Origin of the sequence: Paraglaciecola mesophila KMM 241 (assembly GCF_000315015.1) — a bacterium.
In the GTDB taxonomy this organism is placed as follows: domain Bacteria; phylum Pseudomonadota; class Gammaproteobacteria; order Enterobacterales; family Alteromonadaceae; genus Paraglaciecola; species Paraglaciecola mesophila.
In genome coordinates this window covers 115343-173013 of sequence record NZ_BAEP01000005.1, presented here as the reverse complement: position 1 = coordinate 173013, position 57671 = coordinate 115343, and the positions used below count along the sequence as shown (strand labels likewise).

Genomic DNA, 57671 nt, shown 5'->3' with positions numbered 1-57671 from the left:
GCTGCAAACGTGGTGCGATAACGTAGTGAAAGTTGGCAAAGTTCATTCTGAGGGAGGCGACGTTCAAGCGTTTTCTCTTCAGGTATTATCTGAAAGTTACGATTACGACAATGGCCATGTGTTGTTTAAGCCAACACTTACGTTTGGTCAACAGACCTTTCGACCTACGAAAGAAGGTGCGCTTTCCTATTTTGTTGGCGGAAACAGTGAGTTCCCCGATGACAAGGGATTCAAGCTTAAGCCTTGGGTAAAAGTTTGGTTCAGTAAAGAGGATTTTATCCTGCACAATGACCTCGCTATTGTGCAATGTAACGTGCATTTTATCGGCGAAGACGACAGTCATATTTTTGTGAACAAGAGCTTTGTATTTAAAGTCTGTGACGATGGCAAGGCACGCATTATTTTGCATCAATCCTCATTGCCGTATCAGCCTCAATAGTGGCTCAACGTTTTAATATTTAATGACAGGAGCTGTCGGTCAAACAACGGCTCCTTTTTATATTTCTAGATACATAAAACAAATCATCAGGGGCTTTATACCTTTGGCAAAAGAATTTGCGGCTATATGATCGTATTGTCACTGTGACACAAAATTAGTTATCGCCTTGTAAATAAGGCCCAAGGCAAAAGCTAAAGCCAAAGCTCTTCGCTTATGATTCACTCACACAGCACAGGCTACAAAGCAACTTGTCTCGCAAACTCCTCCTTGTCTGAATAGCAGTCGCCGGCCAGTGAAAAGTAAAGATCAGCTCCCACTTTGCTAGCCGCTGCTAGGATGAAGTTAGAAAACGCATAAAAAACAGTTATTGCAGTACTGCTCTCAGGGGAGTTGAAATATACTGTTTTCAATAAAATTGATATGAAAAAGGGCGTTTGAATCCCATGACTAACCAACCTATTACTGATGTGCCTAAAAGCGTATACACACTTGAAGATTTAGCTAGGTTAAGTAATTACTCCCTACTTAATAATCTTAACTGTGATCCCAATGCCACTGAAACGGGTGATGATTACGCTCCAAGACAAGTATTCTCTGGGCATTATGTGCCGGTTAAACCCACCCCTATCGCCAACCCTATATATGTCGCGCATAGCAAAACATTCTTTGCTGAATTAGGGTTTGATGACAGCCTAGTGAACACAGAGGATTTTGCTAAGTTATTCGCTGGCGATATAACTAGCGTACCATCGCCGATGCGTCCAGTTGGGTGGGCCACAGGCTACGCGCTGTCTATTTACGGTACTGAGTACGTTCAACAATGCCCTTTTGGTACAGGCAACGGTTACGGGGATGGCCGAGCGGTTTCTGTGCTCGAAGCTGTGATTAATTCAAATCGCTGGGAGATGCAGTTAAAAGGAGGAGGGCCAACCCCATATTGCCGTGGCGGAGATGGCAGAGCCGTGTTGCGCTCAAGTGTCAGGGAGTTTTTAGTCCAAGAGCACATGCATGGTTTAGATGTGCCAACGTCGCGATCTTTATGTTTGTTTGTCTCGCAATCAGAACAAGTAAGACGCCCTTGGTATTCTGAAGGCTCCCATGCCACAAACCCAGATATGAACGTATCTAACCCTGTGGCAATTTCAACGCGTGTCGCCCCATCGTTTCTAAGGGTGGGGCAACTTGAACTCTTTGCTCGTCGGGCTCGGGTTAACCAACATCCCGAGGCGCTCAAAGAGTTAGAGATGATTGTTTTGCATTTGATTGCGCGTGAATATCACAATGAGATTGATGACGAGCTTGTCATTGCAGAGAAAGTCGTGCAATTAGCGCTCGCATTTCGAGACCGATTAACCACGTTGATCAGCCACTGGCTGCGCGTCGGCTACTGCCAAGGCAACTTTAATAGTGACAACTGTGCTTGTGGTGGCTATACACTCGATTACGGTCCATTCGGTTTTGTTGAGCGTTTTGACCCTTATTACCAACCATGGACGGGCGGGGGACAACATTTTTCATTCTTCAATCAAGGGGCGGCAGCACAAACAAATTTCGACATGTTTTGTAAAGCCTTACAACCTTTGCTCTCGTCAACGCCCGATGCGCTAGACGCACTGCACCAGATAAATCTCGGGTTCGCTTCAGTCATGCAAGATAAAACGGAAAAAATGTGGGCATCTAAACTTGGCTTAGCGTCTTTTGATGCTCAGCTGTTTAATCAACTAATCACGTTAATGGTACAAACCTCGGTCGACTACACCATTTTCTTTCGTGAATTATCAAAAATTCCAGATGATATTTCAGGTGTCAGCAAAAGCTTCTACAACACGCCATCAGGCGAGCTATCTGAACAATGGGCACTTTGGCTGCAAACGTGGCGAAGTCTGCTCAATACACAAGAGAGTATTCAAAAAACTGCGCAAATGATGCAGCGCGTAAATCCTAAATATACCTGGCGAGAATGGCTCGTTGTGCCAGCTTACCAGCAAGCGGGCAAAGGTGATTTTGAGCTTGTTCATGAGTTGCAACAGGTATTAATACAGCCCTTTGAAGAGCAGTCCAGCAAGATTGAAAATAAGTACTACAGCTTAAAACCTCAGGCTTTTTTTGATGCAGGTGGGGTGTCACACTACAGTTGTTCTTCTTAAATTTAAATAAGCTCGCAGATAACTCTTTTACTGATAAAACACGGCGCGGCGATAGCATTTTCGCGCTGTGTTTTTCGCCGATTATATTGATAGCGAGCATAAATATATTCATATTATTTAACGCTTAGTATGTTTTAGATATAGCAGACCCAATAGATTTAGTTACGTTAGCGCATACCCGCTCAAAAAACAGGTACCCGTTAATGCTCGTTTGTTTTACTTTCGCTTGGAAATAACAGCAAGTAGGTCAAACCAATAATGCCAAACAACGCAAAGCCCGATAGTAAGAACGGGTCAATTACGATGTTCTCTTTAAACTCGAACGTTCCTGCTGATATCTTCTTCCAGCCCATAAAGTGTTGGTTTGCAGCAACGGTCGCGCCAAAAAAACTAATCACCAAGCCAATGTACTTTACAATCCAGTGCTTTGCCGCGTGGGACACCAAAATGAGACCTAAAAGACCGATAACGGTGCGTTGTGCTCGGCAATAGGGGCAAATGTAAACCATACCTGTGACGTCTGTTGTCCATGCCACTAATGAGATAACAATAGCGACTAACCCCAAGATTTTAGTGTGTGCCATATAGGTGTTTAATTGTAAAAGGTTCATGTGTGTTTATTTCCTTGTTCAAAGCGATGTAAAGAGCGAGATTCGGTAGCGTTTGTCGTGTTAAGAATAGCCGCAGGCTGATCGCATCACGGCACATCTATATGGCTGACAAACTCGACCCAGCTAAATCGTTATGCGGGTGACATTCGATAGTGAGTAATGTACTCGCCGTTGCCCGTTACCGCTTATGTCATTGATCAATTAAAGCGCATATACATGATTTACTGCCAAGCCTGATAAAAAGCAAACCAAGACCAAAGACTGAGAGACCGATATTACTATTCTCTCTGGCTGAATTAGGATTTGCTGTGTGAGGTGCCGCAATACCAGCACCCAAGCGATACTGGTTATAGCTTCAGACTGATGCTAGCATGCAACTTAAAGCTAACTTTAGGTTGAGTGTTGTTGTGGATATTTCTATTGTGGCTAAGCGCTCTGGCGTTCCTGCTTCTACATTGCGTTATTACGAAGAGAAGGGATTAATTCGTTCTGTCGGTAGGAAAGGATTACGACGTCTTTTTGCGGCTGACATATTAGAGCGTTTAGCATTGATTGCCCTAGGCCGGGTAGCAGGGTTTTCATTGGACGAAATTTCAAGCATTTTAGGAGGAGGTGACAACCCAAACATCGATCGTGAAATGCTGATAACCAAAGCCACTGAATTAGACCGCACCATCCAAAAATTAACTGACATGCGTGATGGTCTGCAACATGCAGCCGCATGCACCGCCCCTAGCCACCTAGAGTGTCCGAGGTTTCGTCGCTTGATGGGGCTAGCCGCCTCTGGCGCTATTAAAGGCCAACCCTCGAATAAACGAGTGAAGCAATCGCTATAACATATAATGTTGTACTAAGCGAACAACAAGCTAACCAGACCGCATTAGAAACAAGCATTACTGGCTTCTATATTAATGAAATACTGACGCGGTTGCCTAATAACCCCAAGGTGCATCGGGCTGAGGGATTGATTTGGTCAAATCAAAATCCACTCTAAACTCTCGCCCTTCACGGATTAATCGATACGAAAATACATCCGGATAAATAAATATTTGCCATGTGTTGGTGATAGATTGCGCTAAACCATGCTCGGCAAATAAGATTTTAGAATATTCATCCGCAGGGAATGATTGGATCTGTTTATAACCCGCATCAAGTGTATGCCCGCCATACATGGTAACTGGGTCATCAGTGCCGTCTTTATGGCGATGATCGTGCTTTAAACTAAGACCACTGCCGGTTTTTTTAATGATCCATGTGCGTGATGCATTGTCGCCAACATAAAACGGAATGTGTAATTCTGATGGAGTGCACTTGCGAACAAACATCACTAATTTGGCATCAAACGCCGAACTCGGCTGATTATCAACCGCTACCTTACCCCCAAAGGCTTTACCACAGTGCTGGGCGATACTCGTAAAAAACGCATCGTGGGTAGGTATGGAAACCAACGGCGCCTCTTTAGCCATAGTAGTATTGCTCACCAAGCAGTTCATCAAGCCGAACATTGCTATTAAAGGTACTATTGACCATGCTCTCTTATTCATTTTATTCTTCTTATTAATTGTTTATAGGAAAATTGCATCAGTTTGATTATCGCTAACTCGTCGTTTGGTCACAGGGGGTAAGTGCCTTTTTTGATTTGGCGCTTAATGTTTCTGCTAAGTCCTGCAACATATTTGCCAGCATCATCTTGTGAACGGGTGAGGGCAGTTTACCTTCTAAAAGCAAACAGTCCCCTCGAACACTGAGGGTTGCATCTGGTGCTAATCCCGAGAGTATTCTTTTAGGCTGAGCTAACTCTGCGCTAAAATCAAATTCTCCTGAGTTTACCTTAGTTTCTTTAGCGCGGGTTACTTGCGATAGGTTACAGGGCTCATAGTGCTTACCAAACTGCTGGGTGGCATCGTCTGCCAGCGATTTAAGTAAGGTATCAACTTGCTGTTGCGCAGAAGTGGACGTTAACGCCCCTGTGGCAGAATAGCACCGACCATCAATAGCGAGTTTAATATTGGTTAAGCCCAGCTCAGCGAGTCTCATTAATCCTGCTCTTAGCATCATACCTTGCGCCATTCCTCCCATTACTGTTAGCTGTTCATCTTCCCCTAACGCCGAGAATGCTTCGTCATCATCAGCACCATTTTTCTGTGCATTTATGGCCGGTAGGTATTTGCTAAACATACGATTGAAGTCACTTGGATTCGCTTTCATCCATGCGACGGCTCTATCGTCATCACTTGCGCTATTTTGTTTGACCATTCGCACTTGTGTAGGCCCAACGTCACCATCGGTAATAAATCCATCCATCACTATTGCTTCGGTCACATTACCCTCTTTCGGGCCGTGAATTTTGAATGTCCCGTGAGAGGTTTTAGCAGATGGCATTGATTGCCATAATCTGACCTCGTCGCCGTCAACCACGCCAACGCCAATATTACTACGCGGGCTAGTAGGAAATTCCACTGTGTAATCGTAATGCATCGTATCGTCTGATGGAGTGAAGGTAAGGCGGATATTATCGGGAATGTTTGGTGCTCTTGCAGCCCATACTCCGTCAAGCGTGTAAGGGGGACTTACCCAAGGGCGTAACCCCCAAGGAAGGCTGCGACTGGTCACAACATCTTTAATTTCAGCGAGTGAAATGACACCGGTTTGGTGTGATGAATCGGTCACTATTAAGCCAATGATGCCCAGTTCACCTATTAATGGTGCTCCAGATGTACCAACATCCAATTCCAGCCCTACTGCAGATACATCGTAGGGGTTGGTCGGTATATTCACGCGTTCAATTTGGCCAAATTGCTCTCCCACGTGCCAATCAGCTGCTTTACCAATATAAGTGACCTTACTTTGTGGGCTAATAGCAGTGATATCAGCTGCAGCGTATAGCCAAGGGGCGCGACTGGGCATTGCAATTTTCAACACCGCTAAGTCGAGCCCTTTTGAGTCCCCAGCAACGACTTGAGCCGTGTGCACTGTGTTTCCATCCCTGAAAAAGCGAACCGTTAATGCTTTTAATTCGTCTCCCGGATTTGCACCCTCTATGACATGGCTCGCTGTCACTAAATACAGGTATTCGTCTCGTTCACCTATGACCCATGCAAAGCCTTGCTGGTTCGTATTTGTCATTTTTGCGTTAACAGACACAACATTGTGGCGTAATGACTGAGCTCTCTCCCGTAACGATGTGTCCGCATGTGATGTCCCAGCATTCAAGACTAATACGAGCGCTATCCATTTTATTACTTTTTTCATTGTTTAACCCTTATTACAGCAAAACCTGTTGCCAGTAGCACACCTAAAATCGACCCAATGGTATTTACCGCCGGTATGCCTATGAGATAAGCGAGTAATTTTGGGGTTTGCTCCTGCGTAAATGCTTGGGTTCCCACTCGCATTGATTTAACCATTCCTTGATACCAAATGTGTAAACTCTGGGGGGTGGTAACGTTTTTTACTATTGGCATTTCTATCCCCATGGCTCCAACAACACTTTTGACATAAATACATTCTCCCTTATGTAGGTTTGATGCAGCATGACTACCCCTTAACTGATATTTGCCCGATGTCACGGTACAACGTCCACCATTTCTTTTTGAATCTTCAAGCGTATATTTTGAAAAAGAAAACTGACTCGCCTCTAGGCCCGCAAGGTTGACTAAATCACGGGTATCCAATCGAATGCGCGGGGTTTGCCCTAGTGGGGCGCTGACTAACGTTCTGCGGGGCAAAATACAGTTATCTTCCATGGGGCAGGTCAGCGGTTCTCTCACCAAGGGCTTTTTATCGCCCATCACGAACCGTGTTTTTCCCGCATGTTTAAATTCTGCGCGCACAACTAAATCATTGGAGACCGCAGGAGAACTGGGTGTCATAATAAATATCAGAACACCTTCCTGTTCATCCCATTCGAGCCATAGCTTCGCACCTGCGGGTATGAATAAAGATTCAAGTGAGGCTGTACTGAGTGAAGTAATCTGCACTACATCAGAGTTTAGTGGCTGGGTAAGTTCTGGTATTTGCGGGGAGTCGATTTGAGTAAACTGCGACAACAAAATAGGACTATTATCAATGGTCCTTAGTGTACCTGACCAGTCGAAGTCTTTTGACAACGTGATCTCAACTGATGTCGATTGTACTTCAATATGACCAGGCGTAGGTAAGCCCGGTATAAATGCAGCAATAGCTAATATACCAATAGTAACAATGACCACCATGCCATATGCGCCCATTTTTATGCTTCTTTGCAGGTCTAGAACGGTTGAAAGGTTGTCTAGTTGGCGTAGCTCTTCAGACACAGGTGCCGACGGATTTTTACCCAAACGCAGAGTCACATTTTCGAGTAATGCTTTCTCTTCCTCTTTTATACGCTCGTTAGCCTTGCCCAGTTGCTTCCTACGTTTTAGGAATTGATTGATGCTGGATAGCTTTAATAGCCGTTTTATACTTCTTAATAATTTGAACATTGCGACCCTTTGAAACGATCTCTAGCCAGGCGTATTTATCGTTTTTAACTATTGATTGATTAAAGCGCTGGGCGCGGCAATGCGATATTGAATATTTGTATAATCCATTCATTGCTTGTCATTGGTTTTGCTGCAACTTCCAGCTTAATAAATTGAGGACGAGTCCGCGGCCAGGTAATTAAAATAGGGACCGGGGCACCTACAGCATAGCTTCTTGATACATTTATGTACTCATCAGAAACACCATCACCCAGAAGTCGCCAGGCAATTTTTTTAATCGGCACGCCCGCTCTTACAATAACTTGAGTATCAAACGCTGCGGCTATTTTGGCAGGTGTGTCTGCGATTTTGGCATTCACAGGTATATAGACCATTCCGTTATCGATTTTCTGCCAGCCATAAATCCCTAATTCCTGAGCACCAAGATTGATTGTGCTCAGCACCTCGTTTACCGGCCATGAAATGGTAGCGCTGGCACCGAAGGTCGTATCCATGCGGTAGTACAAGCGCGGCTTTAACGCTAGCCCTCTTATACTGATTGACGACGAACTCATTTGCTGCGAAAGGTTCGGCTGCAATATTTGAATGACGTCGTCCTTTGTAAAATGTTCTATCAGAGGGGTGTTAAGCATAGAAACAAGCTCAAAATCTGCTGACACCGGGGATTCGTAAAGCCCTTCGCAAATGCCACTTCTGTCTCTGTAGCCATTAGATCCAGAATCCGCTCTTTTTAATAACTGTGTGTCACATGTGCTTGAGAGAGCCAAAGTAGATGAAACATACAATGGCATTAATAGCAGGAGTAAAGGTAAATAATGCATAGCCGGAAGGCGATAATAATGTTCGATTGGTGGCGTTTGGCTCAGTAAAACTGTTGTGTTTTTCATTGCTCTAATGCTCCCTGCATAATAGGCGGTATGAAACCATGATCCTTATCACTGCAAGAACATCCGAATCCGGTACGCTATGTGAGTTATAGTTTTACCTTAATCGTTCGCTATGGGTCAACGCCAATTGCTTAAAAAGTGAACGCCTTTAGTTTGTAAAATGTACTGATTCGTACTTTGATAACTTTAATGAACACTTATTAATCTGCAGCGAACATAAACGCTTTGAATGTGTCTGTGGCTTTTCTGACTCCCACTGCGCTCAATTTAATTCGTGCTAACCCCTTCCGCTTTTTCTGGTATCTTAATGTTGTGGCTGCTTGGAGCGTTTTATGAATAAATTACTGTTGATTATCTTTGGGGCGCTGCTCGTCAGTGCTTGCACGAGCGTGCCAAGCAAGAGCGCCTTGACTCCCTTGGATTTAACGGCAGATAAAGATGCAGTAGATGACTATTGGCTTGCTTATCGTAAAGTCACGCCTGTGTATCCATCGCTGGCAAAACAACAGAAATTATCAGGTTGCGTTGAGTTTTCTTTGCTTATTGATGCAAATGGCCGGGCGGTTGCGCCTACTATCATTAAATCTTTCCCGGTAGGGGTGTTTGATGAGCAGGCAACGATTGCCATTGAAAAATGGGTATGGGTACCAACTCAGACTAATACCGAACGCCAGCCTGTAATGACCACGTTTCAACATGATTTTGTTGTTAGGCAATCCTCGAATAGCAAAGCTGCTTACGATGCTTGTAAAATCTAACGTGTCGGCTCAGTTAAGCGCGGCTCGGCTAGATTGGCGTTGGGGCGTCTGTTAGATAGCCTTGCTTGAATAATCACTCGGCGTTTCATCCGCTTTTTATCTTCTGTTACTGATTTATATTTAACCTAAGGGATCCCAATTTATGTCATTTGAAGCATTAGGCTTGCGTGAAGAGCTCACTCTCGCCGTTGCTACACAAGGATACTCGGTCGCCACAGACATACAACGTGAAGCGATACCTCTAGTGTTAGCCCAGCATGACTTGTTAGCCATAGCCCAAACTGGCACAGGGAAAACTGCGGCGTTTACCTTGCCGTTATTGCAACGTTTAGGCGCGAAACAAAGCGCCACAGTACAGGGTGTGAGAGGTTTGATTGTTACCCCAACTCGAGAGTTGGCAGCGCAAGTAGCCAACAGTGTGGAAATTTTTAGTACTCAGTTGAACATTCGCAGCTGTGCGGTGTTCGGAGGCGTAAGAATTGAGCCGCAACTAGCGCAATTGCAAGAGGGAGTAGACATGCTGATCGCAACACCTGGCCGTTTACTTGATTTGTATGAACAGCGGGCTGTCCACTTTGAAAACCTAGAGGTATTCGTGCTGGATGAAGCTGATCGTATGCTGGATTTAGGCTTTATTGAGGACGTAAAGCGCATTCACTCGCTGTTGCCTGTTAAGCGCCAAACCTTGATGTTTTCAGCTACCTTTTCAAAGGAGATTAAACACTTCGCGAGGGAAATGCTAAATGCTCCAAAGACGATTGAAGTCACCGCAGTCAATAGTACAGTGGATTTGGTAGCGCAGACATTCCACCCGATAGAGCAGACGCGAAAAAGCGCCGCGCTTATCCAACTTATTCAACAGCACAGATGGTCGCAAACACTAGTGTTTATCCGCACTAAGCGCACGGCTGACGCGCTAGTGACTGTGCTTGAAAATGCCGGTATTGCTGCTGCATCGATTCACGCCAACCGAACACAGCATGCGCGTACCCAAGCCTTAAACGCCTTTAAAATCGGTGAGGTAAAGGTTTTGGTTGCCACGGACATTGCAGCAAGGGGCATTGATATTAGCCAGTTACCCTGCGTTATTAATTATGACCTGCCGTACGTCCCTGAGGATTACGTGCATCGTATTGGGCGAACAGGACGAGCAGGAAAAACAGGGACAGCGATTTCATTTTTTAGCCCAGATGAAACCTCGCAGCTTCAATCCCTTGAACGCCTTTTAGATCAGCACTTTGAAGTTACTACTCTGGTTGGTTTTGCGCCGAAATCCCAAGTGACAAAATCGGGGGTAGCCACCAAGGCTAACACACGCACTAACACCGCTGAAAAGTCCACCTCAAGAAATACGGTAAATACGAAACGCAAGAAGGGCAAAGCTTCTGCCGCTAAATTGAACGTTGATGATGAACTTTATGGGAATTTCGAAGCTGACACGCAAACTTCAAGTTCAGAAAAACAGTACAAAGGGGGGGCGGGGGGAGCAAAGCGAAATCGCAGAAAATAGCAGGTGCTGCTAACGCCTCTCTATTTACGCTAGTTATTCTGCGCACGCGTTAAGGACTAACGAGCAGGCTGTGAAAAGCCGTTTTTACACAGTTATTGAGTGCACAGGGCATTTTGTCTACAATGGCGCACTTTTTTTGAATCTAGGTTATTTTTATGAACGACACCACTAACTTACCACCGTTACCGGATCATCTTTCAAGCAACCCACGCAGCCGCCATTATGTGGAAGAAGTGTTTGAGCACAACATTGGAATTCGCTTAAATGGTAAAGAGCGCACCAACGTAGAAGAGTACTGTATCAGTGAAGGTTGGGTAAAAATTCCTTCACCTAAAGCGTTAGACCGCCGCGGCCAACCACTATTGATAACCTTAAAAGGAACGGTCGAAGCCTTTTACGCCTAGTCGCTCGTTTTCCTTCAATAGTGCCAAGAACAGGTGCAATAGACAGCACGCGTTTTCACATAACATAGCTAATAAGGCGTATCAGAGAAGTAATACTTTGTGCGTCTGTGTTAATACGCCGGCATGTCATACTCTTCGCGTTCGTGACCTACTGTTCGCGAAGAAAAATATCTTTAACAGTGCACAGTTAAAGGCTGGTTTGGCCTGAGAATCCCCAGGGTTACCATTTGACTAAGTTAGGTAGACCAGCATGATCACAATGATTATTACCCTATTGGGCTTACTGATATTTATCGTAGGGGCGGTATTATTGTTACTTGAAGCGTTTAACCAAAGCCTGTTTTGGGGACTCGCGTGTTTATTTATTCAACCTATCTGTTTGGTGTTCATCGTGCGTTATTGGCGCGTGGCAAAACTGTCTTTTTATACTCAGGCTGCCGGGTTCAGTATTTTACTCATTGGCCTTAATTTACACAGTCACTTTAATCCAACCTAAGCACCTTCATTTACCTTCAGCGATTTATTCCAGCGTAGCTTAATCATGCGGCCAAGCATATTCACGGTGTTATTTTCTGGGCTTCCTTGTCTTTTTTTTATCATCCTCAACTGTTATGTTAATTAAAGTGTTTTTCACGCTATTTATTCAATTTATTTAATCTAAGACCAATAGCTCTTTTCTCAGGTGGCGAATATGAAAATTGCGGTAACAGCGGCGAGTGGTCAATTAGGCGGGGCAATCGTGAATGCTCTTGTCAAACAAGTGGGCGCGGCGAATGTAGTGGCTTTAGCTAGAACGCCGCAAAGGGCAAGTGCTCTTGGCGTAGAAGTACGCCCTGGTGACTACAATAATTTACCTGAGCTGGAACGCTCATTAATGGGGGTCGACACCTTATTGTTAGTCTCAGGTATGGATGCGCCCGACAAACGAATCGTGCAACATCGCAACGTGATTAATGCAGCTAAAAACAGTGGTGTTGGCAAAATAGTCTATACCAGTGTGCAAGGAGCGCAGCAAGGCACCGCTTTCTCACCCGTCATTCAGAGTAATAGGCAAACAGAAGAAGACGTAAAATCCTGCGGTTTAGAGTGGGTTATTGGCAGAAACGGTATTTATATCGAGCCGGACATTGAATACATCGAAAGCTATAAAAAAGCCGGAAAGGTGACCAATTGCGCTGGGCAAGGGCGCTGTGCGTATACATGTCGGGGAGAATTAGCTTACGCTTATGCAAAAATGCTGACTGAAGATAAGCACAATGGCTATACCTATAATTTACATGGTGAATTGTTAACCCAGCAGCAACTGGTTGAGTATTTAAACCAAGCATTTGACCTTAATCTTCACTATGTCCCTTTGACCGTTGAAGAATACCAAGCAGACCGCGTGGCTGAACTAGGGGATTTTATTGGCACTGTGATTGCGGGAATTTACCAAGGTATTGCGTTAGGGGCGCTAGAAAATGAAAGTCACTATCAGCAGGCATCTGGTAGGTCGCACCAAACATGGCAAGACTATTTTGCCAGTATCAGTTAGCCGCTCCGCGAAGCGGTTTTGCTCTTTTTCATCGAGTTTAACCAAATTTTCATGAAGTCAGATGATACTGGCTTAGTAAAATAGACCATAAGAAAGCATATGATATGACGGTTGCATCTTACATTTTAGACTCATCAAACATTCCACTGATTACTCGCTTCCATGCTCGTCGCCAGTACAGTCTCGATTTAGCCAAATCCCTAACCAGTGAGGACATGCAGCTGCAGTCTATGCCAGATGCCAGCCCTACAAAGTGGCACTTAGCGCATACGACCTGGTTTTTTGAGCAGTTTATTCTGCACGCTTTTATTGAGCATTATCAATCGCCTCAGCCGCAATTCAATTACTTGTTTAACTCCTATTATGAGCAAAAAGGCGAGCGCTACCCCCGTGCACAAAGGGGAATGATCAGTCGTCCTTCGATAGAAGAGGTATACGCTTATCGTCAGCAAGTTGATACTAGTATCGAACGATTGCTGACCCAAAACAGCGATGCTGAGTTACTTTCGCTAATAGAACTGGGCATGAACCACGAGATGCAGCATCAAGAATTACTGTTAACTGATATTTTGCATGCCTTTTCACTGAACCCTCTTTACCCCGCGGCTTTCTCCCTTAGCGGTCAACCAGAGCGAGCGTCGGCAGAGTTGTCATTATCTGAGCAATTCGTTACCTTCGAGGCTGGGCTACATGAATTCGGTGTTGACCCGCAAACTGAATTTTATTTTGATTGCGAAGGCCCAAAGCATAAAGCCTATGTAGCTGAATTTACATTAGCCAAAGGCTTAGTAACGAACGGTGACTGGTTAGCCTTTGTTCACGCAGGTGGATACGACAACCCTGTGTTGTGGTTAGCCGATGGCTGGGCGGCAGCCCAGCAGCAAGGGTGGCAGCATCCGCTGTACTGGCGTAAGCAAGAAGATGAGTGGTTTCAATTCACCTTAAATGGTCTTGTGCCTTTGGATTTAACGGCGCCAGTTTGCCATATCAGTTACTACGAAGCAGACGCCTATGCTCAGTGGAGAGGATGCCGTTTGCCCAGTGAATATGAGTGGGAGCTAGCAGCGCGGGCGCAGCCCATTGCGGGTAACTTCTCTGAAAATCGTGTTTTTACGCCCAGCCCGTCCCGTACCCCTGATGATATGCAGCTACACGGTGATGTTTGGGAGTGGACTCGCAGTCCATATACACCTTACCCTGGGTATAAAGTGCCAGAGGGTGCAGTAGGTGAATACAATGGTAAATTTATGTCTGGGCAATATGTGTTGCGCGGTGGCTCATGTGTTACGCCAATAGAGCAGATGCGCGCTACCTATCGTACGTTCTTTTACCCTCATCAACGTTGGCAGTTTATGGGCCTGCGTTTAGCTAAGGATTGTTGATATGACCTTTCCCCCCGTCGCGCATCAGATTGATGCATCTCATCATACTGCGTTAAAAGATTCGTCATCTGAGCACCGCAATTCAGTTAAAGACGTCATTGAAGAAATAACGTCAGACTTATTAGCAGAAAAAAAATCAATTTCATCAAAATTTTTTTACGACAGTGTGGGGTCAAAGTTATTTGATCAAATCTGCAACTTACCTGAATACTATCCTTATCGCACTGAAATGGGCATGTTACCTAGCATCGCCAAGGATTTGTCTGAGTTGATCACTCAACCAATCGAATTGATTGAATTTGGAGCTGGTAGCTTAACCAAAATTAGGATATTGCTGCAAAGCGTGAAGATGATCCGCTCAGTTGTGCCTATCGATATTGCCCAAGCACATTTGCAAAGCGCAGCAAATCTATTGGCAACAGAATACCCAGATATTGATGTAACGCCTATTTTCGCAGATTTCACCCAACCCATATCGCTAGATAATGCCAAGGACGTTCCCAAACTTGGCTTTTTCCCTGGGTCGACAATTGGTAATTTCAATCGCGAATTTGCGCTGCAGTTTTTACAGCGACTTCGCCGCTCGTTGGGGGACAGCGGAATGCTGCTAATTGGCGTTGACACGAAAAAGTCTCCGCAGCAGTTACACCAAGCATACAATGACTCCGCAGGCGTTACGGCACAGTTTAATCGTAATATTTTGAGCCATGTAAACCACATTACTGGCAGTGATTTTAACCCTGATGCTTTCGATCACTATGCACTTTACAACCCGCATTTAGGAAGAATAGAAATGCATCTAGTTAGCCAGTGTGAGCAAGTCTTACGTATTCATGACAAGCAGATTTCGTTTCACCAAGGCGAAACTATACATACTGAAAACTCTTACAAATATCGCCCGGATGAATTTATTCATTTAGCCAGAATGGCGGGATGGCAATTTGAAAAACAATGGTTAGCGAAAGACGATATGTTTTCAGTGTTTTTACTTCATGCGGATACTTAAAACGTGTAATTCACACAGAACAGCCTTGGGATCGATACAGTGAACATACTAAACTTATTGCTCATGTTTTGTAGTGCTGGTAAGTTGTTGAGTTAACAGATAATACATTAAGGTTTACCGTGATTTATCGCACCTGTTTTGCCAGTCAGATCGGCGTAAAAGGCTCAGGTTTATCGGGTTAGCCTCTTTTACGCCACAAGGCAATTTTCAGGAGTTAAAATATGTTTAGTCACGTGATGATAGGTGTTAATGATATGGAAGCATCAAAAAAGTTTTACGATGCAACCATGCAGGTGTTGGGCTATAAGCCGGGTGTAATGGATGAAAAAGGCCGCTGTTTCTATTTTGATAAAAGTGGTGTTTTCGCACTTACTAAGCCTATTAATGACGAGCCAGCGTGTCATGGTAATGGTTCAACCCTAGGTTTCAAGGTTGAGAGCACAGAACAAGCTGAAGCATGGCACGCAGCAGGCTTAGCCAACGGTGGCGTGGCCTGTGAAGATCCTCCCGGTGTACGCGGCGAAGGCGAAAATCAAATGCACCTGGCCTATCTTCGAGATCCTACGGGTAACAAAATCTGTACTTTGATCCGAGTTTAAGACCGGATTCAATAGCTCGCAAAAACTGATGCTGTGTACACAGTAGTGACGTGCAAAAGTGCGACTAGCTTGGATTAACATGACAGCGTAGTGCATCAGCAAAATAGTCATCAAAACGCTCTATATAGAGCGTTTTTTCATTTTTACCTTAACGCTGTATTTTTACTTTACTGTCATCTGAATGTACCTGTTTCAGTGTTAGGCTGTTTTGAACGCTGCGTCCTGAATTGCGAATAGCGAGTGGCAAGTGAAAACGGCGAAAGCTGAAATGTGAATGTGCTGACGAAAATCGAAAAGCCAAAGTTGCTTAATATATAAAATAAAAGGCGTTAATCTATGTTTGTCCCCCCCAATTTACGCATACAAGATAATCAAGAAGTTGCCCGGTTTATCAGTGAAAATAGCTTTGGTATTTTAGTGTCTGAGTCACTTGATGCTACGCATATCCCCTTTATTTATAATCAAAATGAAGGGGATAACGGGATACTCTATGGGCATATCGCCAGGGCCAATCCTCATACTCATCAATTGACACAAGAGAAAGCATTGGTGATTTTCAGTGGTCCACATGCTTATATTTCACCTACATGGTATGAAGAAGGACCTGGCGTACCCACGTTGAATTACACCGCGGTCCATTGTAAGGGCCAAGCAAGTCTACTCAGTGATGAAGAATCGGTGCAGGCCATGGACGCTTTAGTGACAAAGTATGAGCCTACTTTACTCGACAATGAAGTGCTAATGCCTGCGGATTATCAAGCAAAATTACGCCGAGGCGTAGTAGGCTTCAAAGTCGTTATTGAACATATTGATGCCAAGGAAAAACTCGGACAGCAACGCAAAGCGGTTGATCAGCAAGGTGTATTTAAAGCCTTGAGTGAAAGCGCTGAATTAGGCGATATTAAATTGGCCAACTATATGCAGAAACGCCAACTTGGTTTAGGCGGCGTTTAATAAGCGCGAACCTAATAGACCAACCCTCAGCTGCGCTCTGTCGGTTTTTTAGCGTAGCTAACATTATCAACTGCAGACGTCGAATAGTGGGTAGTGGTTACGCAGGTAAGGCATGAGTGTCAGTGCTAGCAGTATTTGTGATGTAAGCGATATAAAGGTGGCCTCAAATATCTTTTAGGCCACTTTTATTACGTATAGAGTTTGTGAAAAGGATTCAAATAAGCGGTTTATTGCTCAAACCATTTACGAATGGCTTCTCTGTCTTCTTCTGACATACCGGTTTTATTCATTAGTGGCATATCTTTACTGACTACAGCACGTTGGAAAATCAGCGGTGCCTTTGCCTCAATTTGTTGCCAAGAGTCGAGCATTAATCCCAGTGGCGCAACAACAAACAACTCATCCGTCGGTTTTGCTGAGTGACAATTTGCGCAGTGGGTTTGAATCACGTCGAACGCGTGTTGTTCAGTTGCGCTTAGCTGAGCTGGTGCAGACTCGCTGATACTGGCTGAATCAAGCGGTGCCGTATCATCAGCCGGGGCCCGAGGGTAGGATACCCAACCTGCAATTAGTAGCATGCCTATTGCGCCGGTAATGAGCACCGAAGGGCGCGAAATACCTACATGCTTTAAGTTAAAGTAATGACGTATCCACGCTGAGACTATACCAATAGCCATAAGCACAGCCCACGCTTGAGGATGTTGAAAGGTCATAGGATAATGGTTGCTGATCATGATAAACAGCAATGGCAGCGTCAGGTAGTTGTTGTGCACAGAGCGCAGTTTAGCCGCTAAGCCCCAAGCGGGGTTAATTTCTTTATTGTTTGTGACCGCATCGACCATTAAGCGCTGAGCGGGCATGATTTTAAAGAAGACATTGCCAGCCATTATTGTGCCAATCAAAGCACCAACATGCATAAACGCGCCGCGCCCACTGAACCAATGAGTCGCAAGGTAACTGACCGCACCGATAAGCACCAACAACATAATGCCGAATAGAGCGGGGTAACGACCAAGCGCACTGCGACACGCGCCTTCATAAATAAACAGGCCACCAAAAATTAGTCCCAGACCACGAATAATGGCTTCTTTTGGGGTTAAGTCCATCACCGCAGGGTCGATCAAATAGATAGACGCACCGTGATAGTAAATTAAGCTCAACAGCAAAAAGCCACTTAGCCAAGTGGTGTAAGCTTCCCATTTAAACCAGTGTAGGGTTTCTGGCATTCTCTCTGGCCCACGTTGATACTTGGCCACTTCGTAAAAGCCACCTCCGTGTACTGCCCATAAATCACCTTTTATGCCTTTGTCTTGTTTCCACTTTGGCGGTGTACGTAGATTATTATCAAGCCAAATAAAGTAAAAAGAAGCGCCTATCCAGGCAACGCCTGCAATCACATGAAACCAGCGGATAAATAAAGATGACCATTCAAACCATGCCATTATGATGTTCCTTGTTTGTAATTCTTATTCTTAAAGTAGGTTATGTGTTTGCTCGGTAAACCGGCTCGCCCGCGATATAGGTGGCCGTGATGGCTCTGTCATCAGCAAGCATACTCAATGCAAATATAATGTCTTGGATCTCACTTTGTTCTTCACAGCGCAAGCTGGTGAGCTCGTCAAAATGCGGGTCGACTATGACAAAATCTGCATCTGTCCCAGCATTTAGGTTACCAATACTTTGCTCTAACCCTTGTGCAACAGCGGCGCCTTGGGTCATCAGATACAGCCCATGTAATGGTGGTAACTGCTCGGAGCGTAATTGTCCCACTTTATAGGCTTCACCTAAGGTACGCAGCATACTAAAAGTGGTACCTGCACCTACATCCGTGGCGAGTGCTACTGGGATATCGTATTTTTCCGCCGTTTTTAAATCGAACAAACCACTGCCTAGAAATAAGTTCGATGTAGGGCAAAAGGCAATACTGGCGCCGCTATCGCTCATGCGTTGCCATTCATGCTCTTGCATGTGAATACAATGACCAAACATGGCTTTAGGACGCAGCATATTAAATTTGTCGTATACGTCTAAATAGCCGTTGTATTCAGGGTAGAGGGAATTAACCCAGTCGATCTCATTCAGGTTTTCGTTCAAATGACTTTGAATGTACACATCGGGATATTGCTGTGCCAACTCGCCCAATGCGTGCAGTTGTTCATGGCTACTGGTGGGCGCAAAACGCGGGGTGATTGCATAATACAAGCGGTCTTTACCGTGCCAGCGCTCAATCAACTCAGCGCTTTCTTTTTGGGCGCTTTCTGGTGTGTCTTGCAGCCATGATGGGCAGTGTCTGTCCATGCATACCTTACCCGCAATCATTAACATTTTGTTTTGCTTAGCAGCATTAAAAAGTGCATCTGCAGCACACTGATGCACCGAAGAATAGACCATGGCGCTGGTGGTCCCGTTGCGATAGAGCTGGCGTAAAAATATATCTGCTATTTTGGCTGCATACTCCGGGTTGGCAAATTTCTTCTCAGTGGGGAAGGTGTAATTATCCAGCCAATCAAGCAGTTGCTCACCAAAACTGGCCAACATTTCGGTCTGGGGGAAGTGCAAGTGGCTGTCGATAAAGCCCGGCATGATGATTTGGCCACGATAATCGTGAGAAACCGCTTCAGGGTACTGGCTCAAAAGATCATTAGCCTGACCTGTGGCTAGAATTTTTCCGTTTTGAGTGACCAAAGCGCCGTCTTTGATATAGCTGAAATCTTGTTTCGGCTGCGCTGTCTTCTGGGGAAAATGTAAAATAGAGGCAAGGTATAGATGCGTTGTCATTTAAAGATAGATCCCGTTAGCTACCGCGGTAACTGCTAAAGCCAAAAGGAGAAATAAGTAACGGAATATGATAATGACCGCCATCGCACGTTATTTCAAAATGCACATCTACGAAAGGATAAAACGCACTGCCGTGAACCGCTGACAAGTACTCACCAGTGAGAAATCTAAGTTGATATTGTCCTGCTGAAATAGTCAACTCATCCCACTGATTACAACGGCCATCTGCGTCAGTTTGCACATGCGCAGTATTGCCCTCTGGTGTCGTTAGTATTAATTGCATATTAGCCGCAGGCTTGCCTAAGGTGGTGTCCAATACATGGCTAGAAAGTGACGGTGCTTTATTCATCTGAAAGACCTTTTAGTATACGTAGCATGGTAATTTTAATTTGTTCATCACTGGCAATATCGATTTCAGTGGCAGTAGTATTGTGGATACGCTGTTCAATTTCCTCAAGCATGGTTTTCGCGCTTAAGCCGCTGGCGCAAATGATAAAAATAAAACCGTGCTTTTCTTTATAGGCTAAGTTCAGTTTTTGCAAAGCCAGTAGGGTTGCCTCATCCGCTTGTGCAGCCCCATCTTGTTCATTACTTGCCATGGCCTTGGTGCTGGCATATTTCTCACGCAAGCTGCTGATATCCCCAATCATGGGATGAGCATCAAATGCTTGCAGAACATCCTCTTTGTTCATTTCTTGCCAACTTGTTTTTGCATTTTGCAGCAAACTCGGTTTATTGGCGTAAGGCCGTTGCTCTTGCATTTTTGTTACCCAGCGCTGTGCTGCGCAGGTTTGAGCAAAAAACGTTTCAGCTTCACTCGCAGTGAGATTGTTCAATTCAGTTAAGGTCATAATGAGTCTTTTAGTTTCTTAGAGGCGCGCCAGGCGTTAACCTGGTTTTGTCGTATTTTAAGCGCTTGGCTGGTGTTAAGTTGGCTTTCTTGCGTAATTGCACCATCGCTTGGTTGTTGCTCAAGCACATCACCGTTTAGACGTTGTATGATTTGACCCGCAATAGACACCGCCACTTCAATGGGGCGTTTACCTGGAATATTTAACACCCCAATTGGGCTGACCAAGCGCTCGGGCTGCGTCAAATCGGGCATGCGCGCGGTGATGCGCGTGACAAATCGTTTCGCTTTGGTGCTAGAGCCTATCATGCCAATATAAGGTAGGTCAGGGCGTTTAAGTGCTCTCTCCACCAATTCGTAATCTAATTGATGGTTGTGGGTCATGATCACCAACCAGCTATTGGCAGGTGCTCGGGCGATTTGCTCACTTGGCTCGTCGCTCAATATCATCTCTACATTGGCAAAATTGAATTTCGGGTGTTGAGCCGAGCCACTTTTTGGAAACAATTCTTCACGTTGGTCAATCCATTGTATTTGCAGAGGCAACTGCGCTAGTAAAGGAATCAACGCATGGGCTACATGACCCGCGCCGTAAATTTGAACGGTTTGGCATTGTTCTATCATCACTTCAAACAATACGTTTACCGCACCGCCGCAGCATTGCCCCAATTTACTGGAAAGCGGATAGTGCTCAATGTGCTGAATATGCTCGTTACTCGCCAACAACCGTCGAGCTTGGTCAGTGGCGGCAAATTCTAAGTGACCGCCACCAATAGTGTCGAAAGTTTCATCCCCGGTTACAATCATCTTGCAGCCATTGCCGCGAGGAGTCGAGCCTGCAGCGGCAAGTACCGTTACCAATACATAGGCTTTACCTTGCGCTTGGCATTGATGCAGTGCGTCAAACCATTTATTGGTATTCATATTAGCTAGGCTCGCTGCGCGTAGCGTCAGGATCTATGGACATAATGCATTTCAGCACGGCTTCTGGCGTGGCAGGGGCGGGCAACTGAGGATCAACTTTATAGTCTGTTAAGCTTGAAATCGCATCTTTGATGGCACACCAAACTGAATTGGCCAACATGAAGGGCGGTTCGCCTACAGCCTTAGAGTGATAAATACTGTCTTCATCGTTATCCCTCGGATATAAATCGACATTGAACACTTCTGGGGTGTCGCCAATGGCAGGAATTTTATAGGTTGCTGGGTTGTTACTGATCAAGCGGCCTCTGTCGTCCCATTTTAAATCTTCAGTAGTGAGCCAGCCCATGCCTTGAATAAAGCCGCCCTCTATCTGACCTATATCAATGGCTGGGTTTAGACTGCGGCCGACATCGTGCAGAATATCGACGCGCTCTACCTTGTATTCGCCCGTTAAGGTGTCAATGGAAACTTCGGATACCGACGCACCATAGGCAAAGTAGAAAAATGGGCGGCCATTACCCGTGCTGCGATCATAATGAATTTTCGGGGTTTTATAGAAACCCGTTGATGATAACGACACTCGACCAATATAAGCATCTTGAACTAATCGCACAAACTCTACGCTATGTGGACCTAAAGTGACGTAATTGTCGGCGAAAATCACTTTATCCGCGGTAAGTTCTGACTCGTTAATAGTTTCTGCATAAAATTCTGCTAAGCGCTGTTTGACGATGATACAAGCATTTTGTGCTGCTTTTCCGTTAAGATCGGTACCACTTGATGCTGCAGTAGGCGAAGTATTCGGTACTTTGTCGGTGCGGGTTGCGGTGACTTCTACGTCATGCAAAGAAACACCAAACTCGTTGGCAACAATTTGACCAATTTTAGTATGTAAGCCTTGACCCATTTCTGTGCCACCGTGGTTAATCTGCATACTGCCGTCTGTGTAAATGTGCAGCAGTGCCCCTGCTTGATTCAAATGCTTAGCAGTAAAGGAGATGCCAAATTTAACTGGCGTCAGCGACAGGCCTTTTTTAACGATAGGACTGGTTTTATTAAACTGGGTGATGGCCTCTCTGCGCGCCCAATAATCAGAAGACGCTTCTAAGCGTGCAATCAGGTCGCCCAACAAGTTATGCTCTACGGTCATGCCATACGGCGTGAGGTTGCGCTCTTTATCGCCATATAGGTTCAATTTACGTACCGTTAGTGGATCTTTACCTACTTTTCGTGCAATCGCGTCCATCATCGCTTCGGCTACGATCATACCTTGTGGGCCACCAAAACCGCGATAGGCAGTGTGTGACACCTGATTAGTGCGACAGCGATGGCCCGCCACATTGACGTTCTCAAGGTAATAACCGTTATCACAATGAAACATTGCCCTGTCAACAATGGCATCAGATAAGTCAGGTGAGTGCCCGCAGTTACCGTTGATGTCGATATCAGCAGCCTTGATTAGGCCTTCTTGGTTAAAGCCCACTTGATAGCTGTTTTCAAATGGATGGCGCTTACCAGTGGCAATCATGTCTTGCATGCGTGGTAGGCGAAGTTTTACAGCGCACTGGTTACGTTTGGCAAGCAGGGCAGCAATACATGCCCATTGTGCCGCTTGGGTTTCCTTACCGCCAAAACCACCGCCCATACGGCGCATATCCACCACGACCTTATGCAATTTACAGCCTAATACTTCTGCGATGAGTTTTTGAACTTCACTGGGGTGCTGGCTCGATGTGTAAACCAATACGCGGTCTTCCTCATCATTTATCGCCATAGACACTTGACCTTCAAGATACATGTGTTCTTGTCCGCCGATGCTTAAATGCCCTTGAGCATTAAGTTCGCTTCGGCCAAAGGCAGTGTCAAAATCACCTTGTTGCATAAAATGCGCTGGGCGCACAAAATTACTCTGCTGTTTTGCAGTTTCAACCGTTAGGCACGGCGCAGATGGCGTAATATCAATTATGGCTTTGAGCGCAGCCTGCCGTGCATGTTGCACGCTGTCGGCTAATACTGCGAATAAGGCCTGACCGTTGAATAACACTTGGTCTTGGGCAAAAATAGGGTCGCCATCAAATACTGGGGCGATATCCACATGACCTGGTACGTCATCCACAGTAATCACGTCGGTTACGCCTGGGCTTGCCCATACAGCCGTTAAATCGATAGAATTTAACGTACCTGAGGCTTCAGGGCTGGTGCCCACTGCCGCGTACTGCAAATTAGCAGGTTGGGGCATGTCGTCCACATAACGGGCTTGGCCGCTGACTTGGCGAATAGCACTTTCGTGAGGATGTGATTTGCCTACTTTCCCTTGGGGGTTACTGGTAAACGGCTGTTCAATAAGTTTACGCATGGCCGTAACCTCGCTGTATTGGTGAATGAAAAAAGCTAAGAAGACAATAAGGCATCCAAGGTGCAAATGATTCGTTACCAGAAATAAAACAGCAATGGTTATTCATATGCGTGCACTCGCGTTTCAATTTGCTGGCTCTGTTGATTCGTTTGCAACCAAAAGCGCTTAAACAGATTGACCAACAAGGCTTGACGATACTCAGCGCTGGCGCGCACGTCGTCAAGGGGGGTAAACGATTCACTAAGTACTTTTTTGCCTAACTCAAACGTACTGATTTTAGACCAGTCTTTGCCTTTAATGGCATCGCTCAAGGCATCAACTGACGCTGGTGTGGCTGCTACGCCGCCAAAACCAGATTTTAGTTGTAATACTTTGCTGTTCTCGTCTAGCGCCAAATTAAACACAGCACACACAGCTGAGATATCATCTTCTTGGCGCTTAGAAATTTTATACGCCCGCACTTGGGCGTTCGGCTTAAGGTAAGGGATGAAAATCGCTTCAATCCACTCATCATTTTGCAACCGCGTTTGGCGATAACCTGTGAAAAAGTCGCTAATAGCAATGTCTCGACGAGTCGTGCCATTATCTACCTTGATCACTGCATTTAGCGCCAATAGCGCTGGGGGCATATCGCCGATGGGGGAGGCGTTCGCGACATTGCCGCCCAGGGTCGCTTGATTACGGATAGGTGTAGAGGCGAATCTGTCTAGTAGCTCGTGCAATGATGGGAAATGTTTAAGGAGCAAAGCTTCCATTTTACTAAAGGGTACCGCTGCACCAATTTTTAATCCGCTGCTGGTTTCTTCAACAACTTGGAGCTCTTTCACTTGTGTAAGGCTTACCAGGGTCGGCAATGACTTCAACTGCTGAGTGACTTCTAATGCGATATCGGTACTGCCCGCGAATAAGCGGGCGGTAGGTGTAGCTTTAATTGTCGCAGCAAGCTCATTTCTATTAGTAGGCATAAATAAGGTATCTAAGCCGGCGTCACTGTTAGGTAGGGCGTTCAACTTCGCTATTGTCGCTGCTTGGTGTTGGCTAAATTTGTCTTGTGGCGTGCCAGTGCATGAGGCTAAAGCGGCGTCAATGATTGGGCGATACCCAGTACAGCGACATAAGTTACCACCCAGTGCCACATTCACCTGCTCTCTGTTCGGGGCGCTATCTTGTTGATAAAGGGCGAACATAGACATCACAAAGCCAGGAGTGCAAAACCCACATTGAGAGCCATGGGCATCCACCATTGCTGCTTGCACTGGATGCAATGTTTCACCATCGGCTAAATGCTCCACGGTTAAAAGTTGCTTGCCTTGCACCGCAGATAAAAACGTAACACAGCTATTCAAAGCTTGGTATTCAAGTGCTGAACCTTGCTCATTCGCTTTTGCTACCACGACGGTGCACGCGCCGCAATCTCCTGAGGCACACCCCTCTTTGGTGCCGCACAGATTACGCTCATCTCTTAAATAATTGAGTAAGGTGGTATCAGCTTGTGTGGCATCTATGTGCACAGCTTTGTCGTTAAGTAAAAAGCTGATCATGGTTATCTCCGCGTGGCTCAGTCATAAAACTACTAATAATAATTCGTATAATAACGTGATTGAATACAAAAACCAGACCAGTTGGTCAGGTTTTTGCTAATTACTTTTCAATTCTTGGTATTATGAGTGCTTAGTGCCTAACGACTTTTTATGTTTATGACTTGCTCGAACAATGCCTAAGTCGCTAATTTGTTGAGAATTAACCGTGAATATAGGCAATCAAGTGATTTTTAGGTAATATGTTAACTCAATGTTAATGGGGCATGTAAGGCTCTTCGAAATGAGCCCTTTGAAAAGGATAGTAGCGGATTAGATGAGTGACTCATTATCAAAAAAAGATGACAGCATTGGCGCAATTAATCGCGCGAAAATATTAACCGCAGCTGAAAAAGAGTTTGCGATTCATGGATTTAAGGGAACCAGAGTACAAAAAATAGCGGATAGAGCGGAATTACCAAAGACCAATATTTTATACTATTTTAAATCCAAAGACGGTTTGTATCTTGCGCTGCTACAAGAAATTTTGAGTTTGTGGAACAGCAGTTTCGACAACGCTAAAGCGCAAGATGATCCTGCTCAAGTGTTGGCTGCGTACATAGCAGATAAGATGGAAATCTCTCGTTGTCGGCCTGATGCATCGAAAATCTTTGCACTGGAAATTATCAACGGTGCACCAAACTTGAGCAGCTTTTTTAAGGATCAACATTCCAATTGGATGAACTCTCGAGTGGCAGTAATACGCCAATGGATAGAGTTGGGAAAATTACCAGACATTGACCCTCATTATTTGCTGTTCAATATTTGGGCGAGCAGCCAGCATTACGCTGATTTTTCTGCTCAGATCACTGAACTAAAAGGGCACGAGATGGATCAAAGCGAATTCGCGAACGCCACCAAGAGTTTAATTAAGCTCATTTTGCAAGGCTGCGGCCTAACAGTACCTCACGAATATAAATGACAAGAGACAGGCAATGAACCACGCATATCCACGAGATTTAATCGGTTATGGCGATACTCCGCCTAACCCAAACTGGCCCGGTAAGGCAAAGATAGCGGTACAGTTTGTACTCAACTATGAAGAAGGTGGAGAAAACTGTGTGCTGCATGGTGATGAAGCATCTGAAGTTTTCCTTTCTGAGATTATTGGCGCGCAGGCATACAAAGACAGACACCTGAGCATGGAGTCTATGTACGAATATGGTAGCCGTGCAGGGTTTTGGCGACTACACCGCTTGTTTGAACGTCTAAATGTACCAATCACTGTGTTTGGTGTCACTATGGCGTTGCAACGTAACCCAGAAGCGGTCGCTGCAATGAAAGATGCCAAGTGGGAGATAGCTAGCCATGGTATGCGCTGGATCCACTATCAAGATATGCCGGAGGCTCAAGAGCGCAAGATGATTGATGCTTCTATGCAGCTCCACCAAGCCATTACCGGTTCAAAACCCGTGGGTTGGTACACAGGGCGTACGAGCCCGAATACCTTAAAGCTTATTTCAGAGCGCGATGACCTATTATATTGCGCCGACTCATATGCGGACGATCTTCCTTACTACGACACCAACTACCCAAAACCATTGTTGATAGTACCTTACACGCTAGATACCAACGATATGCGCTTTGCCAGTGCACAAGGGTTTAATAGTGGTGAGCAGTTCTTCCAATATCTTAAAGATGCGTTTGACGTGCTCTACGAAGAGGGCAATTACGCGCCTAAAATGCTGTCGATTGGTTTGCATTGCAGGATCATAGGTAGACCTGCGCGTATGGCCGCGCTGCAACGTTTTATCGAGTATGTGCAGGGTCATGACCAAGTGTGGATGTGCACTAGACAAGAAATAGCGCAACATTGGAAAGACAACTTTCCCTATAAGTAACAAGTACCAAGTAGAAGGTAACAAGCTGCGGCAGATTGCTGCGCTGAAGCCATAAAAAAACGCGTAATAGGCAAGCCTTTTACGCGTTTTTTATGGTGCTTAGGCTAAAGCGCCAAAGCTAATCCATTATTTCAGGTCTAGCACGTAGCGCAGAATAAACACCGCTGCCATGGCGTACGTTATCCATGTGACCTGTTTGTATTTGCCTGTGCCGACCATGATCCCAACATAGGTAATAAAGCCCATCGCTATGCCTTCGCTGATACTGAACGTCAGTGGCATAACCAATAGCGCAACCGTGGCAGTGGCAAGCGCGGTTAAATCATCAAAGTCTAACTGCCTGAAAGAGTCCATCATCAAGATACCCACCATGATCAGCGCCGGCGTGGTAGCCATAAGCGGGATCACTTTCATCAGAGGGGTAAAGAACAAGGCAAGCATGAAACATAAAGCTACGAACACACCGGTTAGGCCAGTACGCCCACCAGACGATACCCCAGCAGCAGATTCTACATAGGATGTCACCGGTGACGTACCAAGGGCTGCACCGACCACACTTGCGGTTGCATCGGCGGTCATCGCAGGGCCAATTTTCGGTAAACGCCCCTCTTTATCTAAAAGGTTTGCACGGCGTGAAACACCAATTAGGGTGCCGATAGTGTCAAACATGTTCACGAACATCAGGGCGAAGATGAGGTCCCACGTGGTTGCGATGTTATCTATGGGGTACATAAGATCCATGGCGAAGAATGTAGAGCTTATGCTATCAGGCATGCCAACAAATGAGTCAGTGTGCTGAGTGAGGTAGCCGTCTGCGGTGGGTATAAATGCGCCAATTAAGGTCAGTACCAATACAGAAATTAATATCGCCCCAGTAACCTTTTTAATAAACAGTACAATAGTCAGCAAAATGCCGGCGACCGCAAGCATGGTGGCAGGCTCTGATAGATCGCCAATCGTCAAGAACGTGGCAGGGTGGTCAACAACAATGCCGGCGTTTTTTAAGCCAATAAAAGCGATGAACAATCCAATACCACATTGCACCCCTATTTTAAGTGCGGCCGGAATAGCATCGGCGATTTTGGTTCGCACCCCAGTCACCGATAACAGCAAAAACAGAATACCGTTCCAAAACACAATACCCAGTGCCGCTTCCCAGTGAATGTCTCGGGTTAAACATATCGTAAAGGCAAAGAATGCATTCAAGCCCATTCCGGGCGCCATAGCAATGGGGTAGTTGGTCATAAAAGCCATTAGCAAGGTGCCTAGGCAAGCGGCAAGTGCTGTAACGGTTATTAAGCCGGCCACCGGCATACCGCCAGCGGACAGAATGCTCGGGTTAACCACTAATACATAAGACATGGCCGCAAATGTGGTTAGGCCTGCGATAAATTCGGTTTTGATATTGGTGCCGTTGGCTTGCAGCTTAAAAAGCTTTTCGAATACTGCGTTAAACATGGATGCTTCTCATTGGGTTCTCTTACTAGCCGCACAGGGCCAATGATGAAAGGGTTGAAGTAACCCGGTGAAGCAAAAACCTGACCATTTAGTCTAGCTTTGGTGTGGTTTATGCTGAACAATAATACACAAAGTCACTTAGAAGCGCTTTGTTGAACGACTAACAGCGGTAAAATAATAGCGGTATGGGCGTTTTCTTAAGGTAAAATATTGGTTTCCCTTAAATTACGGCCAACGGCTGCTCATTTTAGGTGCGTGATTTGCCTTTTTCTAGTGCAACAGATAACAGGTTTAGTCGGTGAAAAGCCTGGTAGAAGAAAAATGCGGTAGGAGAAAAGCGCGGTAGATGACTCGTGCAATAAATGCCAAAGCGCACCACACGCTAATAGGTCGTGTTAAGTGGGCAGATTAAATGCAGTGCACCAAAAATGCATAGAGAATAGGCAACCGCTAACGCAGCACTTAAGGTAATAGGCATTAAGGTATCATCGCGTAACGCGTAACACAGAGATGTTGCAGGTGGTACACAGCAGAAATTAACAAGAACAACGAAAACCAAAAGCAATAAAAATATGAATGCGCCTTTGTGCACATCCATAATTACGATAAGAGGAATCAAAAATGCCCACCCCAGCTACACCCATTGCAGAATTAATAAATTCACTTCCCAAAGCTGAATTACATTTGCATATAGAGGGCACACTTGAGCCAGAATTAATGATGTCTCTGGCAACAAAGCATGATATCGCGCTTCCTTACTCGACGATTGACGATGTCCGCAGCGCCTACAATTTCGATAATCTACAGAGCTTTCTCGATTTGTATTATTTGGGGGCGTCGGTGCTGCGGGATGAAGACGATTTTTACCGCTTAATGTGGGATTACCTGTGTAAGTGTAAAGAAGACAACGTGGTGCATGTTGAAATGATGTTCGACCCACAAACCCATACCGAGCGCGGCATCGGATTTGAGGTATTTATGCCAGGTTTTACACGTGCGATGCATCAGGCAGAGCAAGAATGGGGGCAATCGAGTCTCTTGATTATGTCGTTCTTACGCCACTTAAGTGAAGACAGTGCGTTTGAAACCCTCGATGCTGCCATGCCTTATTTACCTATGATTGCAGCGGTTGGCCTAGACAGCTCTGAGCTGGGTAATCCTCCGGAGAAGTTTGCTCGCGTTTTTGCAAAATCGAAATCTTTGGGGTTGTTGCGTGTGGCACACGCCGGTGAAGAAGGGCCCGCTGAATATATTTGGAGTGCGTTAAACGAATTAGATGTGCATCGCATCGACCACGGTGTACGCAGTGTTGAAGATACCCAGCTAATGACACATCTTGCCAGTAAGCAAATGCCCTTAACCGTGTGCCCTTTGTCTAATATCAAGCTATGCGTATTTGATAAAATGGCGGACCACAATATTCTCACCCTATTAGATGCAGGTTTATTGGTGACGGTTAATGCTGACGATCCAAGCTACTTCGGCGGTTACCTAAACGACAACTACCACGCATTAGCGGCTAATTTGCCTATAACTCATGAACAGGTCAGAACCTTGGCTGAAAACAGCTTCAAGGCAAGTTTTTTGGACGATGTGCAAAAGGCCCATTGGCTTAGCAAAGTGGCCTTGCATTTATAAACTCAGTTAACGCAAAGGAATGCGTTTTTCATACTCGGCAGTGGTTTTAAAGATTTGTTCAGGAAGTACTTTCTCACAGCTTTAATCAAAGCGTGTCTCATAGCATAAAGAAACAATAACTTTGAAACTTACCAAGCAGGCTGTTGTTGCGTTCGCAGCGTTTAGCTCTTTCGCTATGAGTAGAACGGTCGGGGGGTAGATAAAGCAGAGCAAAGCACGATCATAGTGCAACATGCACCAATATACCCCCGCGGTTTCTAGTAAACGCGTTTAAAAATTGTCTAAAGAAATTTAACTTATTGATAATAATGTCTTTTTCAATGTTGGCACCATAGGTGCTAACAATATCATTGAATGCACTTGTGTTAATAATAACGTTAAAAACGAAACACAAACTGACAGAATTACCTCGTTGTAATTCCTAAGTAAGGCAATGTAGCCCGCAATGACTTTCCGTGTCCTGGAGTCATTGCGGGTTTTTTTTTGAGTAAATTTTCTATGAGAATTCATCATGAGCGTTGAGAAATTTAATTTGCTGTCTTTCACCGGCAAAATGAAAACCCTACATCTATCTTGGATAGCTTTTTTTATAACATTTATGGTGTGGTTCAATATGGCACCCTTAAAAGGCGCTATTGTTGATGGTGTTGGCCTGACTCTCAGCGAATGGAAAACCTTGCTCATTATTAACGTTGCCTTGACGATACCGGCGCGCGTGATTATTGGGGCGTTAACCGATAAGTTCGGGCCGCGGATTGTTTACTCCGCCTTAATGGCGATATGCTCTATACCCTGTTTTATGTTTGCCCTTGCTGACAGCTTTGCCCAGCTGCTTATCGCACGTTTTGCATTAGGTTGTATCGGTGCAGGCTTTGTTGTGGGAATTCGAATGGTGAGCGAATGGTTCCCACCGAAAGAGCTTGGCACGGCCGAAGGCGTTTACGGAGGTTGGGGCAATTTTGGTTCAGCAGCTGCTGCCTTTACCTTGCCCACTATTGCTATTTTGTTTGGTGGCGAAGACGGCTGGCGCTATGCCGTAGGCATTACCGGTTTAATGAGTTTATTGTTCAGCTTTGTTTACTATAAAAACACCACAGATACCCCGAAAGGCTCTACTTATTTTCGCCCTAAAAACCTAGGCGGAATGGAAGTCACAAGCGTAGGCGACTTTTACTTGCTGCTGGTGATGAAAACACCCATGTATTTGGCCCTCGCGCTACTTAACTGGAAGCTTTCACCACAAGGCGTATCGCTATTAGGTGAGGATGTTACATTAGCAATATATCTGGGTTTAAGCGCATTGTATGTTTACGACGCGTACCTCACCTACAAGGTGAACAAAGACTTATTTACTACCCCGGTTGCCGAGGTACATCGTTATTCGTTCAAACAAGTGGCGGTGTTGAATATTCTGTATTTCGCGACGTTTGGCTCTGAACTAGCAGTGGTGTCTATGTTGCCGGCATTCTTCGCCGAGACTTTCGAGCTCAACATGGCGACGGCGGGTTTATTGGCGGGTATGTATGCGTTCATGAATTTAATGTCGCGCCCTGGTGGTGGCCTAATTTCGGATCGCTTCGGCCGTAGAAAAACCTTACTTATTTTAACCGCAGGTTTAGCAGTGGGTTACTTTTGCTTGAGCTTAATTGATGCCACATGGCCGATTTGGCTGGCGGTGGTTGCTGTTATGGCGTGCTCGTTCTTTGTGCAGTCTGGGGAAGGGGCGGTATTTGCAGTGGTGCCTTTGATTAAACGCCGTTTAACGGGGCAAATTGCTGGTATGACAGGGGCGTACGGGAATGTCGGAGCAGTGGTCTACTTAACGGTGTATTCTGTAGTTGATACATCGACCTTCTTTGTGGTCATTGCTTGTACTGCTGTGCTTGGGTTCGTGGCCTTGTTATTTATGAAAGAGCCAGAAGGAGCGATGACGGAAGTGCGTGAAGATGGTAGTGTCGAGCTTATCAACGTTACATAAGGTAACGTAGCGTTCAGTTTGTTTATATGAGAAAAGAACATTGGAAAAACTTGAATTAGAATTTGGCGGTTTTTCCAGCGAAGGGGTAAAGGCAGAAAATCAAGATGCCTTTGCCGCTTACTTACCTAAAGAGCCAGATTTAACCTCTAAAGGTGGTGTTGCCGCCATCGCTGATGGCGTTAGTGTGTGTACCCGCGCTAAAGAGGCAGCCATTACCTGCGTTACCAATTTCATTCAAGATTACTACCAAACCCCGCAAACCTGGACGGTAAAACACGCTTCTAGCAAGGTATTACAAGGTCTCAACCGCTGGTGCTATGGTCAGCACGACTATGAGCACGGTGGTCACAGTCAGATGGTAACCACCTTTAGTAGTATGATATTCAAATCGACTACGGGGTTTATTTTACATTCAGGCGACACGCGTATTTGTCGCATACAAAATAATGATTTTGAGCAACTCACCGCAGATCATGTATCACGGCAAGGACGCAATAACGTTTTAACACGTGCGGTGGGAATAGAAGCGCATTTAGACGTTGATTTTCGTACCGTTGAACTTGCCAAAGATGATATTTTCGTTTTAACGTCTGATGGGGTGCATGAATTTTTAAACAGAAAAACACTGATTACACTCGTGACAGCCTCGGATACCTCCTTAGAGCAGCGGGCTCAAAATGTTGTTAACGCAGCCATTGCCTCAGGCAGTGACGACAACCTTACGTGTTTGCTGGTACAAGTGACTGACCTGCCTAATGCCAGTTTAGATGAGCATTATCGACAAATTATGCATTTGGCCATGCCACCGGCACTAGAAGTGGGCATGAAGCTTGAAGGCTATCGCGTGGTGCAAACACTGTTTAACGGTACGCGCAGTAGTTTGTACAAAGTCGTAAACGAATTAGACGGCAAAACCTATGGCTTGAAAACGCCCTCACAACATTTTGTTGATGATCCTGTTTATCTCAGTGGATTTTTGCGTGAAGAGTGGATAGGGCAGCACATCGCTCATCCCAACATTATGCGTATTCATAAGCGCCCAGATGACGCGAAGTTTATGTACCATGTTTGTGAATACATCGAGGGGCAAACATTACGCCAATGGATGCACGATAACCCAGCTCCATCTATTGAGCAGGTGCGCACTATTATTCGTCCATTGGTACTTGCGTTGCGTGTGCTGCAGCGCAGAGACATGGTGCACAGAGACGTGAAGCCTGAGAATGTGATGGTGGATAGTAACGGCGAAGTCAAGCTGATTGATTTCGGTACAGTGCTGGTGAATGCCTTAGCAGAGACCAATTCGCTGCCCCTTGAGAAAATAGCCCTGGGCTCGGTTCACTACATTGCACCCGAGTATTTACTTACGCAGAACAGTGATTATAAGTGCGATATGTTTTCTGTGGCTGTGGTGGTGTATGAAATGCTAACCGGGCACTTGCCGTTTAAAACGTTTCGCTATCAAGATTACATTCCTCGTTCCTTCGATGAATGGGATTACCAGCCATTACAGACCTTTCGAGGTGATTTACCCCAGTGGTTAGACTTAACGTTACGCAAATCGCTGCAGCCAAATCCGCTATTTCGTTATGATGCGTTTTCTGAATTTTTAATGGATCTATCGCAGCCCAACCCGACGCTGGTATCAGCAGCAAACAAACAACCGTTGATCAAGCGTAACCCGTTATTAGTCTATAAAGGGCTGTGCGTTATTCAGCTGGTTATCATTCTGTATCTTTTGAGCTTGCTCTAAGTTTTATCATCTACGTTGAACCATTTTAGGTCACTGTTTTAGCGTTGTTGTTGCAACAGTTTCAGAATCGTTATTAATTCAACTTTTAGCGCCTTTATTACACCCTATACCAATCCCATTAAATGATTTTTGCTAAGTGGCTAAGACGCTAATTAGTTAATGAAGTTGAATTTACTAGCATTATCGATGTGCGACTAGAGTGCGAATAAAGTACGAATAAGGTGCGAATAAGGTGCGAAGAGTGTGCAAAGAATGTGCGAAATTGCACCGCTTTGGTTTTTGTTAATACATGTCCTTCTTACTGATTAAAGTTAACTTATTGTTTTTATTTGATTTTAAAAGTTGGCACTGTTGATGCAGTAGCGAGTTTGCAACAAAATAATAAAAATGTGCATATGAGAAGTGCATTTAAAATGCATGGATAATTGCATTTATAAAGCATGTGTTTAAAACACATATATTTATAGAGAATGCATAGCGCAGCATGAAACATATTTGTAGGTTTGCCATGGCGGCGGAACTACAACCGGCAAAGTAGCCCACAACCATCCAAATTTTGGATGGTTGTGGGTTTTTTTTTGGAAAATTTTGGAACTGATACGGAGTAGGAAATGGTTAATAACAGATTGTTAAACTCGCTTGTACATACCGTGAAATCGCTTCGTTTTGCGATGATTTCGGCAGTGTGCACAACCACGTTAATTGGGCAAAGTGTATCGGCACAAGATTTGGGATGGCCAGAAAAAGAAGAACTAAAATTCGGCTTCATTAAACTTACCGATATGGCGCCACTAGCAATAGCTTATGAAAAAGGCTACTTCGAAGATGAAGGCTTGTACGTCACACTTGAAGCACAAGCAAACTGGAAAGTGCTACTCGACCGGGTGATCGACGGGCAATTAGACGGGGCCCATATGCTCGCAGGCCAACCATTGGGTGCAACCATAGGTTATGGCACAAAGGCTGACATCATCACTGCCTTCAGCATGGACTTAAACGGAAATGCCATCACCGTTTCGAACGATATTTGGCAGCAGATGAAGCCAAATATTCCTCAGGAAAACGGCAAGCCTGTACACCCTATTAAAGCCGATGCCCTTAAACCGGTTGTTGATAGCTATAAAAAACAAGGTAAGGCATTCAAAATGGGCATGGTATTCCCTGTGTCTACTCACAACTATGAGCTGCGTTACTGGTTAGCCGCCGGCGGTATTCACCCAGGATATTATGGGCCGAATAATGACGTGAAAGGCCTGATTAATGCTGATGCTCAACTATCAGTTACACCGCCACCGCAAATGCCGTCTACCATGGAAGCCGGCACTATTTATGGTTACTGCGTGGGTGAGCCGTGGAACCAACAGGCAGTGTTCAAAGGCATAGGCGTGCCGGTGGTTACCGATTACGAAATTTGGAAAGACAATCCTGAAAAAGTTTTCGGGGTAAACAAAGCGTGGGCTGAAGCGAACCCCAATACCCATATTCGTGTGGTTAAAGCGATGATCCGCGCGGCTATTTGGTTAGATGAGAAAGACAATGCTAACCGTCCTGAAGCGGTACAAATTCTAGCGAAAAGCCAATACGTAGGGGCAGATGCAGAGGTCATTGGTAACAGCATGACCGGCACCTTTGAATATGAAAAAGGCGATAAGCGCTCTGTGCCAGATTTCAATGTGTTCTTTCGTCACAATGCCACCTATCCCTATTACAGCGATGCTATTTGGTACTTAACGCAAATGCGTCGTTGGGGCCAAATCAGTGAGCAAAAATCTGACGATTGGTACAAAGAGATCGCCAAGCAAGTGTATCGTCCTGATATTTATGCTCAAGCGGCTAAGTCTTTGATTGCCGAGGGTAAAGCAAATACAGCTGATTTTCCTGAATTTGCCAGCGAATCAGGCTTTAAAAAACCACAAACGCACTTTATCGACAATATCGTTTATGACGGCAGTCAGCCTAACGCTTATCTTGAAAAGTTTAAGATTGGCTTAAAAGGCGACAGCAAAATTTAATCGCAGTTGAAGAGGTTGGGCAGAGCTCAACCTCGGCTTAGAGGAACCTATTATGACTAGAGCACAAACGGCATCATTCATCTTAACACCGGTGAAAAGCGTCAATGTCAGTATGGTGTCATCGTGGCTAAGAAGCGCTGCATTGCCATTACTGGGGATCTTAATATTTTTAGGCTTGTGGGCAGTGCTTGCCAAAAACATTGATACATCACTCGGTAAGTTCCCTGGCCCAAGCGATGTATTCACCCAGGCTCAAGTATTGATTGACGAGCACGGTGCGCAGCGAAGCAAGGCCGACGCGTTTTATGAGCGCCAAGAGCTTCGTAATGCCGCACGCGTCGCCAAAGATCCAAGCTACTCCCCAACTATTCGTGCATTTACCGGAGCACCAACTTTCTTTGATCAAATATGGACTAGCTTATACACAGTCACAGTTGGCTTCTTGATCGCCTCGGTCATAGCGGTACCACTGGGAATATTATGTGGCTTAAGTAAAGCATCATATGCGGCTATTAACCCGTTGATCCAACTCCTTAAACCGGTTTCACCTTTAGCGTGGTTACCGCTGGTTACCATGGTGGTTAGTGCGGTGTATGTCAGTGAAGACCCAATGTTTTCGAAATCGTTTATCACATCAGCGGTGACTGTGTCTTTGTGCTGCTTGTGGCCCACTTTGATCAATACTGCAGTTGGGGTTTCAAGTATTGACAGTGACTTGCTCAACGTAAGTAAGGTACTTCGATTAGGACCTTTTTCACATGTGATGAAAATTGTGATGCCATCGTCAATCCCGATGATTTTTACCGGACTACGTTTGTCATTAGGCATAGGTTGGATGGTACTTATCGCTGCAGAAATGCTCGCGCAAAACCCGGGGTTAGGCAAATTTGTGTGGGACGAGTTTCAAAACGGAAGCTCAGAGTCATTGGCTAGGATCATGGTCGCGGTATTAACGATTGGCTTAATTGGTTTTGCATTAGACAGGCTGATGTTGTCGTTACAGAAGCAAGTGAGCTGGGACAAAGGGGCGGTGCTTCGTTAACAATCTTTGGCAAAAATGCCATTGGCTGTGTAAGCGAGCTAAACCTACTTTTAAACAAATCGGGAACGAGAAGGCAGAAATAATGACCCATAAACATCATTTAGAGCTAACACAAGTAGGGATTGATTTTCCCACCCCAAAAGGCCCTTTTACGGCGTTAACTGATGTGAACCTGCGCATAAACAAAGGTGAGTTCATATCTCTGATTGGTCATTCAGGGTGCGGTAAATCTACGGTACTTAACATCATTGCGGGCTTACACAAAGCGACAAGAGGCGGTGTAATCTTAGACAACCACGAGGTGAACGAACCGGGGCCAGAGCGCGCTGTTGTGTTTCAAAACCATTCCTTGTTGCCATGGTTAACGGCCTATAAAAATGTCGAACTAGCGGTTAAGCAAACCAGTAAAGGTCGCAGTAAAGCAGAAATGCGCGACTGGGTTGAGCATAATTTAGAGCTGGTTCACATGAGCCATGCGGTAGACAAACTCCCAGCTGAAATATCCGGTGGTATGAAGCAACGTGTCGGTATTGCCAGAGCGCTAGCCATGGAGCCCAAAGTGTTGTTGATGGATGAGCCATTCGGTGCACTGGACGCGTTAACCCGAGCACATTTGCAGGACTCCATTATGGAAATTCACGCTGATTTAGGTAACACAGTGGTGATGATTACCCATGATGTTGACGAAGCGGTACTTTTGTCAGACCGCATCGTAATGATGACTAACGGCCCATCAGCCACCATAGGCGAAATTTTGGATATAGAGCTTGCCCGTCCCAGAGACCGCTTAGCACTGGCTGATAACCCTCAGTACAACCATTATCGTCACGAAGTACTGACTTTCCTATATGAGAAGCAACGCAAGGTCGAATCGGTCGCCGCTCATCGCAAAAAATCGCACGTGAACAGCAAGGATACAAGCGCCAATGTCGCTTAACACAGGCCAATGGCCATACGGGTTATCTGCCACTGATGTAGGTAGAACCAGAGGATAAGCAGACATAGGCGCTGAACTAATGAACGCCACTCTTTTGACTGGCGTTAGGCATAGTGCGACTAAAAACCAAATATAAGCTCGGCGTAACGGGCACAAACACATTCTAAATCACACACTATTAAGGGATATATATGAGCATGCACATCGTAAAACTTAACAGAAAGAAATCTACACTTGCACTAATGGTTGGGTTGGTATGTGCTGGGGCGACTTTGGGACAGGCACATGCAGCAGAGCAGAGCAGCATTACCAGCGCCTTAAAAGAAGGCACTGCAGCGGTTAACCTGCGGTTGCGCTACGAAGATGTTGATCAAGATAGTAACGATGCCAGTGCATTAACCTTGCGCACTATGCTCAACTATACCACTGATAGCTACAAGGGCTTTTCAGCCAAAATAGAAGTTGAAGACACGCGCATTGTATTGGGTCAAGGTGACTACACCGTTGGCCCTAGTGGTTATAATCCTGGGCAATATTCGGTTATTGCAGATCCAGAGCATACTGAGCTTGATCAAGGCTACGTGCAATACCAAAATGCCGGTGTCACTGCAAAGTTTGGTCGTCAAATTATCACCATGGATAATCACAGGTTTGTGGGGCATGTGGGGTGGCGTCAAGATTGGCAAACCTTTGACGGGGTAAGTGTTAAGTACGCGGCCAACAAAGACTTAACTTTAAACTACGCTTATTTAAGCCAGCGTAATCGCATCTTTGGTCAAGATGCTGATTTAGACAGCAAAGATCATCTCTTCAATGTTGGGTACAGCACCTCACTTGGCAAATTAGTAGGCTACAGCTACTTGTTAGAAGTCGATAACGACATTGACAATTCACTGGATACCTATGGTTTTAGTTTTAATGGCGGCACAAAAATAGCGGACACCTCTGTCTTGTACGGTGTTGAATATGCCACCCAGAGTAGCGAAACGGCCACCACTGATTTTGATGCGGATTATTTGATGCTAGAAGCAGGGGTGAAACTGTCGGCAGTGACTTTAAAACTAGGTTACGAGTCACTAGGCTCTGATGACGGTGCTTATGGCTTTTCTACGCCGCTTGCCACCTTGCATAAATTTAATGGTTGGGCGGATACCTTCTTGAGTACGCCTGCAGAAGGGCTGGTGGATGTAAGTGTATCAGCATCTGGCAAATTGGCAGGCGGTGGATGGTCTGTGATTTATCATGATTTCAGTGCCGATGAGGACTCAAGCACGGTGGATGATTTAGGCAGTGAGATTGACTTCAGTTATGTGCGTAAATTTGAAGGCGGATATGCCACAGGTATTAAATATGCCGCTTATTCAGGGGATAGTGGCCGTCAAGATACCGATAAATTATGGGTTTGGGCAAGTGCCGCATTCTAACAGCCATTTTAGGGACATTATTTAGTGGAGTTGGTATTACCTGGCAGTTTTAAACGGACCACGTATTAACCTAAGTGTTCAACACCCAAATATACCACGAGTGAGTCACGAGCAAGTACGAGCGTCGTTAAATATTGAGCGGCGTCCGGCTTGCTTTTTTTACATCATATTATCCTAAAGTAGTAAAAAAGCAGCACGATTGAATTAGCTTTGATAAGCTAGGCTACGAACGCCATTTCGCACGCTATTTTTTATTAATTTCAAGGATATATATGTCGGAATTTGAATCCATCGCCAATACAAGCTCTTACTTTGTCGGCTGGTTTACCCTCGCATTGATTAACGCCGGTTTAGCTCAAGGTAAAGGCCGTAACGGTCTTATTTGGTTTATCGTATCTTTGTTTGTGGGACCTTTTGCAACTTTGTTGATAGTCGTATTCGAAAACCTTAATAAACAGCGCCATTTTTAAGTCGAGATGATGATGAATAACCAGGGCGTGAATACCCAAAGTAGAGGCGCCGCTTTTATATTGGGTGTGTTTTTATGTGCGGGATTGGTTGTACTGGGTTTTCAGATAAGCAGCGCGGTAATCGAGTATCGCCAATTCGAGCGCAGTGTGACAGTGAAAGGCTTATCTGAACAGGAATTCCCCGCAGACATTGTCATTTGGCCAATTCAATACACGGTGGCGGATAACTCTCTTGACGCACTTTATGCATCGATTGAAACCAACACGGGTCTCATTTCAGACTTTTTACAGCAGAATCTCATCCCACAGGCGGACATCAGTGTATCCGCCGCAGCCATTACTGATAAATCGGCCCAACAATATGGCGGTAATGCCACACCTGCCTTTAGATTCACCGCTGTGCAAACAGTGACGGTCTATTCTGGCAATATCAGTTTGGTGCGCGAGGTCATGGGGAAACTGACTGAGCTGGGCAAAAAAGGCATAGTGCTCAATCAAAATAACTATCAAGCCAACGTGGAATATATTTTCACGCGGCTAAATGATGTTAAACCCTCGATGATCGAAGAGGCCACGACAAAAGCAAGAGAAGTGGCCGAAAAATTCGCTAAAGATTCAAACAGTGTGCTGGGCAAAATAAAACGTGCCTCACAAGGGCAATTCAGCATTACCGCGCGAGATAGAAACAATCCCCTCATTAAAAAGCTGCGAGTGGTGTCAACAGTAGAATATTATCTGTCTGATTGATGGCATTCTTATCACAGTGATGGCTCAGTTACTTAATACCTTTGCGCCTTTCTAATTGGCAAGGGTATTTTTGCGTCGGTTGAAGCTTGAATCTAAAAAGCAGAGTAGTGACAGACCTTAGAGCCATTTTGAAGCGTTGAGCTCAAATTTACTGTAGCTGAATATATTTGATCAAATGACCGACTTCCGAGATGGTTATAGTCAGCTATGAATTCTGTCGCCATAAGCGCATTGTACCTAATAAATAAAAGATACCGTAAATGCAGCATATAGTGGAACTTACCATCCAAAACGTCATTGAATTTTGGTGAATGAGGGGATTTTTGGTAAGAAAAGGAACGATTAACCCAGTGACCCCACGCACCAAGTAAATACCGGTAATGACGACTAAACACGTCTTGATAAAGGGTAATTTGAAGATTAACCCTGCACCGGATAAGGCATAAAGCCCCCAAACAGTTAGAACTGTCGCGATAACCAATGTCGCAATGGTCGGGTATAAGTCACCATTAGCAGCCATTTGAGCCATGTGCTCACTAGCACCAAAGAAGCGATACCAGCTTGGACCACCATAAATGCAGCTAACGTGAAGCAGTGCTGCAAAAAAGCTTAAGTAGCCAGCGCTAACAAGTAAATTATTTCTTTGCATTTACGCCCTTTTGACCCTTAGGCATCTTACGCTATTACTACGAAACACCTTTTATTAAGCCAAGCCGCTTCTTCTTTTAGCGTGTAACTATTTAGGCAAATTTTTGCTGTAAATAATTAATGATTTCAGATGACTCGTACATCCAGGTGTCTTGGCCGTCTTTTTGAATACGCAGGCAAGGCACTTTTACGGCACCGCCGCCTTGTAACAAAGCAGCCCTATGCTCTGAGCCCTCTTTCGCGTTGCGCTTTTGCATAGGTAAATTAAGTTTGTGTAACGCCCGGCGCGTTTTGATGCAAAACGGGCAGGCGTAAAACTGATACAGCGCATAATTGCTTAACTCAGCCTCCACTTTAGCTTGTGCTTCAGGACTACGTTTCTGTTTGCGGGGGCGGGTTATTAAATCAATTAAAATGATCAATCGACCTAAGGCTTCGCGGATAAACTTAATAATAAACTTCATTTCTTGTACTTAACTCTTTCATTTAACCATTAAACTAATCGGCGCATTATAAGCATGATTGCTGCTAAAAGAGAGTCAATAATGATAACAAAACATTTCACTCTTTTTTTGTGACGCCATTATCTAAGAAACCATTTTATTAAGCTGTATCCATAACTCAGCACGAGCCTTTAAAAAAATCCGTACACGCCTATAGCAATAAATACCACCGCTGCAAATACCCGGGTCAGTGAAAATGGAATGCGCTGCATAATATAGTTACCTGCAAATACCACTGGTACGTTCGCCAATAACATACCGAGCGTTGTCCCCATCGTTACCCATAAAAAGGATTGGTACTGCGCCGCTAATACCACTGTAGCGATTTGTGTTTTATCACCGATTTCAGCGATGAAAAACAGCACCAACGACACCACAAACGCGCCGTATTTATCCAAGCTTGTATTGGGCGCATCGTCTTTATCGGGAATAAGCAACCATAAGCCCACTGCAATAAAGCTGGTGTTGATGATAGTTTGACCCATATCGCTGGTGAGGAATTGGCTTATCCAACTCCCAAACCATGCGGAGATACCATGGTTAAGGAGTGTAGCTATTAAAATACCAGCGATTATCTGCCATGGTTTTTGTAGGCGAGTCACAAGAAGCAAAGATAGAAGCTGTGTTTTGTCACCCATTTCGGCAAGGGTAACGGTCAACGTTGAGGTAAATAAGGCGTCCATTTGAAGATGCTCGTGCGGGATACTAAACCAAAGGCAAATAGACACCTCCCGCAATGGGGCGCTATTTGCCTTAGGTCTTGCCGATATCAACAAGAGTGAATGTTGATACGAAACTGCCATAAGCCATGAGGGCTCAAGTATGTTGACAGTCTCACTCGAATGAACGAGCGGGCTACTCCCCTAAGACGCAGGCAGGATACAGATACTCTGACTGTGCATCAAGTGTTAATCTGACGAATTTGTCACTTACGTCACGCACTTCTCGTGGCAAGGGCTGGGGGGATATTTGCTGCCTTCTTCGCTGGGCCATATACGGCTAATTGCCCCACAACCCACAGCGCTAACATGCCAAGAGGGATGTAATACCAAGTAATCGGGTCTAGGCTGAAGGCGTCTACCAGCACGATATTCAGCCCTACGGTTAACATAGCGCCCAACACCACGCCGACTGTACTGATAAGCAGGTTTTCTAACATGAAATAACGAACAATTGCTTGCTGACTGGCGCCTAAAGCTCGGCGTGTACCTATCTGTTTTTTACGTTGATTCACGCTAAAGCTTGCTAGCCCCACAATGCCAAGGCCAGTAACAATGACCAAGATCACCATGACCGTTACCAAAATTCGGATCATCGCACTGTTGTCGCGATAGGCGCGAACTCGCGTTTCATCAATGCTGCGCATATCTCGTAGAATACGACCTGTGTTGCTTTTCGCTAGCAGACTTTCAACTTCGGACATAATGCGATCACGTTGGCCGGGTTTGGTTCGAATGAAATAGCGGCTCGTTTCAGCATCGCGAATTTCTGGTGTGAGCATCACATTCTCGACGTTGTCCCAGCCCACCCAAGGCGCTTGCAATTTATCGATAATGCCGGTGATTATCATGGGTTCAATATCATTAATGTACACCGTCTTGCCAAGCGCCCCTAAGCCATCATCTGGGAATAAACGATTCGCCATAGCAAGTGTGATGATCACTTTGTCTGGCCAGTGGTTTTGACTTGCAACCCGCGTTTGAATGTCGGTTGCGCGAAAGTTTTCACCGGCGACTAGGGCCACATCCAAGGTGTTTAAAGCGTGTTCGTCTACCATATACACAGCGCTTCCAGTGCCATCAAACTCGGCTCCAGGCTGGGTTTGTAATCCCATCGACCAACCACTGTTACTCATTGGAACAGCGTTGATTTGAATGGCATCTACCACGCCCTCAAGCGAGCGGATCAGGTTTAGGTCTTTTTTAGTGGTCACTAACGTGTTGAAATCATTGGTAAAGCCCACGCTTGAAAGATAAAAACTATTCGCTTCATCGATACCACTCGGGCGTTTCATTTTTTCACTGCGCTCATGAATAATATAAATAGCGTTGACGACTATGGTCATGGTGAAGGCGATTTGCAAAGCAATTAGTATGGCGCCGACTTTGTTGCGCAGCAGCGCTCTTAATATCGGGCCCACTTCCCAGTTTTCAGCGAAAAAAGACCGTTCTTTTTGTTCATTCATTATTCAATCCTTATTGACTTTTAAGCTGACTGGCAGGGGCGATGTTGCATGCGCGCCACGTTGGGTAAAGGCCAGCACAAACACTGGCAAATAATGACAGCAGCAATGCAGTAGCTATCATAGTGCTATCTAATGTGGCCAAATCATTAAGCTCATCGCCGTAAAGGTGGCGGATACCCACTAAGCCGAGCAGGGCAAGTAATAAGCCCATTGCACCACCGGCTAAACCAACCGCGCCAGTCTCGACCGTATACTGTAAGAATAAATCTTGTTTGGTCGCGCCAACCGCTCGGCGCAAGCCAATTTCCGCGGATTTAGCGCTGAACTTAGCCAGCTGTAAGCCTATGGTATTGAGCAAACACACCACTAAAAACATAAAAGACAGCCACATCATAATTTGGGCGTCATCAGCCACGACTTCTTGGTCGTGCATCCATTGCATCACATTGAGTAATCGGTTGTTTAGGGGGCGAGGGAAGCGCCCAAGCTCTTTTTGGTCATTCACGTAATTGTTCAGAAATGTCAGATACGTTTGTTTATCTTGCTCGGTTTCAAGCTCTACCCACATTTGAAAGTTAATGCATTCTGATTGTAAAAATGCCTGAAATCCTTCCCCTTCAGGGGATTTCCAACAGTTGGTATTGCCCCAATTAGGCAGCTCAAGTTCTTGTTTTAGATAGAAGGGCATAAATAGCGCTTCTGGATCGTCAAACGCACCGTTGTTTACGTCATAGAACTTTGGCAAAGGTTGCCAAGCATCGAGTACGCCGATAACGCGAAACGATTTGCCGAAGATGACGATGTTTTTACCCACGGAATTTTCTCCCCCAAACACCTTGTCATTAGTCTCTTTGCTTAAAACTACAACCATCTGGCGGTCTTCGTCGGCTTTTTGGTCCCAGCCGTTGCCATATTGAAAGGGCACGCTAAACATAGGGAAAAAGTCACTAAAGGCTAAACGGATCGAGGCTTCGAAGGGATTTATGTCCGGGTTATCTGGCTGAATGATGGCCCCTGATTTGGCCATAGCGGTTTGCCTAAAGTCTTTTTTCGCTGCCATAAGGTTGGTGGCTTCTGTCCAGGTCAGCTGATTAGGCGGGGTGTTTGGCTCATCGTTAAAGCCAGTGTTTGGATCCCAGCTGTCGACTTGTACATGAAATAACTGGCTGCTTTTTTCAGGGATAGGATCCCCAGACATTAAGTAATTGACTGTGATAGTGGTCATGCTTGCGCCGATGCCAAGGGCGATGGCTGCAATCATTAACCCTGTGAGTATGGGATTACGTTTAAAACTGTTAAAGGCAAGTTTGAGATAATAGTTGAACATGATAGGTCCTTATTTAACCAGAGCAACAGCAGGTCCGTTATCAGTTGCCACTGCGTTCGGCATATCCACTTTGGCGCTAAGCGACTCATTCATTTCACTGACTTTGCCGTCACGCACATGTATATTGCGCGTTGCTTGCGTTGCCAAACCCGCGTCATGGGTCACCATAATGATGGTGGTGCCATTAGCGTTGATGTCTTTGAGTAATGACATAACGCTTTGGGCCATATTGCTATCAAGATTTCCTGTGGGTTCATCGGCAAGTAAAAAACGTGGCTCGCCGGCCAGCGCCCGCGCTATGGCAACTCGTTGTTGTTGCCCGCCTGATAGTTGAGCCGGCAAGTGTTTCATGCGCTTGGCTAAGCCAACCATTTCAAGGCTATTTTCGATGCGCTTTTTTCGCTCTTGGCGATTAAACCCGCGATAGCGCAGGGGCACATCAACGTTATCAAACAAGTTCAGGTCGGGGATGAGGTTGAAGCTTTGAAAAATAAAACCAATCTTTTGATTACGCAGGCGACTACGAGAGGCATCGTTTTGGTGACTGATGTCAACGCCATCGAGTTCAAAGCGGCCCTCTTCGAAGGTCTCAAGCAGCCCAGCGATATTCAAAAAGGTGGTTTTACCCGAGCCTGAAGGGCCTGTTACCGCCACAAAGTCGCCTTCGTTTACCTGTAAGTTGAAATCACGTAGCGCGTGAGTTTCAATTGAGTCAGTACGATAAACTTTCTTGATGTCAGTCATGGTTAGCATGGTGTTGTTCCCTGTATTTGTTAACGTGTTTCAGCGTGTTAGGTGCTGTTCGTCTACGTCTTATTATGAGAGCTGTCGTGTTTTTTTGAGCTTCTGTGTTTACTGTGCCTAAATTTTTATTGGCGCTTTGTTTATCTGCATGTTCTCTATCTGGTCGCTCTTAGCCAGGTCATTTTCGAGTCTCGCTTCACTGAGTAATGAGTACGGTTTGCGCATCATTGAATTGTTCAGTGCTTGATATGATCACCTGTTGGTCAGCACTCAAACCCGACAACACCTCAACACTGGATAAACTGCGTACGCCGGTGACAATGTCAGTGCGTTTAGCTAAATTACCTTCTACAACATAGGCGATACGTCCCGAGCCACTTTCTAAAAATTGTCCGCGAGACAACATCAATACGTTAGAACGTTTGTCCATCAGGATGCGGGTGGTTAAACGCTGATTTTGGCGTAGGCCTTGGGGCTGAATTAGCGCATTGCCTTGCTCGTCTTTAATGGCAAAACGGGCGCGGCCGGTGACTTGGTTATTTTCGATTTCTGGGGAAATAGTGACTAATGCCGCAAGGTGCTCACCACCGTTGATGTTGACAATCGCTGGCATGTTTATCGCTAAGTCATCGGCGTAACTTTCTGGAATATCAACCTCAAGTTCAAACTCTGATAAGTCGACCACACTTAAAATGGCTTGATTCTTTGCTACCTGATTTTTTTGTTGGGCCGCTAAGTTGCCCACAATGCCACTCACGGGGGAGCGCACGTCAAGTTTGTCAACTTTTCTAGCCAAGTCACTGACCATCAACGCTTGACGCTTTACCAAAAGTTGTTTTGATTGCACCTCAAAGGCCAAACTTTCCTTGCTCAAATCGGCATCTTGCTTGGCATGTTGAAATACCAGCTTGGCATTTTCGAGCTCATCTTGGGCCTTTTCGAAATCTATTTGACTAATAGATTGGGTGCCAAAGGCTTTATCTGCTCGGCGCTTTTCACGGTCAGCCGCGACAAGGGCAACGCGCGCTAAATCCACTGCTTTTTGATTTTCCAATGCCTGTTTTTTAGCCTGAATTCGCTGGCGGTCGAGCTCCATTTTAAGCTTTTGTAAGCTCGATTCTTCTTGTTGCAACTCGTTGGTTAACTCTGGGCTGTCAACACTGGCAACTACTTGTCCTTTGGTGACAGAATCCCCTGCATCTACCAACAAGTTTATCGTGCCTTGTGCTGGGCTATACAAACGCGGGCTGACTGCTGCCACGACTCGCCCCTGAACGGATAAATCGCGCACTAAATCGCCCCTAATCACTTCTCCTAGGTGGATCCGTTTGGCAGAAATACTGGTGTCGGACGACCGCCAACTGCTTATTGCTGGGGCAACAGCCCAGTACAGTGTCAGCATGCTAATAACGCACACTGTGGCTATCCATAGGGTTTTTGATGACTTATTGTTGTTAATTATTGTGTCTTGGGCGCTGGTATCTGAAATACCTTCGTTAGTGGTGCGCCCAGTGATTGGCGTGTTCATGCTTATCCCTGTTTTTTGTCTTAATCATTGGGTAAGTCGAACGTAAAAGGGTAAAGGTTTAAATTTAATGAAATTTAATTTGGATGAAACAGTGAACGCTTGAAAGAGTGATAGTAGGACACATAGAAAAGCCAGCACTGTTGTGCTGGCTTATAAAGGCATACGCGTGTTAAATAGGCGCCGTGTATGCGGTATATTTTACACTGGCGCTTCTCCTAAACGAAGCTTTCTCTACAACGAGACTTTTTCGTGATCGCCCATTTTTTCCGGTTGCACTTTGCCACCAAACGTTAAGTTGACCATCGCTTTGAAATCAGGGTCAGCACGCCACACCTCTGCTTCATTTAGTTCAAAACGCAGCATTTTAAGGCTAGGATCGTCTTTGCCGTCTTTGTACCATGCTGCAACGTGCTTAGACCAATACTTGTCGATGATCTTAGGATCGGTTTCTTCTACCAAAGTACCTGATATACAGGCAAATACCTTATGATCTTTACTGACGAATTGCGCCATAGCACTACCACCTGCAGCGCTACGATTGGTTTTGGTGGTATAAAACCAAAATGCACTGTTGGCGTCTTTATCTAATTGAGCATGCATAGGCTCCTGATGAGCGTTTGCGTCGGTAAGGCCAAGCATGACGATTGGGCTATCAGCCATGGCTTTCCACATTTTTTCGCGAATATCGTTAGACATTTTTACCTCCAGTTAAATTAACCTCACCAGACATTTGCCATAAGGCGAGGTTCTTCAATTTGTATCTTATACGTTACTAAGCAGACGACATGCCAATGACGTTTAATTACTCGTAACTGCGCTCTACGCACCTTGTTAATAGGGTTTTAGGTATTGCCGGAAATTGATTTAGAGAATGATTTTTTGATAGGTTGCAGAAAATAATTCACGTGGAATATAAAAGTTACCGGGAGGGGGGTATTTTATGTGGGTTAAGCCAGCATCGCCTAAGGATAGAAGTGTCAATGACGGCCAACCTAGTAGACTCATTTACGATTGGTTAAATGATAGTCGCCCACACTAAGTAATCAATGGTTTACAGTGCCTCAAGCCTGCTGGTTATCCATGATTGCGGCTACACTGAGAGCATTAAATGATGTATTATCGCCGACTATTTACGCGCAAAATGAAGAATAAAAATGCATAAAGGACACATTGATTCAGTCACTGGGCGGACGTTTAACCCCACATCTCGTTCATTTCTCCTCGCCCTTGGCGCTACCTTTTTCTTAGGTGCCTGCGCTACTGGCAATATAGAAAGCGGCGTATCAAACCCTCAATTAAACCCACATTCAGCGGCTAATAAGCAAGTGGTGAGTGAAGTTGTGAAAACGGATGAGCTTAGCGATGCCATCGCTAAAGCTAGTACCTTAGACGTACAATCTACGTTGCTGGTATTCGATATCGATGACACCTTGTTGACCGCAACTGAGTTTTTTGGCAGTGATAAATGGTATGACTGGCAACGAGGCAGAGCCCTTAGCCCAAATGGTAACGTGATTGCTACCCAAGACAGTGAAAAAGTAAATTGTTTATTCGATACCTTGGGCATGGTGTTTGAAATAGCGGTGAACAAACCTACACAAGCTGATATGGCGACATTGGTGAACGGTGTGAGCAACGACGTGGTTATTTTAACCGCACGCTCTAAAGCCTACCGCGCGGGAACCATGCGTGAGCTAGCGCGCAATCAATTGGACTTTAGCGATAAGTCATTAACCTCACCTGATGTCGGCCTGCATTATGACTACACCCTTGGTGGGCGTACTGCAAATGTGAGCTATGTGGACGGCGTATTTATGGTCCAAGGCATGGATAAGGGCGTGATGCTGCTTGATTTACTGGCGCGCACAGGTCACGAGTATACCTCAGTGGTATTTGTGGATGACAAGCAGCACAACATCGACAACATGGGCGAAGCACTTAAAGCAGCTGGCGTTAATTTTTACGGTTACCACTATACGCGTATTGCGAAAACGGTAACCACCGAAGAAGTGGCGCAGGCCAACGCTGCACGTGAAGCGTTAAGTGAATTACTCAGTGCACACTTTGCTGACAGGGCCGAGCATATTAATCAGCGTCAATGCGATTATTGATTGCCAATTAATCATCTTTTATGCTGACATGGATCGCTTTCTATAGATAAAACAAAACCGCTACGGGTCTCCGTTAGCGGTTTTTTATCGCAATCTCAAAGGGGGCTAGCGTGTGCTGATGGCGCTAAATCTTAGCTGCCAGCTCAGCACCTTGCCTGATTGCCCGCTTGGCATCTAATTCTGCTGCAACATCAGCACCGCCAATAATATGCACAGGTATACTTAGGGAAAGTAAGCCTTCGTGAAGCTCTCTCAGTGGCTCTTGACCAGCACAGACAATGACATTGTCTACGTCTAACACGCGTGGCTTACCTTGAATATTAATGTGCAGTCCTGCGTCATCTACTTTTACGTATTCAACTGAGTTGATCATTTGCACTTTGTGGTGCGCGAGTGATGCACGATGCACCCAGCCGGATGTTTTACCCAAGCCCGCTCCGACTTTGCTCGATTTTCGTTGCAGCAAATACACCTCCCGGTTTACCTCTGATATTTTCGGAGCTGTTAACCCACCTGGGTGAGTCACGGTTTTGTCTATTCCCCAATGCGCTAACCACTCATCAAGGTGGGTGGTCAGGGCTTCGTTTTCTACTAAAAATTCAGCCACATCAAATCCAATGCCACCAGCACCGATAATGGCTACTTTTTGGCCGACCGGTTTGTGATCTCTTAGCACGTCTATGTAGCTCATGACTTTTTTGTGCTCACTGCCGTCAATATCCCAATGCCTTGGCTTAATGCCGGTCGCCATAACGATTTCGTCAAATTTGTGCTCAGTCAGCCACCCTGCATTTACTACGGTTCTTAAATGTAAGGTCACCCCATATACCTCAATCATACGGGCGTAATAGCGTAGGGTTTCGTAAAACTCCTCTTTACCGGGAATTTGCTTAGCGTAATTAAATTGCCCTCCTATTTCAGATGCTTGGTCGTACAAGTGCACATCGTGACCGCGCTGTGCAGCATAGGTTGCAAACGCCAGACCTGCTGGCCCGGCACCAACTACTGCCAGTTTTTTAGGGGCCGAGACTGTTTTGAAAATAAGTTCGGTTTCATAACACGCTTGTGGGTTCACTAAGCAACTAGCCCGTTTTTGGGCAAAAGCATGGTCTAAACAGGCTTGATTACAGGCAATACAAGTATTGATTTGGTCTGACTCATTGCGCATGGCCTTGGCAACAAACTGTGAGTCTGCCAAGAAGGGACGCGCCATTGACACCATATCAGCTTGGCCATCGGCTAATATCTTTTCGCCGACCTCAGGAGTATTAATGCGGTTGGTGGTGATGAGCGGAAGCGACACCTCAGCTTTCATTTTTTGCGTGATCCAGCTAAAGGCTGCCCGTGGAACGGACGTGACTATGGTAGGTACGCGCGCTTCGTGCCAGCCAATCCCTGTGTTGATAAGCGTTGCGCCAGCTTTTTCAATGGCTTTAGCGAGGTAAACCACTTCGCTCCACGAGGCTCCACCTTCTACTAAATCAAGCATGGACAAGCGATAAATGATGATAAAATTGCGACCGACTTTTTGCCGTGTTTGGGTGACTATTTCAACGGCTAAGCGGGCTCTGTTTTCTAAGCTGCCGCCCCATTCATCATCTCGTTGGTTGGTACGCTCGCAGAAGAACTGGTTTATCAGGTAGCCTTCAGAGCCCATTACTTCCACACCATCGTACCCGGCGACTTGAGCATAACTTGCACAAGCCACATAATCGGCAATGGTACGTTTTACTGCACGTGAGGTGAGGGCCTTTGGTTTAAATGGCGCAATAGGCGCTTTGATTGCTGAGGCTGATACGTTAAACGGATGGTAACCGTATCGTCCTGAGTGCAAAATTTGCATGCAAATTTTGCCCCCTTCTTGATGCACCGCATCTGTAATGACTTTGTGTTTTTTTGCGTGACGCAAACTGCTCATTCGCCCAGCGAACGGGGCTACCCAACCGGCAATATTAGGGCTTATACCGCCGGTCACAATTAAGCCCACACCTCCTCTGGCACGCTCTGCATAAAAAGCGGCTAATTTATCAAAACCACCTTTTTCTTCCTCCAAGCCCAAATGCATTGAGCCCATCAGCGTGCGGTTTTTTAGTGTGGTAAAACCTAAGTCTAATGGGCTGAGCAAATTCGGAAAAGGAGATGCGTTCTGCTCCCGGGACGCAGCGTGATTTTCTGTTTCGGGTGTTACTGTTTGTGCTGTCATGGTCAGGCCTTATTATTTTTTATATAAGAGTACGGCTCACAGCACACCAGTGCAAGGGAGGGGATAACTGTTAAGAAAGAATAGGCATATTGACAGTCGGGCGAAAAATGCGGCACATTCACGTTACTACTCGGGAATATTAAGAAGCTCACATACCAATGAACACTAAAACGATTGCCGCATTACAACTTGGCTCATCTGCTTTAGGCACGAGCGACACATTAAAGCGGATACTGGGCTTTAAAGACGCCATTATTGATAGCCAGTGTGATGTATTGGTGATGCCAGAAGCATTGTTAGGGGGATACCCAAAAGGCGCTGACTTTGGCACTCGCGTAGGCTATCGCACAGAGCAAGGTCGCGAACAATACATGTCTTATTTTAAGCAAGCTATTGAATTAGAAGGACCTGAAGTTCAAGCACTCGTTGAGTTCGCGCTAGCGTGTAATACATCTATTGTGATTGGCATCATTGAGCGCGGTGGTAGCACCTTGTATTGCACCGCATTATTTATCACTCAAGCGGGGGAGGTGTATAAGCATCGAAAACTGATGCCAACCGCCAGCGAGCGCCTAATATGGGGGCAGGGCGATGGCTCAACCATTCCAGTAGTGAATACCTCTGCCGGTCGAGTCGGCGCTGCCATTTGCTGGGAAAACTACATGCCGTTACTTCGCAGCACTATGTACGCCAAGGGTATGGATATTTGGTGCGCACCTACCGTGGACGACCGTGATATTTGGCAGGCTAGTATGCGCCATATCGCCTACGAAGGGCGAAATTTTCTGGTCAGCGCGTGCCAATATCAAGGGCCACCGTCACAAAAGGGAACGACAGAAACACCGCCAGATAAGGCTTGGCCAGCGGATAAGCCACTGATTCGTGGTGGCAGCATGATTGTATCGCCAATGGGCGAAATACTCGCTGGGCCATTGTATGACAAAGAAGGCTTGATAAGCGCTGAAATCGACTTAGATGACATCATTAAGGCGCGTTACGATTTAGACCCTGCAGGGCACTACTCGCGCCCTGATGTGTTTAAACTGACAGTGGATGAGCGCCCAAGACCGCCGTTTGAAGTAGAAGAATAAAGAGGACCTTTCGCGTCTGTAGGCACTTATCAGACTCATAAATTAAGGCTGGTCTATAACGCCAAACCCTAACGAATCTCCTCATGATTATGAGCAGAAACAATAACATAGACACGCATGGCGCTATTTGACGTCCTCTATTGAAAGTAGGAATTTCGCAAAAACTAACTAGATAACAACACCATGCGTGATATTTCTATCTTACACGATTTGCTTAAAAAGCAATGCCCCAATCTACATGCAAAACGTCTTTCCTCTCTTATGGTTGCCACACAATCTTTGCTGGATGGCCAGCAATTGTCGTTGACCGAATTAGGACGGAATATCTCAGGCTCCGTGGCCCCGAAACACAACATAAAGCGCATCGACAGGCTGCTTGGTAATAGCAACCTACATAACGAGCGGCTCGATATCTACCGTTGGCACGCAAAACTGCTTTGCGGTGCTAATCCCATGCCTGTTGTACTCGTGGATTGGTCTGATGTGCGTGAGCAGCTTAGGCATTTAACCTTACGTGCATCGGTCAGTGTTCAAGGGCGGTCTGTGACGTTGTATGAACGAGTATTTTCTTACGCTGAATACGACTCCCCCGTTAGCCACAATCCCTTTTTAAAAGAGCTAGCGAGTATCCTGCCGTCGGGTTGTTGCCCGTTGATTGTTACCTATGCGGGCTATCGTAACCCTTGGTTTCGTGAAGTCGAAAAGCATGGCTGGTTCTGGCTAGGTCGAGTGCGCGGAGATGTGGGTTTCAAGCGTGATGGGCAAGCTTTATGGCAAAGTAATAAGTCGTTTTACCCCAGCGCAAATTCTCGCGCTAAATACCTAGGGTGTGGGCAATTGGGGCGTAAAAGCCCGCTTCATGCACATCTGCATTTGTACAAAGCAAAGGCCAAACATCGAAAGGACAACCGCTCTTCAAAAGCAGGACGAAACCACACCGCCCAACAAAGCTATCGAGCGGGTAGCAAAGAGCCTTGGCTACTCGCCACTAATCTTCCCGAGAACGATAAACTGAACTCAAAACAGCTGGTTTCCCTTTACGCACGACGGATGCAAATAGAAGAAACCTTCCGCGATATCAAAAGCCCTCAATACGGAATGGGACTACGCCACAGCAACAGCCGCTGTACCAAACGATTCGATATATTACTGCTGATTGCGATGCTCGCAGAATGGCTATTACGGCTGCTGGGTATCATCGCCGTGAAGCAAAACTGGGAAAGAGCATTTCAAGCTAACACCATCCGTAATCGGCGCGTGTTATCTATTATTAGACTAGGCAGAGAAGTCAGGAAAAGAGCAAAAGATTACAAGATGAACTCAGCCCAAATTACCTGGGCCGTACTTACCATAACAGCGCCAATATATTACCTGGGTTCACAAAGAAGGGAGGCCTATTCTATGAGGGGATCCCCCAGCGCCAAACCATGAGGAGTAGTCAAAAAAAGGAAAAATAAAGTGGCATACCGACGATAATTAAACTTTATTTTTCCTTCGGGAGTCATTTAGTTGGCTAATATTTAATTCACCAATTACGGTTTGTTTGGCTGTGAAACTTTTGACAGCCCGAAATAAGTATGAGTTCTCTTAATTACCAAGAAAATGCGTATTTCCTAAAATTTCAAATCTGTCACACTCTCCATTTGAGAGACTTCCGTTTGGCCCTCGTTTGCATTGTACGCAAGAGAAATGATTAGGCTTTGGTTGTATGCAACAATGGCATTCAGTCTCTGTGCAATAATTGTCTGTTATAGAACTTCCATCGTTTGCTATGCATTCATTTAGAAAATCGGTATCGATACTATCGTCGTCATCATTTTCGCTACCGCTGCCGCTGCCGCTGCCGCTACCGCTACCGCTACCGCTACCGCTGCCGCTGCCGCTACCGCTACCGCTGCCGCCGCCGCCGTCACCGCCATCGTCGCCACCACAGCTTCTAAAACCAAACATCCCACAGGCACCAAATATGGGGGCAGTACCAAACGGACCGCATTGCGCCATGTCTCCACCTGTTGAAGGATCAGGATTTACTGGGCCAGTTCCTCCCACGAAGTTCGAGCAATCTATTGTTCCAGAAGATGTTATTCTTAAAATCGCAGAACCATGATGAGTCTGATCTATTCGAGCTTGAGGGTCATCATTATTTAGCTTTGGCCAAATGTAGGTAGCTTTTCTAATAACAGATTTTGCTTTTTTATGCTTGCCCTGTGCACGATAGACATATGCCAAATTATTGAGCAAGAAAAGGTGCTGTGTATTATTTTCTGGATGTGTCGATAACGTTGTTTTTATAGATTTCGCTAACTCTGATTCATACTTTGTAGGGGCAGCTAATACGGATTCAACTAAAAGATTGTATTCGTCAGACCTATTGCTTGGATTTACCTTTTGCGTGACACATGATATCAACGTAAGTGAAAAAGAAACTACCACAAAAATATAGAAGATTTTTCTGTAAAGTATTTTCATATTAATTTATCCCTTTAATATTAAAAGTACTTATTTCTCTTTAATAACTTACTCCAACGAGAAATAAGATGAGTCAATTCAAATGCTCTAATCTATAGAGGCATAGGTATGTCCTAGTGACAAGAATTGCGACGCCTATAAAGAGTAGTTCATACATGCAAATTGACTATTTTATGAGAGCATTTTTAAAATCTGTTGATACTACCTTGAGCGACCCAAATTTTTGGCTGTAAGCCTGGTTCAATCTAATTCTGACTTGACTTAAAATATATGAATATTAGCGGCTTAGTTCACAAAATGTTGTATTTGCGAAATGGGGGTCGCAAATGATACCACCCCATTGGTAGGCTTCTTGACCATTTATTTCAATTTGAAACCAAGGATAGCCATTAAATATGACATCGGTTTGTGATAGCACCTTGATAGGTTGTCGCTCTCTTGCTGAGCCTAAACGCGTTGCGCTGGTACTTGGTGTTAGGCGATAGTTACCACCCCAAGAAAAAGCATTCTCGGTACGAGACAATGCGATAAGTGCATTGATCCTTTTTCTGTATGCAGTCTTTATACAATCAAAACTGAAATGACACGCCTTGCGTTGTGAAAGCCACTGGGTTTGGCTGCGCTGGATTTCAAATTTCTTTGCCGGCTGAGCTTGATTGCTAGCGATGGCGACCTTGTATCGTTTGGTAAGTTGTTCATCTAACGTCGAAAGCTCTACACTTCCACAAACTACTTTTTCGTCAGTTTGGGATGCATTTTGGCAATTAATGCTAGCTGAAAACGTGCTGCTGGCCGTCAGCATAAGGAATGTTGCGCAGCCCAACTTCAAAGTGAGTGGTGTGAAAATTTTGCTAAAAGCGCACTTTCGCTGCAGGCGTAAGCCATTTTGGTTATTCATGTATTGACCTTTCTATACGGTGTATTTCGCGCTAGAAGACGATGTTAGTCGAGATAGCCATCTTACCAGTAGTCGTGATAGCAGTAAAAATTGATGGCAAAATGACGAGCGATGTGACCGCCCGTGCTGCAACCTGATTTAGTAGGGGCTGACCATGCACGGCTATAAGAGTTCTGCTTAGTTTCCCCTAGCTTAAACGCGTTTGTTTAGCTCAGTCGGCGTAAATCGTTGTCTTAAATTTATCGGATTGAATGAATTGACTTGGATAGCTTGAAGACCATAAATATCAAGATCAAGTATTGTGATTTCAGGCACCGCGTTTTATAAGCTAATCATGAATTTAGTGTGAGGCAGCGCAGCCATGTGAGATGGCGACGCAAATCATCTTAATTGGCTGTCTTTACTGCCGCGGCGATTAATAGAGGAGGTTACACTTGCGTGCTTTTCAATCTCTGTTTGGCAATTAATACACAACTGAACCCCAGGTAATGCGACGCGCCTGCGCTCAGGAATAGGTTCATCACACTCTTCACAGAATTCAGCACTTTCGCCTTTTAACATCTGACTTTTAGCCCGTGCAACAGCTTCTTCAACGCTCGCGTCAATTTGGTCTTGTACTGCACCATCTTTTGCCCAACCACCGGCCATTTTGCCTCCCGTTTACCTTTTGTATTCTTTTTCGTGTTTATTGTGCGCGACTTTCGACTCTCTTCTTACGATTGTCTGTTTTGCAGAGATTCATCTCTCTGTACTGCCATCTATGCAGCGCTAACGCTAACAGCAGCAACTCTGTGCACAGAAGCAAGGAGAATACCGGATTTAGTATTTAGGACTTTGGGTCATATAAGTAATGGTCTCCAGCCAATTACAGCGCTAAATTAAGTGCAAAAGCCTTAGTCCTTTTGTCTGCCTTTGGGTACCAACTACATCTGATAAGGAAAATTTTTCATACGTGCGTTAATAAAGTACGTCAACAAGGTCAGTCAATTATCAAAGCTCTGCACCTGTCTCTGGACAACATATCAACAAAACAACATGCCACTTCGTCGATTTACATCACGTAGTTGTCTGACAATTAGCCCTAGGGCGTCTAAATACGGACAGTCAGCACGGCGTTTAAGCGGCTGCTCTAAAGTGTGACAAAGCTTGTCAAACGGGAACCTTTGGCCTAGCCGCTGTCTTTTCAGTAGATAAAAAATTTGTAAATTGAGTACTATGCATTTTGACCCTATTTTACCCGCTGTTGTGGGCACAACGTTTATTGGCTTATTGCTTTCGTTAATCTTTAGACATTTCAAACTCCCTCTTGTCTTGGCCTATATAGTGACGGGTTTCATTGTTGGCCCCCAATGTTTAGGCCTAATTAAAGATATTAATGTAATTGAGACCATGGGTTCGTTAGGCGTAATACTGCTGCTGTTTTTCATTGGTATGGAGGTGAGCCCTGATAAGTTACGGCGCAGTTGGCGGGTGTCGATTGGCAGC

General features: G+C 45.3%; 51 protein-coding genes, 1 pseudogene and 1 riboswitch (2 of these 53 running past the window's edge). Of the genes and pseudogenes, 27 read left to right on the top strand and 25 right to left on the bottom strand.

The window, feature by feature from the left end:
• Both GMES_RS02325 and GMES_RS02320 read left to right on the top strand, forming a co-directional pair.
• Positions 1-439: the 3' portion of a metal-independent carbonic anhydrase family protein gene (locus GMES_RS02325; RefSeq protein ID WP_006990949.1), read on the top strand. The gene continues 29 nt to the left of window position 1, outside the view; the window shows 439 of its 468 coding nt (coding positions 30-468); its start codon lies beyond the left edge, outside the window; its stop codon occupies positions 437-439.
• A 443-nt stretch (positions 440-882) separates the two neighbouring features.
• Positions 883-2586, top strand: coding sequence for a protein adenylyltransferase SelO (locus GMES_RS02320; protein ID WP_006990948.1), 1704 nt, complete (start codon positions 883-885; stop codon positions 2584-2586).
• A gap of 200 nt (positions 2587-2786) precedes the next feature.
• Here the strand turns inward: GMES_RS02320 and GMES_RS02315 are convergent, their stop codons facing one another.
• Entirely contained in the window at positions 2787-3197 is a 411-nt protein-coding gene (locus tag GMES_RS02315) for a disulfide bond formation protein B (RefSeq protein ID WP_006990947.1), read from the bottom strand.
• 407 nt (positions 3198-3604) lie between these two features.
• Between GMES_RS02315 and GMES_RS02310 the strand changes: the two genes are divergently transcribed.
• Positions 3605-4033: a helix-turn-helix domain-containing protein gene (locus tag GMES_RS02310; RefSeq protein ID WP_039986320.1), complete on the top strand. Its 429-nt coding sequence runs from the start codon at positions 3605-3607 to the stop codon at positions 4031-4033.
• 96 nt (positions 4034-4129) lie between these two features.
• Here GMES_RS02310 and GMES_RS02305 read toward each other — a convergent pair whose 3' ends face one another.
• The 4 genes from GMES_RS02305 to GMES_RS02290 form a co-directional block, all read right to left on the bottom strand.
• Positions 4130-4702, bottom strand: a complete 573-nt coding sequence (locus GMES_RS02305) for a hypothetical protein (RefSeq protein WP_085949598.1) — start codon at positions 4700-4702, stop codon at positions 4130-4132.
• A 91-nt stretch (positions 4703-4793) separates the two neighbouring features.
• Positions 4794-6449 (bottom strand): trypsin-like peptidase domain-containing protein, encoded by a 1656-nt coding sequence (locus GMES_RS02300; protein WP_006990944.1) that lies wholly within the window; start codon positions 6447-6449, stop codon positions 4794-4796.
• Complete coding sequence (locus tag GMES_RS02295; RefSeq protein WP_006990943.1) at positions 6446-7660, bottom strand: hypothetical protein; 1215 nt, start codon at positions 7658-7660, stop codon at positions 6446-6448. Before GMES_RS02295 ends, GMES_RS02300 begins: the two co-directional genes overlap by 4 nt.
• A gap of 59 nt (positions 7661-7719) precedes the next feature.
• Positions 7720-8547: a hypothetical protein gene (locus GMES_RS02290; protein ID WP_006990942.1), complete on the bottom strand. Its 828-nt coding sequence runs from the start codon at positions 8545-8547 to the stop codon at positions 7720-7722.
• 332 nt (positions 8548-8879) lie between these two features.
• Here GMES_RS02290 and GMES_RS02285 point away from each other — a divergent pair, with 332 nt between their 5' ends.
• The 9 genes from GMES_RS02285 (at position 8880) to GMES_RS02245 (ending at position 16694) form a co-directional block, all read left to right on the top strand.
• Positions 8880-9305, top strand: a complete 426-nt coding sequence (locus GMES_RS02285) for an energy transducer TonB (RefSeq protein ID WP_006990941.1) — start codon at positions 8880-8882, stop codon at positions 9303-9305.
• Between the two features lie 142 nt (positions 9306-9447).
• Positions 9448-10815, top strand: a complete 1368-nt coding sequence (locus GMES_RS02280; protein ID WP_006990940.1) for a DEAD/DEAH box helicase — start codon at positions 9448-9450, stop codon at positions 10813-10815.
• Positions 10816-10970: 155 nt separating this feature from the next.
• Complete coding sequence (locus tag GMES_RS02275; RefSeq protein WP_006990939.1) at positions 10971-11219, top strand: DUF3297 family protein; 249 nt, start codon at positions 10971-10973, stop codon at positions 11217-11219.
• Positions 11220-11469: 250 nt separating this feature from the next.
• Positions 11470-11715: a hypothetical protein gene (locus GMES_RS02270; protein ID WP_006990938.1), complete on the top strand. Its 246-nt coding sequence runs from the start codon at positions 11470-11472 to the stop codon at positions 11713-11715.
• A 195-nt stretch (positions 11716-11910) separates the two neighbouring features.
• Entirely contained in the window at positions 11911-12753 is an 843-nt protein-coding gene (locus GMES_RS02265; protein ID WP_006990937.1) for an SDR family oxidoreductase, read from the top strand.
• 104 nt (positions 12754-12857) lie between these two features.
• Complete coding sequence (gene egtB / locus GMES_RS02260) at positions 12858-14135, top strand: ergothioneine biosynthesis protein EgtB (protein ID WP_006990936.1); 1278 nt, start codon at positions 12858-12860, stop codon at positions 14133-14135.
• Between the two features lies 1 nt (position 14136).
• Positions 14137-15141: an L-histidine N(alpha)-methyltransferase gene (gene egtD, locus GMES_RS02255; RefSeq protein WP_006990935.1), complete on the top strand. Its 1005-nt coding sequence runs from the start codon at positions 14137-14139 to the stop codon at positions 15139-15141.
• A 221-nt stretch (positions 15142-15362) separates the two neighbouring features.
• Positions 15363-15740: a VOC family protein gene (locus tag GMES_RS02250; protein ID WP_006990934.1), complete on the top strand. Its 378-nt coding sequence runs from the start codon at positions 15363-15365 to the stop codon at positions 15738-15740.
• Positions 15741-16076: 336 nt separating this feature from the next.
• Positions 16077-16694, top strand: a complete 618-nt coding sequence (locus GMES_RS02245; RefSeq protein ID WP_006990933.1) for an FMN-binding negative transcriptional regulator — start codon at positions 16077-16079, stop codon at positions 16692-16694.
• A 227-nt stretch (positions 16695-16921) separates the two neighbouring features.
• Here GMES_RS02245 and GMES_RS02240 read toward each other — a convergent pair whose 3' ends face one another.
• The 7 genes from GMES_RS02240 to xdhA form a co-directional block, all read right to left on the bottom strand.
• Entirely contained in the window at positions 16922-18136 is a 1215-nt protein-coding gene (locus GMES_RS02240) for a urate hydroxylase PuuD (RefSeq protein ID WP_006990932.1), read from the bottom strand.
• Between the two features lie 40 nt (positions 18137-18176).
• Positions 18177-19472, bottom strand: coding sequence for a guanine deaminase (gene guaD, locus GMES_RS02235; RefSeq protein ID WP_006990931.1), 1296 nt, complete (start codon positions 19470-19472; stop codon positions 18177-18179).
• A gap of 16 nt (positions 19473-19488) precedes the next feature.
• Positions 19489-19821 (bottom strand): hydroxyisourate hydrolase, encoded by a 333-nt coding sequence (uraH, locus tag GMES_RS02230; RefSeq protein WP_006990930.1) that lies wholly within the window; start codon positions 19819-19821, stop codon positions 19489-19491.
• A complete protein-coding gene (gene uraD / locus GMES_RS02225; protein WP_006990929.1) occupies positions 19814-20323 on the bottom strand; it encodes a 2-oxo-4-hydroxy-4-carboxy-5-ureidoimidazoline decarboxylase in 510 nt (169 codons plus the stop codon). Before uraD ends, uraH begins: the two co-directional genes overlap by 8 nt.
• The gene (gene xdhC / locus GMES_RS02220) at positions 20320-21246 is read right to left on the bottom strand and encodes a xanthine dehydrogenase accessory protein XdhC (RefSeq protein WP_006990928.1); all 927 of its coding nucleotides are present in this window, start codon (positions 21244-21246) and stop codon (positions 20320-20322) included. The genes uraD and xdhC overlap by 4 nt, the downstream gene beginning before the upstream one ends.
• 1 nt (position 21247) lies before the next feature.
• Complete coding sequence (xdhB, locus tag GMES_RS02215) at positions 21248-23602, bottom strand: xanthine dehydrogenase molybdopterin binding subunit (protein WP_006990927.1); 2355 nt, start codon at positions 23600-23602, stop codon at positions 21248-21250.
• A gap of 98 nt (positions 23603-23700) precedes the next feature.
• Entirely contained in the window at positions 23701-25143 is a 1443-nt protein-coding gene (gene xdhA / locus GMES_RS02210; protein ID WP_006990926.1) for a xanthine dehydrogenase small subunit, read from the bottom strand.
• Positions 25144-25456: 313 nt separating this feature from the next.
• Here xdhA and GMES_RS02205 point away from each other — a divergent pair, with 313 nt between their 5' ends.
• On the top strand, positions 25457-26101 hold the full coding sequence (locus tag GMES_RS02205) for a TetR family transcriptional regulator C-terminal domain-containing protein (protein ID WP_006990925.1): 645 nt from the start codon (positions 25457-25459) through the stop codon (positions 26099-26101).
• 13 nt (positions 26102-26114) lie between these two features.
• The gene (gene puuE, locus GMES_RS02200; protein ID WP_006990924.1) at positions 26115-27020 is read left to right on the top strand and encodes an allantoinase PuuE; all 906 of its coding nucleotides are present in this window, start codon (positions 26115-26117) and stop codon (positions 27018-27020) included.
• 126 nt (positions 27021-27146) lie between these two features.
• Here puuE and GMES_RS02195 read toward each other — a convergent pair whose 3' ends face one another.
• Positions 27147-28478: an NCS2 family permease gene (locus tag GMES_RS02195; RefSeq protein WP_006990923.1), complete on the bottom strand. Its 1332-nt coding sequence runs from the start codon at positions 28476-28478 to the stop codon at positions 27147-27149.
• Positions 28479-29099: 621 nt separating this feature from the next.
• On the opposite strand from GMES_RS02195, the gene GMES_RS02185 reads away from it, so the two are divergent.
• From GMES_RS02185 to GMES_RS02145, 9 genes are all read left to right on the top strand, one after another.
• Entirely contained in the window at positions 29100-30116 is a 1017-nt protein-coding gene (locus GMES_RS02185; RefSeq protein WP_006990921.1) for an adenosine deaminase, read from the top strand.
• A gap of 511 nt (positions 30117-30627) precedes the next feature.
• Positions 30628-32094 carry a NarK family nitrate/nitrite MFS transporter gene (locus GMES_RS02180; protein ID WP_006990919.1) on the top strand — a complete coding sequence of 489 codons (1467 nt, stop codon included), beginning with the start codon at positions 30628-30630 and terminating at the stop codon, positions 32092-32094.
• Positions 32095-32134: 40 nt separating this feature from the next.
• Positions 32135-33847 (top strand): bifunctional protein-serine/threonine kinase/phosphatase, encoded by a 1713-nt coding sequence (locus GMES_RS02175; protein WP_006990918.1) that lies wholly within the window; start codon positions 32135-32137, stop codon positions 33845-33847.
• A gap of 611 nt (positions 33848-34458) precedes the next feature.
• Positions 34459-35859, top strand: coding sequence for a CmpA/NrtA family ABC transporter substrate-binding protein (locus tag GMES_RS02170; RefSeq protein ID WP_039986298.1), 1401 nt, complete (start codon positions 34459-34461; stop codon positions 35857-35859).
• A 52-nt stretch (positions 35860-35911) separates the two neighbouring features.
• Positions 35912-36901: an ABC transporter permease gene (locus GMES_RS02165; RefSeq protein ID WP_006990916.1), complete on the top strand. Its 990-nt coding sequence runs from the start codon at positions 35912-35914 to the stop codon at positions 36899-36901.
• Positions 36902-36983: 82 nt separating this feature from the next.
• A complete protein-coding gene (locus tag GMES_RS02160) occupies positions 36984-37838 on the top strand; it encodes an ABC transporter ATP-binding protein (RefSeq protein WP_006990915.1) in 855 nt (284 codons plus the stop codon).
• A 191-nt stretch (positions 37839-38029) separates the two neighbouring features.
• Positions 38030-39262 (top strand): alginate export family protein, encoded by a 1233-nt coding sequence (locus tag GMES_RS02155; protein ID WP_039986296.1) that lies wholly within the window; start codon positions 38030-38032, stop codon positions 39260-39262.
• 272 nt (positions 39263-39534) lie between these two features.
• A complete protein-coding gene (locus GMES_RS02150; RefSeq protein ID WP_006990913.1) occupies positions 39535-39732 on the top strand; it encodes a hypothetical protein in 198 nt (65 codons plus the stop codon).
• Between the two features lie 27 nt (positions 39733-39759).
• The gene (locus GMES_RS02145; RefSeq protein ID WP_039986317.1) at positions 39760-40479 is read left to right on the top strand and encodes an SIMPL domain-containing protein; all 720 of its coding nucleotides are present in this window, start codon (positions 39760-39762) and stop codon (positions 40477-40479) included.
• Between the two features lie 205 nt (positions 40480-40684).
• On the opposite strand, the gene GMES_RS02140 is transcribed toward GMES_RS02145, so the two are convergent.
• The 8 genes from GMES_RS02140 to GMES_RS02105 form a co-directional block, all read right to left on the bottom strand.
• Positions 40685-41128 carry a hypothetical protein gene (locus tag GMES_RS02140; RefSeq protein ID WP_006990911.1) on the bottom strand — a complete coding sequence of 148 codons (444 nt, stop codon included), beginning with the start codon at positions 41126-41128 and terminating at the stop codon, positions 40685-40687.
• Between the two features lie 91 nt (positions 41129-41219).
• On the bottom strand, positions 41220-41591 hold the full coding sequence (locus GMES_RS02135; protein ID WP_006990910.1) for a glutathione S-transferase N-terminal domain-containing protein: 372 nt from the start codon (positions 41589-41591) through the stop codon (positions 41220-41222).
• A gap of 170 nt (positions 41592-41761) precedes the next feature.
• Positions 41762-42313, bottom strand: a complete 552-nt coding sequence (locus GMES_RS02130; protein WP_006990909.1) for a TMEM165/GDT1 family protein — start codon at positions 42311-42313, stop codon at positions 41762-41764.
• An 82-nt stretch (positions 42314-42395) separates the two neighbouring features.
• A riboswitch (yybP-ykoY riboswitch) is annotated at positions 42396-42509 on the bottom strand.
• A gap of 55 nt (positions 42510-42564) precedes the next feature.
• Complete coding sequence (locus GMES_RS02125) at positions 42565-43815, bottom strand: ABC transporter permease (protein ID WP_006990908.1); 1251 nt, start codon at positions 43813-43815, stop codon at positions 42565-42567.
• Positions 43816-43825: 10 nt separating this feature from the next.
• Positions 43826-45142, bottom strand: coding sequence for an ABC transporter permease (locus GMES_RS02120; protein ID WP_006990907.1), 1317 nt, complete (start codon positions 45140-45142; stop codon positions 43826-43828).
• 9 nt (positions 45143-45151) lie between these two features.
• Entirely contained in the window at positions 45152-45895 is a 744-nt protein-coding gene (locus GMES_RS02115) for an ABC transporter ATP-binding protein (RefSeq protein ID WP_006990906.1), read from the bottom strand.
• Positions 45896-46082: 187 nt separating this feature from the next.
• Positions 46083-47414 (bottom strand): efflux RND transporter periplasmic adaptor subunit, encoded by a 1332-nt coding sequence (locus GMES_RS02110; RefSeq protein WP_006990905.1) that lies wholly within the window; start codon positions 47412-47414, stop codon positions 46083-46085.
• Between the two features lie 231 nt (positions 47415-47645).
• Positions 47646-48110: a pyridoxamine 5'-phosphate oxidase family protein gene (locus GMES_RS02105; RefSeq protein WP_006990904.1), complete on the bottom strand. Its 465-nt coding sequence runs from the start codon at positions 48108-48110 to the stop codon at positions 47646-47648.
• A gap of 458 nt (positions 48111-48568) precedes the next feature.
• On the opposite strand from GMES_RS02105, the gene GMES_RS02100 reads away from it, so the two are divergent.
• A complete protein-coding gene (locus GMES_RS02100) occupies positions 48569-49525 on the top strand; it encodes a DUF2608 domain-containing protein (RefSeq protein WP_006990902.1) in 957 nt (318 codons plus the stop codon).
• A 124-nt stretch (positions 49526-49649) separates the two neighbouring features.
• Here the strand turns inward: GMES_RS02100 and GMES_RS02095 are convergent, their stop codons facing one another.
• Entirely contained in the window at positions 49650-51728 is a 2079-nt protein-coding gene (locus GMES_RS02095) for an oxidoreductase (protein ID WP_006990901.1), read from the bottom strand.
• Between the two features lie 158 nt (positions 51729-51886).
• Here GMES_RS02095 and GMES_RS02090 point away from each other — a divergent pair, with 158 nt between their 5' ends.
• Complete coding sequence (locus tag GMES_RS02090; protein WP_006990900.1) at positions 51887-52819, top strand: carbon-nitrogen hydrolase family protein; 933 nt, start codon at positions 51887-51889, stop codon at positions 52817-52819.
• A gap of 183 nt (positions 52820-53002) precedes the next feature.
• Positions 53003-54224: pseudogene (locus GMES_RS02085) on the top strand (IS4 family transposase).
• Positions 54225-54406: 182 nt separating this feature from the next.
• Here the strand turns inward: GMES_RS02085 and GMES_RS22730 are convergent.
• The 3 genes from GMES_RS22730 to GMES_RS02070 all read right to left on the bottom strand — a co-directional run bounded on the left by GMES_RS22730 (position 54407) and on the right by GMES_RS02070 (position 56834).
• The gene (locus tag GMES_RS22730; RefSeq protein ID WP_006990898.1) at positions 54407-55288 is read right to left on the bottom strand and encodes a tetratricopeptide repeat protein; all 882 of its coding nucleotides are present in this window, start codon (positions 55286-55288) and stop codon (positions 54407-54409) included.
• 277 nt (positions 55289-55565) lie between these two features.
• Positions 55566-56186 (bottom strand): lysozyme inhibitor LprI family protein, encoded by a 621-nt coding sequence (locus GMES_RS02075; protein WP_006990896.1) that lies wholly within the window; start codon positions 56184-56186, stop codon positions 55566-55568.
• 381 nt (positions 56187-56567) lie between these two features.
• Positions 56568-56834: a DksA/TraR family C4-type zinc finger protein gene (locus tag GMES_RS02070; protein ID WP_006990895.1), complete on the bottom strand. Its 267-nt coding sequence runs from the start codon at positions 56832-56834 to the stop codon at positions 56568-56570.
• A 567-nt stretch (positions 56835-57401) separates the two neighbouring features.
• Here GMES_RS02070 and GMES_RS02065 point away from each other — a divergent pair.
• Positions 57402-57671: the start of a cation:proton antiporter gene (locus tag GMES_RS02065; RefSeq protein WP_006990894.1), read on the top strand. The gene runs 915 nt beyond the window's last position; only the first 270 of its 1185 coding nucleotides appear in the window; it begins with the start codon at positions 57402-57404; its stop codon lies off the right edge, out of view.

Bases quoted from the DNA above. Each gene is read 5' to 3' on its own strand.
- egtB (WP_006990936.1), top strand. From the start codon at position 12,858: ATGACGGTTGCATCTTACATTTTAGACTCATCAAACATTCCACTGATT.
- uraD (WP_006990929.1), bottom strand. From the start codon at position 20,323: ATGACCTTAACTGAATTGAACAATCTCACTGCGAGTGAAGCTGAAACG.
- GMES_RS02095 (WP_006990901.1), bottom strand. From the start codon at position 51,728: ATGACAGCACAAACAGTAACACCCGAAACAGAAAATCACGCTGCGTCC.
- GMES_RS02285 (WP_006990941.1), top strand. From the start codon at position 8,880: ATGAATAAATTACTGTTGATTATCTTTGGGGCGCTGCTCGTCAGTGCT.
- xdhC (WP_006990928.1), bottom strand. From the start codon at position 21,246: ATGAATACCAATAAATGGTTTGACGCACTGCATCAATGCCAAGCGCAA.
- GMES_RS02075 (WP_006990896.1), bottom strand. From the start codon at position 56,186: ATGAATAACCAAAATGGCTTACGCCTGCAGCGAAAGTGCGCTTTTAGC.
- GMES_RS02265 (WP_006990937.1), top strand. From the start codon at position 11,911: ATGAAAATTGCGGTAACAGCGGCGAGTGGTCAATTAGGCGGGGCAATC.
- GMES_RS02150 (WP_006990913.1), top strand. From the start codon at position 39,535: ATGTCGGAATTTGAATCCATCGCCAATACAAGCTCTTACTTTGTCGGC.
- GMES_RS02270 (WP_006990938.1), top strand. From the start codon at position 11,470: ATGATCACAATGATTATTACCCTATTGGGCTTACTGATATTTATCGTA.
- GMES_RS02110 (WP_006990905.1), bottom strand. From the start codon at position 47,414: ATGAACACGCCAATCACTGGGCGCACCACTAACGAAGGTATTTCAGAT.
- GMES_RS02195 (WP_006990923.1), bottom strand. From the start codon at position 28,478: ATGTTTAACGCAGTATTCGAAAAGCTTTTTAAGCTGCAAGCCAACGGC.
- GMES_RS02290 (WP_006990942.1), bottom strand. From the start codon at position 8,547: ATGAAAAACACAACAGTTTTACTGAGCCAAACGCCACCAATCGAACAT.
- GMES_RS02245 (WP_006990933.1), top strand. From the start codon at position 16,077: ATGTTTGTCCCCCCCAATTTACGCATACAAGATAATCAAGAAGTTGCC.
- GMES_RS02280 (WP_006990940.1), top strand. From the start codon at position 9,448: ATGTCATTTGAAGCATTAGGCTTGCGTGAAGAGCTCACTCTCGCCGTT.
- xdhB (WP_006990927.1), bottom strand. From the start codon at position 23,602: ATGCGTAAACTTATTGAACAGCCGTTTACCAGTAACCCCCAAGGGAAA.
- GMES_RS02315 (WP_006990947.1), bottom strand. From the start codon at position 3,197: ATGAACCTTTTACAATTAAACACCTATATGGCACACACTAAAATCTTG.
- puuE (WP_006990924.1), top strand. From the start codon at position 26,115: ATGAACCACGCATATCCACGAGATTTAATCGGTTATGGCGATACTCCG.
- GMES_RS02115 (WP_006990906.1), bottom strand. From the start codon at position 45,895: ATGCTAACCATGACTGACATCAAGAAAGTTTATCGTACTGACTCAATT.
- GMES_RS22730 (WP_006990898.1), bottom strand. From the start codon at position 55,288: ATGAAAATACTTTACAGAAAAATCTTCTATATTTTTGTGGTAGTTTCT.
- GMES_RS02120 (WP_006990907.1), bottom strand. From the start codon at position 45,142: ATGTTCAACTATTATCTCAAACTTGCCTTTAACAGTTTTAAACGTAAT.
- GMES_RS02125 (WP_006990908.1), bottom strand. From the start codon at position 43,815: ATGAATGAACAAAAAGAACGGTCTTTTTTCGCTGAAAACTGGGAAGTG.
- GMES_RS02130 (WP_006990909.1), bottom strand. From the start codon at position 42,313: ATGGACGCCTTATTTACCTCAACGTTGACCGTTACCCTTGCCGAAATG.
- GMES_RS02305 (WP_085949598.1), bottom strand. From the start codon at position 4,702: ATGTTCGGCTTGATGAACTGCTTGGTGAGCAATACTACTATGGCTAAA.
- GMES_RS02160 (WP_006990915.1), top strand. From the start codon at position 36,984: ATGACCCATAAACATCATTTAGAGCTAACACAAGTAGGGATTGATTTT.
- GMES_RS02090 (WP_006990900.1), top strand. From the start codon at position 51,887: ATGAACACTAAAACGATTGCCGCATTACAACTTGGCTCATCTGCTTTA.
- GMES_RS02240 (WP_006990932.1), bottom strand. From the start codon at position 18,136: ATGGCATGGTTTGAATGGTCATCTTTATTTATCCGCTGGTTTCATGTG.
- GMES_RS02165 (WP_006990916.1), top strand. From the start codon at position 35,912: ATGACTAGAGCACAAACGGCATCATTCATCTTAACACCGGTGAAAAGC.
- GMES_RS02140 (WP_006990911.1), bottom strand. From the start codon at position 41,128: ATGCAAAGAAATAATTTACTTGTTAGCGCTGGCTACTTAAGCTTTTTT.
- guaD (WP_006990931.1), bottom strand. From the start codon at position 19,472: ATGACAACGCATCTATACCTTGCCTCTATTTTACATTTTCCCCAGAAG.
- GMES_RS02070 (WP_006990895.1), bottom strand. From the start codon at position 56,834: ATGGCCGGTGGTTGGGCAAAAGATGGTGCAGTACAAGACCAAATTGAC.
- GMES_RS02300 (WP_006990944.1), bottom strand. From the start codon at position 6,449: ATGAAAAAAGTAATAAAATGGATAGCGCTCGTATTAGTCTTGAATGCT.
- GMES_RS02155 (WP_039986296.1), top strand. From the start codon at position 38,030: ATGAGCATGCACATCGTAAAACTTAACAGAAAGAAATCTACACTTGCA.
- uraH (WP_006990930.1), bottom strand. From the start codon at position 19,821: ATGAATAAAGCACCGTCACTTTCTAGCCATGTATTGGACACCACCTTA.
- GMES_RS02250 (WP_006990934.1), top strand. From the start codon at position 15,363: ATGTTTAGTCACGTGATGATAGGTGTTAATGATATGGAAGCATCAAAA.
- GMES_RS02105 (WP_006990904.1), bottom strand. From the start codon at position 48,110: ATGTCTAACGATATTCGCGAAAAAATGTGGAAAGCCATGGCTGATAGC.
- GMES_RS02180 (WP_006990919.1), top strand. From the start codon at position 30,628: ATGAGCGTTGAGAAATTTAATTTGCTGTCTTTCACCGGCAAAATGAAA.
- GMES_RS02295 (WP_006990943.1), bottom strand. From the start codon at position 7,660: ATGTTCAAATTATTAAGAAGTATAAAACGGCTATTAAAGCTATCCAGC.
- GMES_RS02205 (WP_006990925.1), top strand. From the start codon at position 25,457: ATGAGTGACTCATTATCAAAAAAAGATGACAGCATTGGCGCAATTAAT.
- GMES_RS02275 (WP_006990939.1), top strand. From the start codon at position 10,971: ATGAACGACACCACTAACTTACCACCGTTACCGGATCATCTTTCAAGC.
- GMES_RS02185 (WP_006990921.1), top strand. From the start codon at position 29,100: ATGCCCACCCCAGCTACACCCATTGCAGAATTAATAAATTCACTTCCC.
- GMES_RS02320 (WP_006990948.1), top strand. From the start codon at position 883: ATGACTAACCAACCTATTACTGATGTGCCTAAAAGCGTATACACACTT.
- GMES_RS02170 (WP_039986298.1), top strand. From the start codon at position 34,459: ATGGTTAATAACAGATTGTTAAACTCGCTTGTACATACCGTGAAATCG.
- xdhA (WP_006990926.1), bottom strand. From the start codon at position 25,143: ATGATCAGCTTTTTACTTAACGACAAAGCTGTGCACATAGATGCCACA.
- GMES_RS02135 (WP_006990910.1), bottom strand. From the start codon at position 41,591: ATGAAGTTTATTATTAAGTTTATCCGCGAAGCCTTAGGTCGATTGATC.
- egtD (WP_006990935.1), top strand. From the start codon at position 14,137: ATGACCTTTCCCCCCGTCGCGCATCAGATTGATGCATCTCATCATACT.
- GMES_RS02100 (WP_006990902.1), top strand. From the start codon at position 48,569: ATGCATAAAGGACACATTGATTCAGTCACTGGGCGGACGTTTAACCCC.